At 39.8% G+C, this 57671-nt stretch carries 45 protein-coding genes (1 of these 45 running past the window's edge); 26 read left to right on the top strand and 19 right to left on the bottom strand.

Annotation, left to right across the window (positions count from 1 at the left end; translation table 11 throughout):
* The 3 genes in view from DS2_RS13460 to mnmG are tightly spaced (at most 16 nt apart) and all read right to left on the bottom strand, a layout consistent with a single transcriptional unit that may run on beyond the window.
* Window positions 1-34: the 5' portion of a ParA family protein gene (locus DS2_RS13460; RefSeq protein WP_035015343.1), read on the bottom strand. The gene continues 755 nt to the left of window position 1, outside the view; only the first 34 of its 789 coding nucleotides appear in the window; the start codon lies at window positions 32-34; the stop codon falls past the left edge of the window.
* A gap of 16 nt (window positions 35-50) precedes the next feature.
* Entirely contained in the window at window positions 51-707 is a 657-nt protein-coding gene (rsmG, locus tag DS2_RS13455; RefSeq protein WP_035015342.1) for a 16S rRNA (guanine(527)-N(7))-methyltransferase RsmG, read from the bottom strand.
* On the bottom strand, window positions 707-2599 hold the full coding sequence (mnmG, locus tag DS2_RS13450) for a tRNA uridine-5-carboxymethylaminomethyl(34) synthesis enzyme MnmG (RefSeq protein ID WP_035015341.1): 1893 nt from the start codon (window positions 2597-2599) through the stop codon (window positions 707-709). The genes rsmG and mnmG overlap by 1 nt, the downstream gene beginning before the upstream one ends.
* A gap of 640 nt (window positions 2600-3239) precedes the next feature.
* Between mnmG and hemH the strand changes: the two genes are divergently transcribed.
* Window positions 3240-4313, top strand: a complete 1074-nt coding sequence (gene hemH, locus DS2_RS13445) for a ferrochelatase (RefSeq protein ID WP_035015340.1) — start codon at window positions 3240-3242, stop codon at window positions 4311-4313.
* Between the two features lie 173 nt (window positions 4314-4486).
* Window positions 4487-5830, top strand: a complete 1344-nt coding sequence (locus tag DS2_RS13440) for an MATE family efflux transporter (protein WP_035015339.1) — start codon at window positions 4487-4489, stop codon at window positions 5828-5830.
* Window positions 5831-6173: 343 nt separating this feature from the next.
* Here the strand turns inward: DS2_RS13440 and DS2_RS13435 are convergent, their stop codons facing one another.
* Complete coding sequence (locus tag DS2_RS13435) at window positions 6174-7085, bottom strand: immunity 49 family protein (RefSeq protein ID WP_035015338.1); 912 nt, start codon at window positions 7083-7085, stop codon at window positions 6174-6176.
* 577 nt (window positions 7086-7662) lie between these two features.
* On the opposite strand from DS2_RS13435, the gene DS2_RS13430 reads away from it, so the two are divergent.
* A complete protein-coding gene (locus DS2_RS13430; protein WP_051479874.1) occupies window positions 7663-9252 on the top strand; it encodes a DEAD/DEAH box helicase in 1590 nt (529 codons plus the stop codon).
* A 188-nt stretch (window positions 9253-9440) separates the two neighbouring features.
* Here the strand turns inward: DS2_RS13430 and DS2_RS13425 are convergent, their stop codons facing one another.
* The 7 genes from DS2_RS13425 to rpmH all read right to left on the bottom strand — a co-directional run bounded on the left by DS2_RS13425 (window position 9441) and on the right by rpmH (window position 15154).
* Window positions 9441-10241 carry a DODA-type extradiol aromatic ring-opening family dioxygenase gene (locus DS2_RS13425; protein WP_035015337.1) on the bottom strand — a complete coding sequence of 267 codons (801 nt, stop codon included), beginning with the start codon at window positions 10239-10241 and terminating at the stop codon, window positions 9441-9443.
* 147 nt (window positions 10242-10388) lie between these two features.
* The gene (locus DS2_RS13420; RefSeq protein ID WP_035015336.1) at window positions 10389-10973 is read right to left on the bottom strand and encodes a hypothetical protein; all 585 of its coding nucleotides are present in this window, start codon (window positions 10971-10973) and stop codon (window positions 10389-10391) included.
* A gap of 74 nt (window positions 10974-11047) precedes the next feature.
* Entirely contained in the window at window positions 11048-12412 is a 1365-nt protein-coding gene (gene mnmE, locus DS2_RS13415; protein WP_035015335.1) for a tRNA uridine-5-carboxymethylaminomethyl(34) synthesis GTPase MnmE, read from the bottom strand.
* A 373-nt stretch (window positions 12413-12785) separates the two neighbouring features.
* Window positions 12786-14417 carry a membrane protein insertase YidC gene (gene yidC / locus DS2_RS13410; protein WP_035015334.1) on the bottom strand — a complete coding sequence of 544 codons (1632 nt, stop codon included), beginning with the start codon at window positions 14415-14417 and terminating at the stop codon, window positions 12786-12788.
* A 6-nt stretch (window positions 14418-14423) separates the two neighbouring features.
* Complete coding sequence (gene yidD, locus DS2_RS20315; protein ID WP_081754271.1) at window positions 14424-14687, bottom strand: membrane protein insertion efficiency factor YidD; 264 nt, start codon at window positions 14685-14687, stop codon at window positions 14424-14426.
* The gene (gene rnpA, locus DS2_RS13405; protein ID WP_035015333.1) at window positions 14654-15013 is read right to left on the bottom strand and encodes a ribonuclease P protein component; all 360 of its coding nucleotides are present in this window, start codon (window positions 15011-15013) and stop codon (window positions 14654-14656) included. Before rnpA ends, yidD begins: the two co-directional genes overlap by 34 nt.
* A 6-nt stretch (window positions 15014-15019) precedes the next feature.
* Window positions 15020-15154, bottom strand: a complete 135-nt coding sequence (gene rpmH, locus DS2_RS13400; RefSeq protein ID WP_035015362.1) for a 50S ribosomal protein L34 — start codon at window positions 15152-15154, stop codon at window positions 15020-15022.
* Window positions 15155-15502: 348 nt separating this feature from the next.
* Here rpmH and dnaA point away from each other — a divergent pair, with 348 nt between their 5' ends.
* From dnaA to DS2_RS13370, 6 genes are all read left to right on the top strand, one after another.
* Window positions 15503-16918 carry a chromosomal replication initiator protein DnaA gene (gene dnaA / locus DS2_RS13395; protein ID WP_035015332.1) on the top strand — a complete coding sequence of 472 codons (1416 nt, stop codon included), beginning with the start codon at window positions 15503-15505 and terminating at the stop codon, window positions 16916-16918.
* An 18-nt stretch (window positions 16919-16936) separates the two neighbouring features.
* Window positions 16937-18040 carry a DNA polymerase III subunit beta gene (gene dnaN, locus DS2_RS13390; RefSeq protein WP_035015331.1) on the top strand — a complete coding sequence of 368 codons (1104 nt, stop codon included), beginning with the start codon at window positions 16937-16939 and terminating at the stop codon, window positions 18038-18040.
* 16 nt (window positions 18041-18056) lie between these two features.
* A complete protein-coding gene (gene recF / locus DS2_RS13385) occupies window positions 18057-19166 on the top strand; it encodes a DNA replication/repair protein RecF (RefSeq protein WP_035015330.1) in 1110 nt (369 codons plus the stop codon).
* A 12-nt stretch (window positions 19167-19178) separates the two neighbouring features.
* Entirely contained in the window at window positions 19179-21590 is a 2412-nt protein-coding gene (gyrB, locus tag DS2_RS13380; RefSeq protein WP_035015329.1) for a DNA topoisomerase (ATP-hydrolyzing) subunit B, read from the top strand.
* Window positions 21591-21779: 189 nt separating this feature from the next.
* Window positions 21780-23189 (top strand): oxygen-independent coproporphyrinogen III oxidase, encoded by a 1410-nt coding sequence (hemN, locus tag DS2_RS13375; protein WP_051479873.1) that lies wholly within the window; start codon window positions 21780-21782, stop codon window positions 23187-23189.
* A gap of 89 nt (window positions 23190-23278) precedes the next feature.
* The gene (locus tag DS2_RS13370) at window positions 23279-24826 is read left to right on the top strand and encodes a methyl-accepting chemotaxis protein (protein WP_035015328.1); all 1548 of its coding nucleotides are present in this window, start codon (window positions 23279-23281) and stop codon (window positions 24824-24826) included.
* A gap of 3 nt (window positions 24827-24829) precedes the next feature.
* On the opposite strand, the gene recQ is transcribed toward DS2_RS13370, so the two are convergent.
* The 4 genes from recQ to DS2_RS13350 all read right to left on the bottom strand — a co-directional run bounded on the left by recQ (window position 24830) and on the right by DS2_RS13350 (window position 30460).
* On the bottom strand, window positions 24830-26635 hold the full coding sequence (gene recQ / locus DS2_RS13365; protein ID WP_035015327.1) for a DNA helicase RecQ: 1806 nt from the start codon (window positions 26633-26635) through the stop codon (window positions 24830-24832).
* 72 nt (window positions 26636-26707) lie between these two features.
* Entirely contained in the window at window positions 26708-27256 is a 549-nt protein-coding gene (locus DS2_RS13360) for a glutathione peroxidase (RefSeq protein ID WP_035015326.1), read from the bottom strand.
* 45 nt (window positions 27257-27301) lie between these two features.
* Complete coding sequence (locus tag DS2_RS13355) at window positions 27302-27748, bottom strand: helix-turn-helix domain-containing protein (protein ID WP_035015325.1); 447 nt, start codon at window positions 27746-27748, stop codon at window positions 27302-27304.
* Window positions 27749-27760: 12 nt separating this feature from the next.
* Window positions 27761-30460 carry an ATP-binding protein gene (locus tag DS2_RS13350; RefSeq protein WP_160168570.1) on the bottom strand — a complete coding sequence of 900 codons (2700 nt, stop codon included), beginning with the start codon at window positions 30458-30460 and terminating at the stop codon, window positions 27761-27763.
* Between the two features lie 157 nt (window positions 30461-30617).
* On the opposite strand from DS2_RS13350, the gene ubiD reads away from it, so the two are divergent.
* The 3 genes from ubiD to fre are packed head-to-tail and all read left to right on the top strand — an operon-like array spanning window position 30618 to window position 33080.
* On the top strand, window positions 30618-32084 hold the full coding sequence (gene ubiD / locus DS2_RS13345) for a 4-hydroxy-3-polyprenylbenzoate decarboxylase (protein ID WP_035015323.1): 1467 nt from the start codon (window positions 30618-30620) through the stop codon (window positions 32082-32084).
* 7 nt (window positions 32085-32091) lie between these two features.
* Window positions 32092-32382, top strand: a complete 291-nt coding sequence (locus DS2_RS13340; protein ID WP_035015322.1) for a 2Fe-2S iron-sulfur cluster-binding protein — start codon at window positions 32092-32094, stop codon at window positions 32380-32382.
* On the top strand, window positions 32382-33080 hold the full coding sequence (gene fre / locus DS2_RS13335) for an NAD(P)H-flavin reductase (protein ID WP_035015321.1): 699 nt from the start codon (window positions 32382-32384) through the stop codon (window positions 33078-33080). Before DS2_RS13340 ends, fre begins: the two co-directional genes overlap by 1 nt.
* 637 nt (window positions 33081-33717) lie before the next feature.
* Here fre and DS2_RS13325 read toward each other — a convergent pair.
* On the bottom strand, window positions 33718-34431 hold the full coding sequence (locus tag DS2_RS13325; RefSeq protein ID WP_160168569.1) for a PIG-L deacetylase family protein: 714 nt from the start codon (window positions 34429-34431) through the stop codon (window positions 33718-33720).
* A 155-nt stretch (window positions 34432-34586) separates the two neighbouring features.
* Here DS2_RS13325 and DS2_RS13320 point away from each other — a divergent pair, with 155 nt between their 5' ends.
* The 4 genes from DS2_RS13320 to DS2_RS13300 all read left to right on the top strand — a co-directional run bounded on the left by DS2_RS13320 (window position 34587) and on the right by DS2_RS13300 (window position 43599).
* Window positions 34587-36515, top strand: coding sequence for a PAS domain S-box protein (locus DS2_RS13320; protein WP_035015318.1), 1929 nt, complete (start codon window positions 34587-34589; stop codon window positions 36513-36515).
* A gap of 164 nt (window positions 36516-36679) precedes the next feature.
* Entirely contained in the window at window positions 36680-38992 is a 2313-nt protein-coding gene (locus DS2_RS19980) for an EAL domain-containing protein (protein ID WP_051479871.1), read from the top strand.
* Window positions 38993-38994: 2 nt separating this feature from the next.
* Window positions 38995-41511: an EAL domain-containing protein gene (locus DS2_RS13305; RefSeq protein WP_035015317.1), complete on the top strand. Its 2517-nt coding sequence runs from the start codon at window positions 38995-38997 to the stop codon at window positions 41509-41511.
* Window positions 41512-43599: an ATP-binding protein gene (locus DS2_RS13300; RefSeq protein WP_051479870.1), complete on the top strand. Its 2088-nt coding sequence runs from the start codon at window positions 41512-41514 to the stop codon at window positions 43597-43599.
* A 1-nt stretch (window position 43600) separates the two neighbouring features.
* Here DS2_RS13300 and DS2_RS13295 read toward each other — a convergent pair whose 3' ends face one another.
* Both DS2_RS13295 and DS2_RS13290 read right to left on the bottom strand, forming a co-directional pair.
* Window positions 43601-44206 (bottom strand): adenylate/guanylate cyclase domain-containing protein, encoded by a 606-nt coding sequence (locus DS2_RS13295; RefSeq protein ID WP_051479869.1) that lies wholly within the window; start codon window positions 44204-44206, stop codon window positions 43601-43603.
* A gap of 18 nt (window positions 44207-44224) precedes the next feature.
* Window positions 44225-45232, bottom strand: a complete 1008-nt coding sequence (locus tag DS2_RS13290; RefSeq protein ID WP_035015316.1) for a GGDEF domain-containing protein — start codon at window positions 45230-45232, stop codon at window positions 44225-44227.
* 135 nt (window positions 45233-45367) lie between these two features.
* Between DS2_RS13290 and yihA the strand changes: the two genes are divergently transcribed.
* Window positions 45368-45964 carry a ribosome biogenesis GTP-binding protein YihA/YsxC gene (gene yihA / locus DS2_RS13285; RefSeq protein WP_035015315.1) on the top strand — a complete coding sequence of 199 codons (597 nt, stop codon included), beginning with the start codon at window positions 45368-45370 and terminating at the stop codon, window positions 45962-45964.
* 6 nt (window positions 45965-45970) lie between these two features.
* Here yihA and DS2_RS13280 read toward each other — a convergent pair whose 3' ends face one another.
* Window positions 45971-48478, bottom strand: a complete 2508-nt coding sequence (locus DS2_RS13280; RefSeq protein ID WP_035015314.1) for a penicillin-binding protein 1A — start codon at window positions 48476-48478, stop codon at window positions 45971-45973.
* 138 nt (window positions 48479-48616) lie between these two features.
* On the opposite strand from DS2_RS13280, the gene DS2_RS13275 reads away from it, so the two are divergent.
* From DS2_RS13275 to DS2_RS13235, 9 genes are all read left to right on the top strand, one after another.
* Complete coding sequence (locus tag DS2_RS13275) at window positions 48617-49726, top strand: pilus assembly protein PilM (RefSeq protein ID WP_035015313.1); 1110 nt, start codon at window positions 48617-48619, stop codon at window positions 49724-49726.
* The gene (locus DS2_RS13270; RefSeq protein ID WP_035015312.1) at window positions 49714-50295 is read left to right on the top strand and encodes a PilN domain-containing protein; all 582 of its coding nucleotides are present in this window, start codon (window positions 49714-49716) and stop codon (window positions 50293-50295) included. Before DS2_RS13275 ends, DS2_RS13270 begins: the two co-directional genes overlap by 13 nt.
* A gap of 4 nt (window positions 50296-50299) precedes the next feature.
* Window positions 50300-50905 (top strand): type 4a pilus biogenesis protein PilO, encoded by a 606-nt coding sequence (locus DS2_RS13265; protein ID WP_035015311.1) that lies wholly within the window; start codon window positions 50300-50302, stop codon window positions 50903-50905.
* Window positions 50902-51444 carry a pilus assembly protein PilP gene (locus tag DS2_RS13260; protein WP_035015310.1) on the top strand — a complete coding sequence of 181 codons (543 nt, stop codon included), beginning with the start codon at window positions 50902-50904 and terminating at the stop codon, window positions 51442-51444. The genes DS2_RS13265 and DS2_RS13260 overlap by 4 nt, the downstream gene beginning before the upstream one ends.
* Window positions 51441-53474: a type IV pilus secretin PilQ family protein gene (pilQ, locus tag DS2_RS13255; RefSeq protein WP_051479868.1), complete on the top strand. Its 2034-nt coding sequence runs from the start codon at window positions 51441-51443 to the stop codon at window positions 53472-53474. Before DS2_RS13260 ends, pilQ begins: the two co-directional genes overlap by 4 nt.
* A 185-nt stretch (window positions 53475-53659) precedes the next feature.
* Complete coding sequence (gene aroK / locus DS2_RS13250) at window positions 53660-54175, top strand: shikimate kinase AroK (RefSeq protein ID WP_035015309.1); 516 nt, start codon at window positions 53660-53662, stop codon at window positions 54173-54175.
* 8 nt (window positions 54176-54183) lie between these two features.
* Window positions 54184-55257: a 3-dehydroquinate synthase gene (aroB, locus tag DS2_RS13245; protein ID WP_035015308.1), complete on the top strand. Its 1074-nt coding sequence runs from the start codon at window positions 54184-54186 to the stop codon at window positions 55255-55257.
* 18 nt (window positions 55258-55275) lie between these two features.
* The gene (locus DS2_RS20730; protein ID WP_200870150.1) at window positions 55276-56742 is read left to right on the top strand and encodes a hypothetical protein; all 1467 of its coding nucleotides are present in this window, start codon (window positions 55276-55278) and stop codon (window positions 56740-56742) included.
* Window positions 56732-57595, top strand: a complete 864-nt coding sequence (locus tag DS2_RS13235; protein WP_035015307.1) for a Dam family site-specific DNA-(adenine-N6)-methyltransferase — start codon at window positions 56732-56734, stop codon at window positions 57593-57595. The genes DS2_RS20730 and DS2_RS13235 overlap by 11 nt, the downstream gene beginning before the upstream one ends.
* Window positions 57596-57671: the final 76 nt, after the last annotated feature.

Here is a 57671-nt window from a genome sequence, read left to right as displayed (position 1 = left end):
CTTTTTGATTTGCAATTGCTATGATTTTTCCCATGACCGCCTCACTGTGATTATTCAGAAACTATGTCGACTAAATGGCGTTCTTCTGCCAGTCCTGGAACATTAAGTTTGATGACACGTTCGATTTTAAAACCCGCTGCCAGTTTATCAATTTCTTCCTGCGGATAAACGCCTTTCATTGCAAAAAAGTGACCTTTTTTTCCATCGCCTTGGTCACTGTTTGCTGCTTTGGGTAGATGGTGACACCAACGGAGCATATCTTCAAGTGAAGCAAAAGCTCGACTTAGCACCCCATCAAATGAGTTAACTTGTTGATATTCTTCAACTCTACTTTGAACAGCCGTCACATTGGTTATACCTAATGCAAAAACAGTTTGTTGGATAAACCGAATTCGTTTACCCAAACTATCCAACAATACAAATTCGCAATCAGGCATCATAATCGCCAATGGCAACCCAGGTAATCCTGGGCCTGTCCCCACATCGATATATTTTTGTCCTTTGGGCAAATGTTCAACCAAAGCTAAAGAATCGGCAATGTGGCGGATCATCATATCGCGTGGATCTCGCACTGACGTTAGATTATATGCTTTGTTCCATTTGTCGAGTTGCGCTACTAAATCGAGCAGTTGTGATCTTTGTTGATCACTTGCCGGCAATTTTAGCTCAGCTAAAACCTGCTGTAGTTGATTAGCCAATTGTGACATTAAGCACTTTTCCTCAACAAACCTTGTTTTTTCAAACACACTAGCAACAACGAAATTGCGGCAGGTGTTATACCAGAAATACGCGATGCTTGCCCAATTGTTTCTGGCTTAAATTCTTTTAACTTGGCGATAACTTCGTTTGATAACCCAGAAACTTGTGAATAATCAAAATCTTCTGGTAATCGAGTGTTTTCGTTGCGCATGGTTCGATCAATTTCGTCTTTTTGACGTTCAATGTAACCCGCGTATTTAACTTGAATTTCAACTTGGTCACCAGAGGCTTTATCCGCCAGACCAGGACCTAACGAGTCAATCGACATCAATTTTTCGTAAGTTATTTCTGGTCGACGCAATAACTCTTCAAGCGAGTGCTCGCGCTGTAACGGATTTTTAGTCATTGAGTTGACGGCTTGCAAACCTGGATGTTTACTGTGTACCCAAGTTGTTTTGAGTCGTTGTTTTTCTTGCTCAATGTTTTCAAGTTTATTGTTATAAAAAGCCCATTGTTCGTCAGTAATTAAACCAACATTTCGACCCGCTTCAGTTAAACGAAGATCTGCGTTGTCTTCACGTAACAACAATCGATATTCTGCTCGGCTGGTGAACATTCGATACGGTTCTTTGGTACCTAAGGTTGTTAGATCATCAACAAGCACGCCCATGTAAGCTTGATCACGTCTGATCACAAATGGATCTTTTTCAAACGCAGCTAACGCAGCATTGCTTCCAGCTAACAAGCCTTGAGCGCCCGCTTCTTCGTATCCGGTTGTGCCGTTAATCTGTCCGGCAAAAAATAGTTTTTGAATGAATTTGGTTTCAAGTGTTTGTTTTAGATCACGTGGGTCAAAAAAGTCGTACTCAATTGCATAACCTGGGCGAGTTATGTGCGCATTTTCCATGCCTTGAATTGAATGAACTAAGTTAACTTGCACATCAAACGGTAAACTGGTTGATATACCATTTGGATACAACTCATGAGTTGTTAAACCTTCAGGCTCAATAAATATTTGATGCGATGTTTTATCCGCAAAACGAACAATTTTATCTTCAATCGAAGGGCAATATCTTGGGCCTATACCTTCGATAACCCCAGAATACATTGGTGATCTATCCAAACCGCCACGAATAATATCATGGGTTTGTTGATTTGTGTGAGTGATATAGCAAGGAATTTGTTGCGGATGATCAGATTGTTTACCCATAAACGAGAAAACGGGTGCTGGATCATCACCTGGTTGTGCTTGCATTTTAGTAAAATCAACCGTTCTAGCATCAATGCGCGGAGGCGTGCCGGTTTTTAACCGCCCAACTCTGAAAGGTAACTCACGTAAGCGGTTTGCTAGTGCGATTGAAGGTGGATCGCCTGCTCGGCCACCACTGTAATTTTGTAAACCTATATGTATTTGCCCACCTAAAAAAGTACCTGTGGTCAACACAACTGATTTGGCAAAAAACTTCAAACCCATTTGGGTTACAACCCCTACAACTTGATCTTGTTCAACAATTAAATCGTCACAAGCTTGTTGGAAGATTTTTAAATTCTGTTGGTTTTCAAGCGCTTGTCTTACTGCTGCACGGTATAACTGCCGATCTGCTTGAGCACGAGTTGCTCTTACAGCGGGTCCTTTACTTGAATTTAGTGTTCTAAATTGAATCCCACCTTTGTCGGTTGCTTTTGCCATTAAGCCACCAAGCGCATCAATTTCTTTAACTAAATGCCCTTTGCCAATGCCGCCAATAGCGGGATTGCATGACATTTGGCCTAAAGTTTCAATATTGTGGGTCAACAATAAGGTATTTGCGCCGATCCGCGCTGCTGCCATTGCTGCTTCAGTTCCAGCATGACCACCACCAACTACAATGACATCAAAATTTTGTTCAAAAGAATGCATATACACCTGTCTTACGTCGATCCCAAAAAAGGGCGGCTATTTTATAGCCAAAGCATTTTTTTGGAAATCACTTTATAAAAATATATATATTTATATATAGATCTTTATTGTTACTGTTATTACTGAAGCCTTTTTCTGTGGGTAACCAAAAAAAAGCCTTAATGATCATTCAATTACAGATTGAATAATAAGTGATCATGATTTGATCAAGGTTTGATCAACTTGCAAATAAGATCGTCATTTATCCACATGCCGATCTTACACCAAATTTTATCCTTTAGTTGATCAAAGTTTATTCGCTTGATATTCAGTGTTTATCCACATCGAGATCTTTTTTCAACACCTAATGTGGATAACTTGTGATCTTGTAGTGATCAAACTCTGATCAAGCTTTGATCAAATTATGATCAAGCCGATGAATACTGACTTGCTACATTTCGTTTAAATTTTCAGCAATTACTAGTTTAACTTAATTTTGTTTAAAAAATAACCTACATCCACTGGTTAATAAATAAACTGTTATTTGACGTTAATCCTGTTATTTGTTTAGTTAATTAGAATGATCCAAAAGGCTTTTTGCGGTATATACTGGGCTAAAATGTCAGTTAAATGGTTTAGTCAAAAATAGGGGCCGTGTTAAATGTATCGAACCAATTCAGGTTTCAGTCATGAACAGAAAGATAAACTAGGTGTTTTGTTGGTTAACTTGGGCACTCCAGATCAACCTGAAAAGCAGGCGCTTAGAAGATACCTGAAAGAATTTTTGTCTGATCCTCGAGTCGTGGAAGTCCCTAGAGCTATCTGGTGGTTTATATTAAATGGCGTTATTTTAAATTTTCGTCCTGCCCGTTCAGCTAAAGCTTATAAAACAGTATGGACAGATGAGGGTTCACCTTTATTAATCCATACCAAAAAGCAGGCTGAAAAATTGCAAACACAGTTAACCGAACAATATGGTGATGGCGTGATGGTTAAGTTTGCAATGCGTTATGGTAATCCTAGTATCACTAATACGATCGACGATATGCTAAATGCAGGTGTTCGAAAATTACTGGTTTTACCTTTATACCCGCAATATTGTGGAGCGACGACCGCTTCAACTTTCGACGCAATTGCAGCTGATTTTACTAAACGACGTTGGTTGCCAGACTTCAGATTTATCAGCCACTACCATGATAATCCACTATATATTAAGGCACTTGCTGATAAAGTTCGCCAACATTGGCAACAACATGGTCAAGCACAAAAACTATTGATGTCGTATCACGGTATTCCAAAACGTTATTTAACTAAAGGCGATCCATATTATTGTGAATGCCATAAAACCAGTCGTTTACTTGCAGAGGAATTGGGTTTAAATAAAGAGCAATATTTAACTTGCTTTCAAAGCCGTTTTGGTCGAGAAGAATGGTTAAACCCCTATACTGATGAAACGCTAAAAGCTTTGCCGCAGCAAGGCATTAAATCTGTAGATGTGGTATGCCCTGGTTTTAGCGCTGACTGTTTAGAAACCATCGAAGAAATTGGCGAAGAAAATCGCGAGTATTTTATTCAAGCTGGCGGTGAAACTTATCATTATATTGAGGCACTTAATAGTGACCAGCAGCATATCCACGTTTTGGCAAACTTGGTTGCTGATAATATAGCTGGTTGGTCGGTTAATTTTGCTCAACCACGGCAAAGGTCAATTGAATATAAAAAAGTATCAGGTTAAATAGTTATCCTTGTTAATTTTTAGTTATCTTTTATTTTAAATTAGTTTGAATGACTTTAAGGGGCAAAATAAACTTCGAATTATATTTCTATTTGCTGGATTTTTAACCGGGAATCATGTTTAATGCGCGCCCTTTGTTGAACATTATGAAAACGTTTTAACGGTTGTAGTCTATGCCCTTAAGCACTGTAAAGAAATACTCTCTTTTCGCATTAACATGGCCATTATTTATTGATATGGCTTTGCACTTTTTTACTGCGGCAATGAACACTTTTATGATTGGCCGTATTTCTTCTCAAGGCGTCGCGGCGCTTGCTATTGGCAACCAGGTTTTCCAGCTCTCTATTACTGTGTTTAGTTTTGTAACCATAGGTGCCAGTGTTGTATTAACTCAGTATTTAGGTGCAAACAATAAAACCATTGCGCGGCAAGTGGTTTATTCTTCAATAGGTTTTAATTTATTTGTTGGTTTGGTTGCTGCATTGACCATTATTTTTGGTGCCGACAAAATTGTTCACTTAATGAATTTACCAGAACATTTGCACCAAGACGGCAAAATTTATCTACAAATTATTGGCTTATGTTTATTGCCTGAAGCGATAGGTTTATGTTTGGCTGCAACAATACGTGCGCATGGTTTTACCCAACAAGCTATGTGGGTCACCTTAATCATGAACTTAATTACTTTTGTTGGTAATTTATTGTTGTTGTATGGGTGGTTTGGTATTCCTGAGTATGGTGTGGCTGGGGTTGCAATCAGTACCGCGGTTGGTCGCGTGGTTGGTATGCTTATTTTGGCTGGGCTTGTGGTTAAATACACGGGTATTCATATTTACATTAAACCGATTCTAAAGCCGAAAAAGCATTTATTAGCTAAGGTATTTCATATAGGTTTGCCGGCAGCGGGTGAGAATTTATCTTGGATGCTGCAGTTTATGTTAATTACTTCGTTTGTTGCTTTAATGGGTGAAAAAGCATTGGCGGCGCAAACTTATTATTTCCAAATTTGTACTTTTATTTTGTTGTTTAGTTTGTCTATTGGTTTGGCTAACGAAATTATTATTGGCCATATGATAGGCGCGAAACAAATTGAGCAGGCGAGGGCGCAGTTGTTTAGAGCCTTGAAGTTAGGTTTTGTTTTAACTGCCATTACCGCAGGGGTCGTTTCATTTACAGGCCCTAGCTTTATTGGTCTGCTCACCCAAGACCAAGCTGTTATTAGTTTAGTTAGCCAGTTATTTATCATCACGTTATTTATGGAACCTGGCCGCACTTTTAATTTAATTGTGATTAATGCGTTGCGGGCAACCGGTGATGCAAGATTTCCTTTGTACGTAGGTGTCTTGTCTATGTGGGGTATAGCTGTACCCCTTTCATATTGGTTGGGTATTGTGCTGGATTATGGTTTGGTTGGTGTTTGGGTTGCGTTGGCTATTGATGAATGGACTCGTGGTTTGTTGATGTTTTGGCGTTGGCGTAGTGGGCGTTGGCAATCTAAGTCGTTTGTGTCGGCTTAGTTTTAGTTCAAAGTTATGAGTAAAGCGCGACTAAATGGTGCAAGTTAATCCATAACGTGATTGGAGAATTTCTCACAAAAGCGCTTTGAACTCGTCCATGAGACGCTCGCACAAGATGTCCCTATCTTGTGAAGTTTTGTTCGAAACACTCCCAATCACCTTATTTTCTTTGGTGTTGCTGCTGTATTTATTGTGCTAAATCTTTTGAAGTTTCTTTCGAAACTCTCCAATCACCATATTTTCTTTAGTGTGACGGTTGGCACTCAAATTTTCTGCAGGCCAGAATTGCCAGCTGCAAATAAATTGGTGCAAAATAAAATGCAAATTAGTACTAAATAAGCTTTCATATTTTATCTTTCCACTGTTCAGATAATGGTCTTATATCAATATCTGGTTTAGGTACATTCACATCAAAATCACCATATACTAACCAATCTGGAAAGTACGGGTTAGGCTCAGGTTTAAAACCACACTGGCGATATGCTATCGCGGCGACTGCTGATAAAGGCATAGATAACCAACCAATTTCGAGACCGTCATGGACGCTATCGTTAAAATGAGTTACATGTGATTTTATGGCTTTTTGCATGGTTAGCGAGAAACGCTCTTTGTTATTGGCAACTATCGCTAACATTAAATCTGCAAATGGCAGCATTACATTGTATACCAGCGAGCGTTTTATCACGGGTATTTTGTCAGGCTGAGAGGTATCAGCCACGGCCTGCACTAAGTTTTTTAAATTCGCTTGAGGGTTAAAAAAGCCTTTTAACAAATCACAATACGCATGCATAAAAGGTAATTTTGTTCCTTCTGCTTTGGGGTGAATAAAGTCTCTGGCTTCATATTGCATTAAATTAGCCAGCGCAGCTTGGTCATTAAATATAATTGCTAAATTGAGCGCGTCTTGCCAATCGTGTACATCACTCCAGTTCAGCATTTTTTTACCTGGTAAAGCAATATCCAAATCCTGCAGGGAAAAACTATGCACTTTGCCTGGGTTTAACACCCAATAAAAATGTGCTTGTTTAGCAATATGCGCCTGATAAAGCCAATATACTATGGTCTCTTTCGGTTTATTGGCTAACCAGGCTGCTGCTGCACAGCCGAAAAAATCATTGCCATCAGCATATATTCTTTGTGGTGCTTCAATTAAATAGCGCTTTCTGAGCTCTTCACCATTAAAAACCCTGCCTTTTCTTTCAGATCTATTTTTATAACACCAGTCTGCGTTCAGTTTAGTTTGAAAATGTTGCATTAAAACTCCATAGGGCCTTGAGCATAGCGAGTATATTCGACTTCAGGTAAAACATTCCCGTTGTATCAAATTTTTGTTTAATGACAGTGTAATCAATTTTGTTGTTGTGTGTCCTTATTTCATTAATAGTGTGTTGCAGATCATCAACCTCCTGCCGATAGATAGGGTCGCTAGAATATTAAGCTGAATCATGACTATCACATTAAAAAGTAGGCTCTCATTCGGCTACTCTGTTGTAGTCAACGAGTTGGTTTTTTAAATCTCGTAAAAATTATCTAAGGTGTAAATTTCTAACAAGTATGCAAATTCACAAACTTTAGTTAGTAGTTGTGGATAAATGCTTTACACTTGTCGCTAATTCAACTTCGGTTATATGTGATTTTTCACGATAGTTGAAAGTAATAGTTTGCAGACATTAAAGGTGGTAGAGGTTAATTTAGAGCAAAATTTCTTTTTCAGGGATGAAAAAGCGAAGCTTACATGGACGTACTTGCTGCGGTTTTGCGATAATTAACCTCTACTGCCTGCCGATACTTGCAGTTGGCACCTATCTTTTTTATACCACTGAAGAGTTTAAATGACAGATCAAATCAGTTTTGCCGAGCTTAAATTAGCCGAACCAATATTACGTGCAATAGACGCCAAAGGTTATACAACCGCATCGCCCATCCAACAAAAAGCTATACCTTTCATTATGGCGGGTAAAAATGTAATGGCGGCGGCACAAACGGGTACGGGTAAAACCGCCGGATTTACCTTACCTATTTTGCACAAATTATTAACCAGCAATAAAAGCACCAAACAAGCAGGTAACCAAGTCAGGTGTTTAATATTAACCCCAACTCGAGAGCTTGCGGCGCAAGTGGCTGACAACGTAGCAACTTATGCTCAGTTCACCAAAATAAAATCTGTTGTGGTATTTGGTGGGGTAAAAATTAATCCACAAATGCAAAAATTACGTGGTGGCGCCGATATATTGATTGCTACGCCAGGTCGTTTGCTCGATTTGTATCAACAAAATGCGCTTAAATTTGATGATTTAGAAGTATTAGTACTAGACGAAGCTGATCGTATGTTGGACATGGGCTTTGTGCGCGATATTGAAAAAATCGTTAAACTTTTGCCAGCACAAAGACAAAATTTATTATTCTCAGCAACTTTTTCAGCCGACATTCGCCAGCTAGCTAAACAAGTAATTGGCCCTGCAACGGAAGTTTCGGTAAATACCGAAAATAGCACCACACATTTGGTAGAGCAGTCGCTTTATTCGGTGGATAAAAACAATAAAACTGCTTTGTTAATAAAACTAATAGAACAGCAAAAGTGGACACAGGCAATTGTATTTACCCGCACTAAACATGGTGCAAATCGAGTTGCGCGCAAATTAACTCAACAGATGATTAATGCAGCGGCTATTCATGGAGATAAAAGCCAAGGGCAACGTACTAAAGCATTGGCTGGTTTTAAAGCAGGCGAAATACGTATTTTAGTTGCAACTGATATTGCCGCGCGTGGTTTAGATATTCATCAATTACCACAAGTAGTCAATTTTGATTTACCACATGTTGCTGAAGATTATGTGCATAGAATTGGCCGCACAGGTCGTGCAGGAGCTACCGGCCATGCGGTGTCGTTAGTTTGTGCAGATGAAATTGATCAACTTATTGCAATTGAAAGATTAATTGGCAAAAAGATTAAACGTTTTGAACATCCGAAATTGCCTGCGCAAAATTTATTGCCTGAAACACCGGAAGATCCAAAACCATTAAAAGCAAAAAAACCTAAGAAGCCGAAAAAAGCCAAAGCGCAAAATGAAACTGAGCAAGGGCAGAGCAGAGCGAACTCGGGAGAAAATCGTCGCAAAGCAAAACCTAAAACTGATAATGCTCGACGAGGTAAAGCTGAACAAAAAAATAAAACTTCAGACAAAACATCGGCTAGATCTGCAGGTCAGAAACGTGCAAATAACTCTACTAGAGCAAATAACAATGCCGACAGTTTTGTTGGTCGTAAACGAGTTAAACAGACCGATGCTCAGTCTCATAGTGCAGATCCTTATGCGAAGTCGTTAGCGGATAAACCACAAACTTCGTCAAGCGCTGAAAATAACAGCAATGGCAAACGCCGCCCGTCAGGTCGAAGGTTTTCTATTAAACAAGGTGACTAGTGCTACGCTGTAAAAGGCATGAAGTGTGTTAGATTGTCTTGATTAAGTCTATAAAATCTCATTTTGATATATATCGAAATGAGATTTTCCTGTATGAGGCAAGTTTAACTCTTAATAACTATTTAGCTAATAGGTTGTTATTAATAATAAAATTATTTATGTTCATTGAGCTGGTTGCTTGCATTCTACTAACTAAAGATAAAACTGCTGTTGTTTAAGTTGGCATATTCATAACTGTCATGCAGTAGCTTGGATTGCATATTTTTCTTTGAAGCATGAATGCCAGCTGCTACCAATAAAGGCAAATAATGATCAGGCCGCGGATGCGCCATCTGCATATGTGGGTTTAACTGATAGGCATTAGCTAATGCGGCTAAGTTATTTTCAGCAACTTGTTGCTGTAGCCAATGGCTAAATTCGACTGCCCAACTTGATGTTTTTCCAGTTAAACTCAGCCTAGATAAATTGTGGGTTGCACTACCTGAACCAATAAAAATAATACCTTGTTCAGCTAAGGGCGAAAGTTTTTTACCCAATTGTACATAAGCAGACATATCTTCACCCGGATTAAACCCAGTTAATACAGGCAAACTCATAGCTAATACAGGCAATTGTCCATTTGGATTTGTCAGTTTTAATACAGTCCAAGCACCATGATCTAACCCTTGTTTAACAACCGAGAAGTCAATTTTACCCTTGGCTAAAACATCGCTCACAGAGTCAGTTAACCACTGCGGTTGTTCAGCTTGATACTCTTGTTGGTATAACTCAGGTTCAAAGCCGCCAAAGTCATTTATGCTGGATAAAGTGCCTGTTGCGCTAATGCTGAGTTGTTTGGTTATCCAATGTGGCGACATAATCACAATCGCTTTTGCTTTGGTAAGCAACTCTGTTGTGGCTAAGTTTTGCAAAAAATCATTGGCAGGATGCGCCTTTAGTATTCTATTTGGCGCACCATGAGATAAAAATAAACTGGCGGTTTTACCCATATTGATTGCTCGCTGCTAAAAAGCTGTTGATACCACCAGTTTAATAACTATAAACAGCTAAACAATATGGCTTATATGTATAACACTGTTGCTTAAGCAGTAACACTAAACTTGATATCAGAGATCAGGTTATCTAACCTGTGTATGTTAATTGCACTTACCTATATGGGTATTGGCCATTTGCTCGTGCGATAAAATATCTAAGTCTTCAACAAATAATAAATAACCGTCTTGTGGATCAAATTGAATAAAAATATCTGTCGGCAAACTTGTTGGTTGTTGTTCAGTTTTGTAACAACCACCATTAACACTGGCTAACAACCTACCTCGGCCTTTTTTGCCCGTTTGTTCGTACTGGCTAATGAGTTGCTGGCGTTGTTTAAATTGTGCTGCGTCTGCTGCTGTTAGTTTTAAAATAATCACTTGTTGATTATCTTGCAGGCTATTCTGTAAAGCTGTCGGTAGTTGATTGTGCTTTTGAGAGAATTCTTGCACTTCAACAAAATAGATATCTTGAATATCTAACTGATTATCCGCTGTTTGGTAACCCAGCTCTAATTGCACATTTCCTTGTTTTATTTGGAGGTTTTTATCGCTACGAATTGCTACTCGAATATGCTCAGCGGGTGCTTGCAAAGGGCTGGCATTTCTAAGTTTGTATAAGGTTTTAAGTGGAATACTGCTACAGGCCGTAGCGGTTAATAGCAGTAGTAAAATTGATAGGTATTTCATTGGCTGTCCATAGTGTTATTTGTGAGGTTGAATAACATAGAGCGCTGGAACAGCCAAAAGTTGCAAATGGAATTTTATTTCCCAATACAAAAACTACTAAATATCCGCCCTAATAAATCATCGCTGCTAAATTCGCCGGTTATTTCATTTAAAAATTGTTGAGCTAAACGTAATTCTTCAGCCAGCAATTCACCCGCGTGCATTTCTTGTAGTTGGTATTTACCGTTTTCCAAATGTTCCACAGCACGGTTTATTGCATCTATATGGCGGCGGCGGGCTAAAAACTGTCCTTCGGTTGAGGCTTGGTAACCCATTATTTTTTTCAAATGTTCGGTTAGGTGTTGCATGCCTTCGCCGGTTTTTGCCGATAAACGAATAATCGGGTAGGGGGTCGCATCTGCAAAACCATGTGTTTCTCCGCTTTGGTCGGCTTTGTTACGAATAACCGTTACCCCAACTGCTTTATCGCCCAAGCGGGTAAAAAACTCTGGCCAGTCTTGTTCAACTGCGTGTTTGCTTTCTGTGCTGTCTACCATTAATAAAATGCGATCAGCTTGTTCTATTTCTTGCCAAGCGCGCTCTATGCCTATTTGTTCTACTTCATCTGGGCTTTCACGCAAACCCGCTGTGTCGATAATATGCAGCGGCATGCCATCAATGTGGATATGCTCGCGTAACACGTCACGAGTTGTGCCAGCTATGTTGGTAACAATTGCGGTTTCTTTGCCGGCTAACGCGTTTAGTAAGCTAGATTTACCCGCGTTTGGTTTACCTGCTATCACCACACGCATACCATCTTTTAACAAGGCGCCTTGGCGTGCTTGCGCCAGTACATTGCTGGTTGAGTCGATAATCTTGAGTAGATCACTTTCAATTTTTCCATCTGATAAAAAGTCGACTTCTTCTTCTGGAAAATCAATTGCTGCTTCTACATAAATGCGCAAGTGGATAATTTCCTCTGACAAGGCATGTATGCGTTTGGAAAACTCACCTTGTAAAGTTTGTAATGCACAACGTGCTGCTTGCTCTGAGGATGATTCAATTAAATCTGCTATCGCTTCGGCTTGGGCTAGATCTAGCTTATCATTTAAAAATGCCCGCTCTGAGAATTCACCTGGATTGGCCAAACGCACGCCTTTTATCGTGACTACTTGCTGGAGTAATAAGTCGAGGATTACTGGGCCGCCATGCCCTTGTAGTTCGAGTACGTCTTCACCAGTAAATGAATTTGGTCCTTTAAAGAATAGGGCTATGCCTTGGTCTATTACTTGGCCGTTGAGGTCGTAAAATTTTAAATACTCTGCTTGGCGAGGTTTAAGTTGTTTTTTGACCAATTGCTCAGCAACTGTTGTGGCTAAACTGCCGGATATTCTAATTATACCTACACCACCACGACCGGGCGCGGTAGCAATTGCAGCAATTGTATCTTGATTTAGCATATTAAACCTTTTTTGTTCAGAGTACGTCTGTGAGCATAGCAAGCAGCTAGCATTTTAATTATCGCAAAATCGCTGTAAATACTTCCATGTACGCTCGCAAACGTCGTCCCGGACGTTTGAAGTTTTGCTCCTAATTATAACGCTATCTGCTTTAGTTGTTTTGCCGTTTTGTACAACATAATTTGGCTATAACTGAATTGGATGTTGTCTTTAAAATGTACTTATGAAATTGAATCTCACGACATTTTTTGTCCTACATTCAGATGGTAGATTATGTTTTTAGTAAATTAGTTTTCTATTTACAAACTAATAGCAGATAACAAAAACGGGCATCAACGCCCGTTTTTAAAGCTATTAATTTAAAGCGAAGTGGTTATTTTAAACCCTTTTTCTCCATCGCTTTATTAATCATCAACATTTGCACAATTGAAATAATGTTGCTGACTAACCAGTATAAAACTAGACCTGCCGGGAACCATAAAAAGAAGAAGGTAAAGGCAACAGGCATATACTGGAAGATTTTCTGCTGTACCGGATCTTGCATTGGTGTAGGTTGTAATTTTTGCATTACAAACATACTTGCACCCATCAAGATAGGTAATACGTAAAATGGATCTTGTTGCGATAAATCGTGGATCCACAACGCAAATTCAGCATGGCGCAATTCAACACTTTCAACAAATACCCAGTATAAAGCTAAGAAAATTGGCATTTGTAAAAGAATTGGTAAACAGCCACCCATAGGGTTAACTTTTTCTTTGCGGTATAACTCCATCATAGCTTGTGAGAACTTTTGTCTATCTTCGCCATAACGGTTTTTCAGTTCAGTTAACTTAGGTTGTAGTTGGCGCAATTTCGCCATTGAGGTGTATTGTTTTTTGGTTAAGCCGTACATTAAACCTTTCACAATAATAGTGATAAGGATAATTGCCACACCCCAGTTACCAACTAAGCCGTGTAAGAATTGCAATAGGTGGAATAACGGCTGTGATAAAAACCATAAGATACCGTAGTCAACGGTTAAGTCTAAGTTATCCGCTAGCTCTGATAACTTATCTTGATGTTTAGGTCCTGCATATAAAGTAGTTGTTAAGCTTGCAGTTTGCCCAGGTGCAACTTGGACTGCTTCACCTTTATAGCGCATCAAAACTTTACCGCCACTTAATGCTTTGGTCGAAATTTCAATGTTTTCATTTTCTTGTGGAATAAATGCGGTTACAAAGTAGTGTTCGATCATTGAGATCCAACCGCCTGTGGATGCCACTCGTAAATTTGAATCTAAGATATCGTCAAAATCGATTTTCTCGTAGCTTTCATTATGAGTTGAGTAGGCTGCACCGTGGTAGGTTGGCATCATCATTGAGCTTTGTGCTTGTGCTGTATTTTGTTTTAGCTGGGCAAATAATTGCACATTTTTCACAGCATCGGATGTGTTACTAACATCAAATCGAATTTGAATATCATGCTCACCTTGACGGAACACAAATACTTTTTTAACGGTTAAACCTTGGTTGTTTTTAAAGCTGATTGGCACTTCTAAAGTATCGCCTGACATTTGGTAGTCGGTTTGTGCCGCTACGTATAAAGGTCGACCTTTCGGGCTTGCATCTGGCCCATGTGCACCAGTTAAGCCTGATTGTGCATGGTATAAATCAGCGCCTTGTTCAACTAACAAAGGATAAGCTTCAGAACCATCTTTCTCTTTAGCAAACTGAAGTAGATCTAGCTGAACAATATCGCCACCTAGTAAATCAATTTTTGCTTTTACCGTATCTGTTGTCACGGTAATAAAGTTGCTACCTGTAGCGATAGACTCTATTACACTTTGTTCTGCAACGGGCACGTCTGCTGATACTTGTACTGGTTTTTGCTCAACCTGTTGGGTTGTGCTCTCTGCAGTGATAGGTGCCACGGGTTGAGGTGCATGGTCTATTTGCCATTGGTTCCATAATAAAAAGGTAACCAAAGCTAAACCTATCAATAGAAAACTTCTTTGCGATTCCATAGAACTCTATTTCTCTTTGTTTTTTGATTTAGGGACAGGATCATACCCGCCAGACGAAAACGGATGACATTTTATAACGCGTTTGACCGTTAACCAACCACCAATACGCACTCCATGACGATTAATTGCTAAAATTGCATAATTTGAACAGGTTGGATGAAAACGACACCTTGGTCCAAGTAGCGGACTTAAGGTTAATTGATATAACCTAACTAGGCTATAACAAAATTTTCGAGCTAGTTTTTGAACTGACGTTGGATTTTTTTCCATGTGTAGTTTAGCTCGTGACGTAATTGTTCGTTGGTCGCGTTTGCAATACCTTGTTTGCCGATAAAGACAAGATCGACATTATTCAAACTGTGTTGATTTAGCCTAAAGTATTCTCTAACGACTCGTTTTACCTTATTGCGCTCGGTTGCAAACTTTGCTTTCTTTTTTGAAATAGTAAAACCAATACGTGCGCCAGCAAGTGAATTTTTTGCAGCAAGAATAGTGTAATAACGACAAGAGAATTTTTTCGGGCGGGCGTCGAAAACGCTTTGGAAGTCGGCGGGAGTGAGGAGTCTCGACTCCCGCTTAAACGGAAAAGTTTTCACGTAATATTACGCGCTTAAAACTTTACGTCCTTTAGCACGGCGACGAGCTAAAACTTGACGACCGTTTTTTGTAGCCATACGAGCACGGAAACCGTGACTACGCTTACGCTTTAAATTGCTAGGTTGAAATGTACGTTTCATTGCAATAATTCCGATTAATCTAAAAATTGTGCCTGCCGGCACGGCCTTATAAGGGGCGCGAACTATAGCAAAATTAATCCTCCCATACAAGTATTATGCAGATGATCTTTAGTGTTTTTGGATAACTTTGTTTTATCGGCCATTTTATCCACATTTTTGGTCAAATTGGCAAAAGAGTTATTGAAAATAGCTTCGAATAGAACAAAAAAGAATTAAAAAACATTGTACATAAAATCAATTGGTTATGAAAAATATCGGGTGGTTTTTACCTTTTGTTATTTGTCAATATTGAACTTGTGGATAAAATTTGATGAGATCCACCGTCCAATAAATAAGTGGAGAAGTTCCTTGAGCGAATCGCTATGGCAGGCGTGTTTAGATAATTTACAGCGCGAACTGCCCTCACAACAATATAATATGTGGGTTCGTCCATTACAGGTCCAAGCTTTAAACCAAGATTTGATATTATATGCACCAAATAAATTTGTATTAGATTGGGTGCGTGATAAGTATGTTGACCGTATCACTGAATTGCTAAAGGAATTGGCAGGGGATAACTCTCCGAATTTAAAAATGGAAGTCGGGTCAAAACCGGTCGCACCAATTGCAAATCCAAAACTTGAGTTAGGCAACAAACCTGCGGTTAATCAACATGCGTCAGCACCACAGCAAAATCACGGTGGTCATGCGTTTAATTCACAGGTAGCAAACCCTGCGCAAATTGGCCAAACACCACCGAGCTTGCGTTCTAACTTAAGAGAAAACTACACCTTTGATAATTTCGTTGAAGGTAAATCTAACCAATTAGCACGTGCCGCGGCTACTCAAGTTGCAGATAACCCTGGTACAGCATTTAACCCACTATTTTTATACGGTAGTACGGGTTTAGGTAAAACTCACTTAATGCATGCAGTTGGTAATGAAATTCGTCAGCGTAATCCGGATGCAAAAATCGTTTATATGCATTCAGAGCGTTTCGTGCAAGACATGGTTAAAGCTATTCAAACCAATTCAATTGAAGACTGGAAACGCCATTACCGTTCAGTTGATGCATTGCTGATAGACGACATTCAATTTTTTGCTGGTAAAGAACGTTCACAAGAAGAGTTTTTCCATACCTTTAATGCTTTGTTAGAAGGTAACCACCAAGTTATCTTAACCAGTGATAGATACCCGAAAGAAATCGATGGCGTTGAAGAAAGACTTAAATCTCGTTTCGGCTGGGGTTTAACTATTATCATAGAGCCACCTGAGTTAGAAACACGCGTAGCAATTTTGATGAAAAAAGCGCAAGAGTCTAATTTTGACCTTCCGCATGAAGTGGCATTTTTTATCGCCAAGCGATTGCGTTCTAATGTTCGAGACTTAGAAGGTGCGTTGAACCGAGTAATTGCCAATGCTAATTTTACCGGTAAAGCTGTCACAATAGACTTCGCTAAAGATGCGTTGCGCGATATGCTCGCATTACAAGAAAAACTCGTTACAATAGATAACATACAAAAAACTGTCGCTGAATATTATAAAATTAAGCTGGCAGATATGTCGTCTAAGAGTCGTAGTCGCAGTGTAGCTCGACCACGGCAAATTGCCATGGCACTATCAAAGGAATTAACAAACCATAGTTTGCCTGAAATTGGAGCGGCTTTTGGTGGACGTGATCATACAACTGTATTACACGCTTGCAGAAAAGTCGTTGAGCTAAGAGAAAAGAATCATGATATAAAAGAAGACTTTTCTAACTTAGTTCGTACACTTTCTTCGTAAAGATTGGATAATAAAAATATGAAATTTTCAGTTAGTCGAGAAGATATACTTAAGCCGTTGCAACTTGCAACAGGTACTGTCGAACGCCGCCATACATTACCTATATTATCGAATGTGTTATTGGATATTAATGATGGGGTGCTTTCAATAACGGGAACAGACTTAGAGGTTGAATTAGTTGCTTCTGTTGAGCTGGTTCAAGCTTCAGACGATGGTCAAATCACAGTTCCAGCAAAAAAGTTATTTGATATCTGTAAAGGGTTAAGTGATTCGGCATTGATCGAGTTTTCGCTAACTGATAACAAGTTACAAATTAAATCAGGTAGAAGTAAGTATTCACTTTCTACTTTACCCGCAAAAGACTTTCCAAATCTTGAAGAGTGGGCCAGTGAAATTAATTTTGCAGTAAAACAAAAAGATCTAAAAACTATGATAGATCGCACTGCATTCTCAATGGCAAATCAAGATGTGCGCTATTACTTAAATGGCATGTCGTTGGAAACTTCTGGCAATCAAATCCGTTGCGTGACGACTGACGGACATAGACTAGCTTTGATGCGTTTAGATTTAGAAAGCGAGTCGTTAGACGAAAGCCAAGTTATTATCCCACGTAAAGGTGTAACTGAAATAAGCCGTTTAATTGAAGAATCTGATGATAATGTTTATATCTCTATAGGCAGCAACCATATTCGTTTAAGTAGTGCGTCTTTCACTTTTACCAGTAAATTAGTTGATGGTCGTTTCCCTGATTATCGTCGAGTGTTACCTAAGGGTGGTGACAAAGAAATTATTGCCGACAAAGGTTATATTAAACAAGCTTTTGCTCGAGCTGCTATTTTATCCAACGAAAAATTTCGCGGCGTACGCTTAAACCTAGCCAGTGGTGAATTAACCATAACAGCAACTAATCCAGAGCAAGAAGTTGCCGAAGAGGTTGTTGAAATAAACTACCAAGGTGGTGAATTAGAAATAGGTTTTAATGTTGCTTACATTATCGACGTATTAAATGTTTTGGAGTCTGAAGAAGTTAAGATTACTTTAGGTGATGCCAATAGCAGTGCATTAATTGAAGACAATCAAGATGACTCTGCAATATATGTTGTTATGCCAATGAGGTTATAGTTTAACCCTCAGCAATATGCATATATCCAAATTGGCGATTCATTCCGTGCGCAATATTTCAAACATTGAAATATCACCGCATGCTCATTGTAATATTATTGTTGGTGAAAACGGCAGTGGTAAGTCATCTTTATTGGAAGCTATCCACTTACTTGGTTTTGGACGTTCTTTTCGCAAATCTAAAACACCTGAATTGATTCAGTTTGGCCAAGATAAGCTAACGGTTTTTGCCGACTGTATTGCTAATGTGCAAGTGGAACATTTACAAAAGCTCAAATTTGGCTTGAGCAAAAGTCAAAGTGGCGACAGTGATGTGCGAATTCAAGGAAAAAAAGCTGCACGTTTAAGTGAGTTATCGAGTCAATTCCCCATTGTTGCGTTCACTTGCGATAGTTTCGATTTGGTCGATGGTAGTCCAAGTGTCCGACGAAAATTTTTGGACTGGTTGGTGTTTCACGTGAAACATCAAGAAAATGTAGCGTCAATTTATCGAGACTACGCAAGAGTTTTAGAACAACGTAATTCCGCATTGCGTCGAGGACTGGTAGAACAGATACGTTCGTGGAACAATAGTTTTGTACAACTCAATCTACAAATTCAACAACTCAGGAGCGAAGCGGTAGAGTGGTTAAATCAAGCCGTGAAAAATTACGTAGACTTGGTCAATCAAAATAGACAAAGCCAAGCTCAAATTAGTTTGGAATACAAAGTAGGTTGGAACCAGCAAGTTGACTTGGCAGAGTTGTTAGAAAAAAACTTTCAAAATGACTTAAAGCGCAAAACCACTTCGGTTGGTGTACACCGAGATGAGCTGATTCTAAAATTTGCAGCAGATCCCATTAAGAATATATTGTCACGAGGGGAGTGCAAACGTTATGTTTTGTCTTTGATGTTTGCGGCAGAAGATGTCATAAAAAATCATACAGACAAAAACTGTATTTGGATTGTAGATGATATTGCCGCCGAGCTAGATTTAAATTCTATCCGCGCGGCTTTTAGCACTAACAAGAATAATCAAAATCAAATGTTTTTTACTTGCATTGAAAAAGACTTACAACTAATTCAGCAAGTAATAGATTATGAACATGCTGTGTTTCACGTGAAACATGGCAAACTAATAAATTAATAAGGTCAGAAAATGTCAGAATATGATTCATCGTCGATAAAAGTCTTAAAAGGACTAGACGCGGTAAGAAAAAGACCCGGCATGTATATTGGTGATACCGATGATGGTACCGGCCTGCACCATATGGTATTTGAAGTTGTCGATAACAGTATCGATGAAGCATTAGCCGGACACTGTAAAGATATTATAGTAACCATTCATTCAGATGGTTCTGTTTCTGTTCGCGATGATGGTCGCGGCATACCAACTGCAATTCACCCTGAAGAGGGTGTATCTGCTGCACAAGTTATTATGACTGTATTGCATGCGGGCGGTAAATTCGACGATAACTCATATAAAGTGTCGGGCGGTCTTCATGGTGTAGGTGTTTCTGTAGTAAATGCATTATCTGACCACTTACAACTAACCATTCGTCGTGAAGGAAAAGTTCACCAACAAAAATATCAATTAGGCGACCCAGTGAAACCATTGGAAGTTATTGGTGAAACCGACTCCACGGGTACTGAAATTCGTTTCTGGCCTTCTGATACTATTTTTACCGATACCTTATTTCACTACGACATTCTTGCAAAAAGATTGCGAGAGTTAAGCTTTTTGAATTCTGGTGTTTCGATCAAACTAAAAGATGAACGTGACGGTAAAAATGATCACTTCATGTACGAAGGTGGTATTCATGCATTTGTTGAATACTTGAATCGTAATAAAACACCTATTCACGGTCATGTTTTCCATTTCGTCAGTGAACGAGACGATGGTATTACTGTTGAAGTAGCCGCGCAGTGGAATGATGGCTTCCAAGAAAATATTTATTGTTTTACTAACAATATACCCCAGCGTGATGGTGGTACTCACTTAGCTGGTTTCCGTGCTGCATTAACACGTACGCTAAATAGCTTTATGGAAAAAGAAGGTATGTCGAAAAAAGCAAAAGTTTCGACGACAGGTGATGATGCTCGTGAAGGTTTAACTGCCGTTGTATCCGTTAAAGTACCAGATCCAAAATTCTCTTCTCAGACTAAAGACAAGTTAGTTTCGTCAGAAGTGAAAAGTGCAGTAGAGCAAACCATGGCAGAAAAGCTTAATGACTTCTTATTGGAAAACCCAACAGAAGTTAAATCTATTGTTACTAAAATAATGGATGCAGCACGCGCGCGCGAAGCCGCACGAAAAGCACGCGAAATGACCCGACGTAAAGGTGTATTAGACATCGCCGGTTTACCAGGTAAATTAGCTGATTGCCAAGAAAAAGACCCAGCGTTGTCTGAACTGTATATAGTGGAGGGTGACTCTGCGGGCGGTTCAGCGAAACAAGGTCGCAACCGTAAAAACCAAGCGATCTTGCCACTTAAAGGTAAAATCCTGAATGTTGAAAAAGCGCGTTTTGACAAAATGCTTAGTTCTGCTGAAGTCGGTACTTTAATTACTGCTTTGGGTTGTGGCATAGGTCGAGACGAATATAACCCAGATAAACTCAGATATCATTCGATTATCTTAATGACGGATGCTGATGTTGATGGTTCGCACATTCGTACTTTATTGCTTACTTTCTTCTACCGCCAAATGCCAGAAATTATTGAACGTGGCCATGTATTTATTGCGCAACCACCATTGTTTAAGGTGAAAAAAGGTAAACAAGAGCAATATATTAAAGATGAAGCTGCGTTTGAAGCTTATTTAACTAACCTTGCATTGGATGGTGCAGCTTTACATGTTAATGAAGATGCACCAGCGATTAATGGCACAGCACTAGAGCAAATCGTAAAAGATTACCAACGCTGTGAGCATATTATCGAAAGACTATCTCGAACAGTAAATCCAGCCTTGGTTAATGAATTAAAATATGCAGAGTCGTTAACTGAAGAGCAACTTAAAGACAAAGCATTTATTGAACAATGGGCTGCAACTTTATCCAAGCAACTCGAAAGCAAAAAAGATGGCAGTTCAATATTTGAATACCAAGTTGAATTTGACCAGGAAGTTCAACTATATGTACCAGTATTTAACGTAAGAACTCACGGTGTTGATTACGTATACAAACTAGATGCAGAGTTTGTTGCGTCGGCTGACTATCAAAACATCTCTAAAACGGGCAATACAATTGCTGGACTAGTTGAAGAAGGCGCGTATATAAAACGTGGTGAACGTATCTTGCCAATTGATTCGTTTGAACAAGGTCTTGCATGGCTGATGAAAGAATCTAAAAAAGGTTTGTACATTCAGCGTTACAAAGGTCTAGGTGAGATGAATGCTGACCAACTTTGGGAAACGACAATGGATCCAAATAGCCGTCGTATGCTCAAAGTAACTATTGAAGATGCAATTGGTGCAGATCAATTGTTTTCTACTTTGATGGGCGACCAAGTTGAACCTCGCCGTGATTTTATCGAGCGCAATGCACTAAATGTAGCTAACTTAGACGTATAGTTTACCTTATCTATATTGTAGTTGCTAAAAGCCCATCCTATCAGGTTGGGCTTTTTTGTATGTGCTTACTTACTTTTCTATAAGGTTCTACCTAGTGTTGTTAGTCTAGACAAATTTGATCTAGATCACCTCTAATCAACAGTGAATAGATAAACTATCCAAGTACAATACTAGTTAGATGGTGACAATGTGGAAAACTTAAGCGCTTGGCAAAAAAAAATATCAGCACAGCAAAAACAAACAATAATGTCATTGGTTGAACGATTTAACCGACCCTGTCCAAGATATACCTCGTACCCAACCGCAAAACAATTTGTCGCAATAGAGCAGGGCGATGAAATCATTGATGAGCCTGAGTTATATTCACAGGTTGATCGCAAAGTTAACTGTCTTAGCTTGTACTTTCATATCCCTTTCTGCCAACAACTATGTTACTACTGTGGTTGCCATAAATTCATTACGCAAAATAAAGATAAAGCAGAAACTTACTTAAATTATCTAATTCAGGAAGTTGAATTAAGAGCAAAAAATTGCCCGGAACATGTAAAGGTTACGGATATTCACCTAGGAGGAGGAACTCCTACCTTTTTGACCGATGCACAACTAGAGCGCCTATTTGACGCCATCAAGGCTAATTTTAGCATCGCCGATGGTTGTGAGTGGGCAATTGAAATAGACCCGCGTACAGTTGATTCAGCGCGTATAAAAAACATAATAAATATTGGTTTTAATCGGTTCAGTTTAGGTATCCAAGACTTTAATGATAAAACCCAAATAGCCATCAATCGACAGCAGTCATACCAATCAATTGAGTCAATTGTATTGGCTATACGTCAATGCCAAACGCTTGAAACTGACTTCAGTGTTAATTTCGATTTAATTTATGGGTTGCCGCTACAGAATCAGCAAAGTTTTATGCAAACGTTAGAAAATGTGGTTAGTTTGAATCCAGATCGAATAGCAATGTTTAACTATGCACATATGCCAAAAATGTTTCCTGCTCAAGCAAAAATAAAACAAGCAGATTTACCTAATGCACAATTAAAGGTTGCGATCTTAATTGATGCGATAAATTATTTAGAACAAAATGGCTATCGCCAAGTTGGCTTAGATCACTTTGTAAAGGTAGAAGATAATTTGTATCAAGCATTACAAAATGAAACGCTAACACGAAATTTCCAAGGTTATGCAGACTGTGAAACACAAGTTATGCTAGGTTTTGGTGTCTCGGCAATATCTGACTTTTCAACTGCTATGTTGCAAAATGAAAAGCAATTGAAAGCTTATTACCAGTCGATAGACAAACAACAAATGCCATTTAAAAAAGTCATTTTTAGAACTCAACAAGACAAACAACGCGAAGGTTTAATACATCATCTATTATGTCATCTTGAAATACCAGTAAACAAACTTGACTATCTCACGTTTACCTCTGAGTGGTTGGCGCTAAAACAGTTGGAAACTTTAGGTTTATTGACTATAAATAAACAACAGATAAAAGTAACCATGGTCGGGCAAATTTTCATCCGTAATATCGCGCAGATATTTGACAGTTATAATAAATTGAGTCATGTTACAGGCTTCTCAAATGCGATATAAGTAAGCCTGATTTAGTGTTAATTTTGCTTAAACTAGGCCGTGGATACTTGTGTCGATAAATGCCCTAGACTCACACAAGACTGGATTTAATGATGAAAAGAAATCAGCACACGGTAGACAAAGAAGTTGTCGTGCAAGCAAATGAAGAGCTAGTTTCTACTACAGATCTAAGAGGGGTTATTACCTACGCAAACGATGCGTTTATTCGTGTTAGTGGTTTTTCAAAAGAAGAGCTAATTGGTAAAAACCATAATTTAGTTCGCCATCCTGATATGCCCAAACAAGCTTTCGCTGATATGTGGCAAAAACTTAAAGCTGGCCGATCGTGGCGAGGCATTGTAAAAAACCGCTGCAAAGACGGTGAATTTTATTGGGTGGATGCATTTGTTACGCCCATTGTCGAAGGTGATAGCGTTATTGGTTATCAATCTGTTAGAACGCGCCCTCAACCACAGCACCTGCAAAAGGCACAAGCTGTATATCAACAGTTGCAACGCGGGAGCACCAACCGCTTTGAACTAAGCTTTAACCATAAACTGATTTTAGCACTGACTGTTAGTATTACATTTCTTATTTTATTAGCCAGTATGGCTTCAATTACAGCTGCAGTGATGGCTGCTGCCATGTTGATGTTATTGTTTGGTATTTTCTATCAAGAGTTATTGAGTTTGCCGCAAAAATTGACCAAGCTAAAACAGCAGCGCGACGACATCACCCGCGATATTCTGTATGGCAATACTGATTCAGCTTTTATTGATCACGTCATAGACTTTGAACGTGCGCGTAATCATACCGTTATTGGCCGTTTTAATGACCTAACAGATACTTTGGAGCATGTGGTTCAAGATTTAAAGCAACTGATTAAACAGGCGAATAACAATAGCCAGGAGCAAAACTTTCAATTGAGCCAAGTGGCGGCAGCTATGAATGAAATGTCTGCAAGCGCGCAAGAAATTGCTAATAGCACTCGCGGCACCTCAAATAAAGTTAATGAGATTCAAGCAGACTGCGAAAATGCAGATGTGATACTTCTTGACAATGCCAAGGAGATGCAACAACTTTCTGACATGGTGCATGACGCAGCTGAATCTGCCGATGTGTTAAAAGAGCAAGCTGAAAAAGTACAACAAGTCATGGATGAAATTAGTAGTATTGCAGAACAAACTAATTTATTGGCATTAAATGCTGCTATTGAATCAGCTCGTGCAGGTGAACATGGTCGTGGTTTTGCGGTGGTCGCCGACGAGGTTCGTGCTCTGTCGAGTCGAACCCAGCAATCAGCTAGCACAATCCAACAGAGTATTGTTTCCATGCATCAAACTATCGAAACTTGGTTGCAAACCATGCACGAGAGTGAGCAGCAAGCGATGCGCTGTAATGACAAAGCTGCTAAAGCGGCTGATTTAGTTGATCACATCACTAAGATGATTGAAGATATTTCTGCTCTGTCGACACAAATTGCCACTGCTGCAACACAGCAGGGAACTGCGTGTGAAGAAATTAATGCGAATATTCAAGCGGTCGATGGTTTATCAAATGAAAGTTTGCAATTAGTCGATAAACTAGACTTTGACGCGCAGCAATTATCACAAACGACGGACTATATTCACACTATGGCAACCACATTTAAGCAATAGTGGTTAATCAAATCGGCTGAGGTAGTTGTTCACCTCAGCCAAAAATGCATGGCCATATTTTTCTAATTTTCGCTTTCCAACCCCACTTACAAGCAGCATTTGTTGTTCTGATTGAGGCTGAACAATACACATGTCTACTAAGGTTGCGTCGTTAAATATAATATATGGTGGAACATCTTGCTCGTCAGCGAGCTGTTTTCTAAGTTGGCGCAAGCGTTCAAATAAGCGTTTGTCGTGTTTTGGTTTAATTTTATCTTTCTGACCTTTAGCTATTTCTTGGCTCTGATTAATACGCGGTTGAGCTAACTCAAGTGGCATATCCCCTCTAAGGTAAGGACGAGCCAGCTCAGTTAATTTTAAATGTGCGTTGTCGGTTATATCTATTCGCAGTAATCCTAGGTGGACTAACTGTCTCGCTATACTGATCCAATATTCGTGACTCTTGCTTTTGCCAATCCCATATACAGATAAAGCATTGTGCCCAAGTTCGCGTACTCTTTGAGTATTGGCGCCTCGCAAAACTTCAATAACATAATTAAAGCCAGCATTTTGACCTATGCGATATATGGTTGACATCACTTTTTGTGCGTCGACTAAACCATCATATTTTTTCGGTGGATCGATACAGATATCGCAATTGCCACAACCTTGATTGCGTCCTTCGCCAAAATAGTTTAATAGCACCATACGACGACAGGTTTCACTGTGAGCTAATGACAACATAGAGTCAAATTTATGATTTTCTATTTGCGCGCGCTCAAGGTTTTGGTTTTGTTCTATTAACCAACGTACTCGGTCGGCATCGGCATATTCATAGAGTAAGATGGCTTCGCTATCTAAACCGTCTCGTCCAGCTCGACCGGTTTCTTGATAAAAGTTTTCTATCGATCTTGGAATATCATAATGAACAACAAATCTAACATCTGGTTTGTTGATCCCCATACCAAATGCAACGGTTGCGACCATAATTTGCACGTCGTCTTTCAGCCAGGCGGTTTGGGCTGTTTCTCTTTGCTCTAAGCTTAAACCTGCATGGTAAGCGGCAGCGGCAAAATTATGTCGCTGCAAATAATCTGTTACTTCTTCCACGCGCTTGCGAGATGTGCAGTAAATAATGCCTGCTTGGTTATTTTTGCTTTTAACTATAGCTTCAACTTGGTTGAGAGGCCTAAATTTTTCTTGCTGAATGTATCTAATGTTTGGTCGGTCAAAACTACCAACATAGTGGTGTGGATTAACTAACTTTAACAGTTGAATAATATCTTGTTGGGTCGCGCTGTCGGCTGTAGCGGTTAAAGCAATAAATGGACTACGTGGAAAATATTGTTTGAGCAAACCGAGTTGCGCATAGTCTGGTCGAAAGTCATGACCCCATTGTGAAATGCAGTGTGCTTCATCAATTGCGACTAAATTTGGAGGAAACTGTGCAAGCCTATCCAAAAATGCTGGTTGCATTAGCTTCTCTGGTGCAACATACAATATCTTAATTTGGTGATGATTTACTTGCGATAAAATGTCATCTTGCTGCTGATAGTCTAACGTTGAATTTAAAAAGGCTGCGGCGACACCTTGTGCTTCAAGTTGGGCTACTTGGTCTTGCATTAAAGCGATTAGCGGAGAAACGACAATTGCATAGCCTGCTAAGCTAATGGCGGGGATTTGATAACATAGCGATTTTCCGCTACCTGTTGGCATTATGGTTAAACAGTCTTGTCCCTTCATAACAGCTTCTATAACTTGCTGTTGGCCTGGACGAAACTCGCTATAACCAAAAACGGTATTTAGGGTGTTTAATGCTGGGCTAGACACGGAGGCTCCTTTGTTAGCGAGCCGTTATTTTACTCGGTCTAAGGTGTGAAACAAGCTAAGCTGACAATAAAATTACTGTAGTAGTTGTTTTATTTTTGCTTCAAGTTTACTGTCTAAAGGTTCAGTTCTTGATGAATACACATCAACAAATTGGCCGTTTTTGTCGATCAAGTATTTATAAAAGTTCCACTTGGGGGAAGTGTCAGCAGCTTCAATCAACTTTTTATAAAATGGATTAGCATCACTACCACGAACTTCAGACGTTTCTAACATAGTGAAGGTTACCCCATAATTTAAGTAACATACTTCAGCTGTTTTTTCTGCATCATCATGTTCTTGGAAAAAGTTGTCTGATGGAAAGCCAACAATTTCTAAACCTTGGTTTTGGTACTTTTTGTATAGGGTTTCAAGCTGTTTAAATTGAGGTGTAAAACCGCATTTACTCGCAGTATTTACAACCAACAGCGTTTTACCTGAAAACTTGTCGCAGAAATCTATTTTTTCTTTGCTGCGGAGTTTTTGCGCTGAGTATTGGAGTAGGTCAGGGCAACTGGTTTCGGCTAGCGCCACTGGACTTAACATTAAAGAAAAACTTGTTAGCAGTGATAAAAGTGTTTTCATTCTTTTCGTTTCCGTTTGTTTTACCTGTTAAATTAGACCTGTTGATTAAATAAAATATTGCACTGGCACATCAAAATAGTTGGCAAAAGCTTGCATGTGTCTTAGCGTTAACTGTCGTTTTCCATTAACCAACTCAGAAATTATGCTTTGTGGAACGATGTGAGCCAAATCTTTTTGCCGCGTATTGTGCCTTTTCATCAGTAAGGCGAGTTTTTCATTCGCTGAGTTTTGCGAATGGCACTGTTGATATAACTCAATTTGGTTTATGAGCTTATCAAGCAATAACGCTAGCAGGCTATTTTGTTCACAGTCAATGTCACTTAATTGCTCTAACAAAGTTAAAGCTAAATTGAGTTGCTTATCGTTTGTTATGCTGTGTGTGCACGTTTGGATCACTTCAACTAACAGTGCAGCGTGTTGCTGGCTGAGTCCCGAACACACAGTGTTTGCAAACAAACTATTGAGCCTGCTGTCCTCAAACTGTGTTGTCATAGAATTGGGTCCCTATATTTTGGTTGATAACACATGTAATAGCGTTGTGTGCAATACGTTTAATTCAAAAGGTTTAGGTATATGGGCTAAAATACCTGCATCGAAGCAAGCTTGTTTATCTTCAACCGATACATTCGCGCTTAATGCGACAATTGGCACATCTATACCATTTTCGTGTTGTAGAATCTGTTTACTTGCTTGTATACCATCTAGTTCTGGCATTTGAATATCCATCAGAATCAAGTCAAAAGTGCAGTCTTGCACAGCTTGGACTGCCTGTAAGCCATTTTCCACAAGCGTTAGCTCGGCTCCTAAAGATTCCATATGAAATGCGATAATTTGCTGATTAATTTCATTGTCTTCGGCAATTAGCACCATAGCGCCATTTAATAGCTGTTTTAATTGTTTCTCTTCAGGCACATCTACCTGAGATACGTTATTTTGTTGAAGGGCGGATTTCATGGTTATTTCAAACCAAAATTGGGTGCCTATCCCCAACTGACTGCGGCAGCGCAGTTGCCCCTGCATAAGCTCTACCAGCGTTTTACTGATGGCTAAACCTAAACCTGAACCGCCATATTTTCGAGTAATGCTCGAATCGGCTTGGGTAAAGGAATTAAATATTGTGTTTACTCTATGTTCATCAATGCCAATCCCTGTATCTATGACTTCGAATAAAATAGAGTTTAGTTCGCTATTTTTATTATCTCGTCGGTTGCTAATGCGCACAGTTACACCACCCGTTTCAGTGAACTTTAACGCATTGCTGCACAGGTTAAATAGTATTTGTTGTAAGCGATGTTCATCACCGAGCAGCCAGTCATTACCATTGCCATTATAATCAACTTTAAAGGTTAGATTTTTAAGCTCTGCTTGGCTTTCAAATAGGTCTTTTACTTTTGCGGTTAATTTACGAATTGAGAAGGGTGACTTTTCCAGCTCAATGTTGCCAGTCTCAATTTTTGAAACATCTAGTATGTCACTAATTAGAGATAACAAAGACTTGGATGCTTGTTGCATTTTTCGCAAGAAATCCGCTTGCTCATCAGACAGCTTAGTTTTTTTTAGCATGTCACTCAAGCCTAAAATTGCATTGAGTGGAGTTCTAAGTTCGTGGCTCATGTTCGCGAGAAAATAAGTTTTTTGAATTGTCGCTTGTTCCGCTTTAATTTTTTCTCTATTTAACTCGCGAGTTTTAAGTTTTACCTGACGCTCAACAAAGGTATAGCTACTGGTTAGCCATAAAATAAAAGTTTGCAGCAAGATGGTTAGAATAACGCCGACCGTTAAAATCATCCAGCTGCCCCAATCTTTTTTGGCAATAAACTCTGAGCTGCTTGCACCAATTCGCAAGTGCCATACTTGATCTAATAAATGAATTTTTTCTAGTTGGACAAGATCAACATTTTTGTCTGCGAGCTGCTGGTACAACACAACACCAGATTGTGTTGTTAAGTCGACTTTGTAGTTTAAGCTTGCTTGTTGTTGGATATATTTCTCTAACACATTAGAAATGAGCTTGCTCGAAGGAATTAATAATACGCTATGTCCGCTCACTTGAGTATTTTTAATAATCGGCGTGAAAATAATAAATGTTGGTTCACTATATTGTGCGTGATGAAAAATGATAGGGGCGGTGATTGTACTCGCTTGCAATTTTTCAGCCCTAATTAACGCATGAGAGCGCAGCTGTTCGGAACCCATATCTAACCCCAACATGTTTTGTGTTGTGCTGGAAGTTGGATAAATGTAAGTTATTGGGTAAATATGTGGCAGCACAGAGTAGTCAATCGTGTGGATGTTAAAACTGGCTTGGTGCTGCCGAACATTGTCTAAGAAAGTTTGTTTGTTTGCTCGGCTCGTTTTTGGTATCCAAGCGACAGCTAGAATTGCATCTTCTTCTAATATTATTTGCTGGGAGAATTGTTCGAATTCAGTTGGTGTAACATCCGATTGACTGGAGAACAAACCAGAGTATGCTCGTGCATATGCCTGATATCTAGCTATTTCATTTGCCAGTGCTGTTGCAACTTGGTTAGACTCTTTTATTAACTCTTGCTCTGGAATTTGGCTTTGTTCGGCACGATTAAACGCAAACACGATAACAACCAAAGCAAACACCATAATAGAAGGCGTTATAACTTGGAATAATTTTTTGTGTAATTTTAATTTATGTCGATTAAATATCACCAATGCAATTGGGCCAATAAATAGCGCACCTAAAGCATCACCGACCCACCAAGTGAACCAAGTAAAAGGCATATCAGCAATATTGATATAGGAAAAACCGACTAAACTCAACGAACCTATAGTTGCTGAAATTAAACAGCTGATTGGACCTGCTTTTAACAAAAATAGTCGAATATAATTGAGGGAAACCAACCATTCACCAGTGCGAATTTGCTTAGACAGTAGCTTATAGCCAAATGCAGCTTGCAGCATTGCACCTATACCCAGCAGTGACGCAAACACTATGTTTGCAGGGGTAATCGATTCAACAACGGTTAAGTTTGCTAGGGCTGAACCCAGCATTACGCCTGGCAATATACCTCGGCCCCAAGCTAAAACAATTGCTAATGCAATGCCAGCTGCGGGCCACATCGCACTAGCAAAACCAGGGGGAATAGCCAACAGCAACCCAAGCTTGGCAGCCAAAAAGTACAAAACACAAGTGATGATATTTAGCAGTGTTAGCCGTTTGGTTTTTTGCATAAAGTTTGGCTGATGCTGATCCATTTTTTCATTATTTATCTAAGCTTAAAGCTTAAGTCAAAATAGCCAAGGTTGCACTGAAATTAGTGCATTTGTTTTAAACAAAACTTGTTACAATGCGTAGATAAATTAGGGCGAATAGTAAATTAGGCGTGAAATGCAATATAAAGACTTGCGTGATTTTATCGCACAGTTAGAAAAGAAAGGTTTATTAAAGCGAATTCATTACCCTGTATCAACTCATTTAGAGATGACTGAAATTAGTGACCGGGTATTAAGAGCCGGCGGACCAGCGTTATTATTTGAAAACCCAGTTGGTTTCGATATGCCTGTGCTCGCTAATTTATTTGGTACCCCCGAGCGTGTAGCATTAGGCATGGGTCAAGAATCGGTTGATGCATTACGCGAAGTTGGTAAATTATTGGCTATGTTAAAAGAGCCGGAACCGCCAAAAGGGTTCAAAGACGCATTATCCAAGTTACCTGTTTATAAACAGGTATTAAATATGTCGACTAAAATTATTAAAAAGCCGGCTTGCCAACAGGTCGTTTTAACGGGTGATGATGTTGATTTAACCAAGTTGCCTATTCAGCATTGTTGGCCAGGTGATGTTGCACCTTTGATTACTTGGGGACTGACCGTAACTAAAGGTCCAAATAAAAAGCGACAAAATTTAGGTATTTATCGGCAGCAACTATTAGGTAAAAACAAGGTCATTATGCGCTGGCTTTCTCACCGCGGTGGTGCCTTAGACTTTTTAGAGTGGCAGCGAGAACACCCTAACGAGCCTTTTCCTGTATCTGTTGCTTTAGGCGCGGATCCTGCAACAATTTTAGGTGCTGTCACGCCCGTACCTGATACGCTTTCTGAATACGCATTCGCTGGATTATTGCGAGGGAATAACAGTGAAGTTGCCGAGTGTTTATCGAATGATTTGCAAGTACCTGCCAGTGCTGAGATTGTGTTAGAAGGGTATCTGCAGCCAGGTGAAATGGCTGAGGAAGGCCCATATGGTGATCACACTGGTTATTACAACGAAACGGATATGTTTCCAGTATTTACTGTAACGCATATTACGATGCGCAAACAGCCTATTTATCATAGTACCTATACAGGTCGGCCGCCGGATGAGCCAGCTGTATTAGGAGTTGCACTTAACGAAGTCTTTGTGCCTATTTTACAAAAACAATTTCCTGAAATTGTCGATTTTTATCTACCGCCTGAAGGGTGTTCGTATCGGCTTGCTGTTGTGACGATTAATAAGCAATATCCTGGTCATGCTAAGCGAGTTATGTTGGGTATTTGGTCGTTTTTGCGTCAATTTATGTACACCAAATTTGTCATTGTGTGTGATCATGATGTCAACGCTAGAGACTGGCAAGATGTTATTTGGGCCATCACCACTCGGATGGATCCAAGCCGTGATACCACATTAATCGATAATACACCGATTGATTATCTAGATTTTGCTTCACCTGTATCGGGTTTAGGTTCAAAAATGGGCCTAGATGCCACCAACAAGTGGCCTGGCGAGACTGACCGAGAGTGGGGTACGCAAATCGAAATGGATCAAGCCGTTAAAGATAAAGTTGATGAAATTTGGTCTGAACTTGGGCTAGATTGAGCAGACCATGCAAACCTATACAGTTAAGCTATTGCCGCATAATATAGAGTTTGATGTTGAACCGCTTGAGACCATTGTTGAAGCGGCGCTGCGCAATAATATTGATTTCCCTTTTCAATGTATGCAGGGGACGTGCAGTAGCTGTCATTGTAAGTTACTGTCAGGGAAGGTAAGCTATGGTGATTTACCGTTAATATTTACAGATGAAGAGCAAGCTATGGGGTTGGTATATGCCTGTATTGCATACCCTATCTCAAATGTTGAACTGTCTCTTGATCAAAGTTTGGATTGTTCATAATGTTACATCAATGCGAAGTTATTGAAATCTCACCACTTACAGAGTTTGTATACCAAGTTAAGTTAAAACCAAAACAGCCATTTGAATTTATTGCTGGCCAATATATCGAATTGCTATTATCAGAAAGCGATAAACGACCTTTCTCCATTGCAAATGCTCCATCTAAAGATGGCTTTATTGAGCTGCAAATTGGCGCAGCCGTTCAAGATGACTACACGTCAGCGGCTATGGCGCATTTGCAAAACAATTCAACTGTGACTATAGCAGGCCCTTCAGGTAATGCAGGATTGCGCCCGTATTCACAACAGCCGGTTATATTGATGGCAGGTGGTACAGGGTTTAGTTATACCCGCTCAATTGCGTTAGCGTTGTTGCAACAAAAACCAACTGCACCTGTTTATTTATATTGGGGACTACGTAACCAAGCGGCGGCATATGAACTGGATTTTTGGTATGCGCAAGAATCTGCAAATTTTAAGTTTATTCCTGTTATTGAAAACCCTGATGAAAATTGGAGTGGCCGTAGCGGAAATGTGATTGACGCTGTTTTGGCTGACTTTCCTTCGTTGCAAGATTATCAAGTATACAGTGCAGGCCGATTTGAAATGGTTGGTAAAGCGCGCAAAGCTTTTATTGAGAAAGGCTTAAGCAAAGACAATGTTTTTGCCGATGCCTTTGCCTTTATGGATTTAGATTAATTTATTTAGTCCGGTTGTTGAAAAAACAATCAAAAGGGTTCATGCTTATATAAGTTCCTAACCTAGGAGGCTATAAGCATGTTACCCCGCATTATTTATGAGCCACTGCCTTTTGCATTATTTGCGTTTTCACTTTGCTGCTTTATTTTCCAATTAGAAAACTTTTATTTTTGGTCTGCTTTGCTAATGCTGTTATCTAGCTGGATGCTGGTCAAACGCTCCAATTATCGGCGCAAAGATAAGCAAGTCAATAAATCATATAAATTACCAAATGGGTTGTACGAATTTTTGCCCTATGCGTACATTTTTATTGGGTGTTTGGTTTACATAAGCAGAATTGACGCCTTGGCTTTTTTTGGACTATTCGCAATTATTTGTGGCATGGGCATATTCATTCTGCGTGAAGCGAATCGACACGCCTTTTTGTTCAATCATTATTAAGTAACCTGAACTCGGGATAACAAATTGCTTTCTAGTGGCTATTTTTCCTTATAACATCATTGAATTCGCTAGTAATAGCGAGCTATTACGTACGCAAATTCGCCTTGTCCTAAGAAAAAATATCACACTAGAGCTGGAATAATTCTATTGTTTAATAAAACCAATGCATTAGCTAACTTGTTATCCCGAGTTCAGGTTAACTAGGATGATTAATACCTAAGTAGATAAATTCTTCATATGGAGTTTGTAAAACGAACTTTTGCCATATCAGCTGCAGCTTGGCTGGAAATTGACTAGGGTAACAGCCAAACGCGTCAATTCTCTGTTGGTGGTGTTGGCTAACGTCGACAACTTTGTTGATTGCTTGGATTGGCGTTGCTGATCGAATTGGTTGTGGGTAGTTGGCTTGCTTGGCTATTTGTTTAGCAATATGTGCTCGTTTATCTGACACCACTACTTGCCAAAAACTTGTGATTGAGCCTGAATGCTGTTGCCAAAAAGCAGCTGCAACTTGGGCTATAAAATCATGGTCTTTATGTCCAGTTATCCCTCCAGGAGCAAAACTGATAAATAAACTCGGTTTTAATCGGTCAAATAGCTTGGCTAAATGCGCATTTATTTTATCTGGATACTGTTCTAAATTTTTATCGTCTAGCCTTAGAAAGTATGGCTGTGCAGCTAATTTATCTGCAGCACACCGGCTCTCGGCTTCACGTGCGTGGGCAAGCTCTGTACCTTGGCGTCTATTTTTTGTCCTGTCTTTACCAGCTCCTCCTGAGGTGGCATATACAATATGCACCTGTTGGTGCAGTGCTAATTTAGCTATGCTCCCACTTAACCATGTTTCGTCATCTGGATGCGCCAACAACACTATCACATTGCTTTGAGCATAAAGCGCGTGTGGCGCCATTAGCCAGCCCATCAAGCATATTAGAAGCAACTTTTGCAAGGTGTGTCACCATATTGAAATTAATCAATAAAATTAGTATAGGCGAAAAAATGACAGGTTTAGACATTCAGCTATACTGAAACACAGCTAGTGAAAGTAAGGAACTGGAAAGCAATATGTCCAAAAGCAAGCCAATCAATGGGAAGATTAGTCAGCATCATATAACTTTAATGAATCAACAGCAGAACATAGCTTGGTATACTAAATACCTTGATTCAGGCGTAATTGATTGGTCTGAACATATGTTTCAATTATATAAAGTGGATAAACCACTTAGTTTTGCCGCCGAATTAAAATATATTCACCCACAAGATCAGAGCAAATTTGTTCAAGCATATAAACAGGCAATTAATCACAAAGTTGGTTTTACCTTAGCTTACCGCATCTTGCTAGCGGATACTGTTGTTAGCGTTGAGCATAAAGCTGAGTATGTCAGTCATCCTCAAGGTGATGAACTACACGGGGTCGTCACCTTCAACTTGCTGGGCCATACGCAAGCCTATTCACAGCAGAGCTTAATCACAGGCATTATTGAAAATATTATAGAGCCCATTATTGCCATTAGTAAAACTGGAGCTATTCAATTTATTAATAAAGCAGCTGAGAAATGTTTTGGTTATTCAAAAGAGCAAATTATCGGTAAGAATGTGGCGATCTTTATGCCGGATGAAATTGCTCACCATCACAACAGCTTTATTCAAAGATACTTAGAAACTGGCGACACCTACGTCATTAATGCCGAACGAGAGTTAACTGCAGTGCGCAAAAGTGGCGAGACATTTGAAATGCGCCTTTCCGTATCGGTTTTGCCTAATGTGCAAGATTTAACAGACAATGAAATTGCTTTTGTTGGTTTAGTGCAAGATTTAACCGCAGTTAAAATTGCAGAATCTCTGGCGCATAAAAATACCCGCTTAGATGCTTTAACCCATTTAGCTGGCGGCATAGCCCATGATGTCAACAACATCTTAAATGTGATTTCTGGCCATTTAGAGATTTTACAAATTAAACACAGCCAAGATGAATCTGTGGTTAAAAGAACCCAGTCGGCATTGAAAGGTGTCGAACGAGGTCGACAATTAACCAACAGGTTGTCGCGCATGTCTCGAATAGATAAAAGTGATGCAGAGCCAGTTAATTTGAGTCTCTTAATTGAATCACATGTCGATTTGCTAAAAGATATCGCTGATGGGCGAGTGGAGTTTGAATTTGACCTGCAAAATGATTTAAGGTGGGTCAATATAGATCCACATCACTTATTGGATACTATGATCAATTTGTGTGTAAATGCCAAGGATGCAATGCAAACGCAAGAAAACGGCAAGATATCCATTAAGGTTGAAAACACACTACTGAATACAGACGATGTATTTGCTACGGAATTGGCTCCGGGTGAGTATGTGCATTTGTCTATTTCTGATACTGGTATTGGGATGGATCAAACCACCCAGCAACAAATATTTGAACCTTTTTATACCACTAAAGGTAAAAAAGGTAGTGGATTAGGCTTAAGCTTAGCTTATAATTTTGTGAAAAGTTGTAAAGGGCATATTAACGTTGAATCAAAAATAGGACAGGGCAGCTGTTTTAATCTCTATTTCCCTGTTATAGATTACACCCTTGAACAACCACTTAAACCAAAACAACAATCCAAGGCGGTCAATATGGACTTTGAGCAATCTTTTCGTGGCAAACGTGTATTGGTGGTAGACGACGAAAAGCCTATCTTATTATTATTATCCGAGTTTCTAAAAATTTATGGTTTGGAAGTTGAAACGGCTGACTCAGGCGAGCAGGGTTTACAACTTGCTCAAGATAATGATTTTGACATCATCTTGAGTGATTTAGTTATGCCTGGTCAGTTAGATGGTGCTCAATTCGCAGGTGAAGTGCTTAAACAAAAGCCTCAATCAACCATAATCTTTATGAGTGGCTATACAGATAACCGATTAGCAGATAAACAAGAGTTGGCAAATATCCCTATTATTAACAAGCCTTTTAGAAAAAAAGAGTTATTGAATCAAATGCAACAAATGTTGCACTGATGAGTGCGTGTAATTCTTGATTGTGATCTATACTCAAATTTCACTTAAGTAAATTTTAAAGTGTGAGCTTTTACTTAAGTTCTGAATTAGCAAAATGGTCTAGCGATAAATACAATCAAAAAGAGCTTACCGCAAAATAATCTGAATAAGGAAGGGATTAGGAAATGCGTCAGGTATTGCTTATAGATGATGACGAATTGTTTGCCGAATATGTGCGTGATGCCGCGGAAATGGCTCAAGCTGCCATTACTGTGGTCGGCAACGGCTATGATGTTAAAACTCAGAAGGTTAATGAATTTGACATTGTCATCTTAGATTTAACCGTGCCTGGCCCTGATGGTGTTCAGTTACTGCGCTTTTTAAAAGAGCAAAATTATGCTGGTATGGTGGTGATTGCGTCAGGTTGTGATCGTTCGGTTATTAATTCAGCTCATCAGCTTGGGGAAAATTATGGGCTAAATATGGCGCGTGCTTTGGCTAAACCATTTTCCTTGGATGATTTATTAAGCTTGTTACGTGGTGATGGTACCAATGTTACATCTGGTTTAATGTTGGTTGAGTCTAATCCAAACAAACAGCAAGATTCTAGTTTATTGCCTGAACTAAGACTGGCGATTGAAAATAATCAAATACAAGTTTATTACCAACCGAGATTTTCGTTAAAAACTAAAAAATTAGTTGGTGTTGAGTCACTTGCTCGCTGGACATTATCTGATGGGCAACAAATCCCACCCAGCGTATTTATTAAGTTAGCTGAAGATAATGACCTAATTGAACCATTAACCAAGTGTTTAGTAGAAAAGATTTTCCCGCAAATTAATGAGTGGAATAGTCAAGGTTTATTGCTACATGTATCGTTCAACTATTCAGCAAGGGCTCTACACGAGCTAGATTTTCCAGATTACCTAAGTGATTTAGCTGAGCAGTATGGGGTCTTACCACAACATGTGATTGTTGAGCTAACTGAAAGTGCCCTAGCGGATGATATTTCCGTGCTGATGGAGATTCTGACGCGCATTCGTATGAAGGGTTTTAGCTTATCCATCGATGATTTTGGTACGGGGTATTCGTCTGTCCAACAATTGCAAACGCTACCATTTAATGAGCTTAAAATAGATAAAAGTTTTGTATCAAATTTTCAGTCAAGAGTGCAGTCACGCACCATTATTGAATCGACAGTCGAGATGGCGCATAAACTTGGCATTCGGGTGGTTGCAGAAGGCATAGAAGATCAAGGCGCTATTGATTACTTGCAGCAAGCAGGTTGTGATGAAGGCCAAGGCTTTTATTACGCTAAACCAATGCCAGCTGATCAGTTTAAAAAGTGGGTTAAAGCCAATCCAACTTATTTGACAGACAAACAAAGCCAAGCCTCTGATTGTAGCTTTACCATAGTGGCCTTAGATGATGATTTAGACTTTATCGAAATTTTGACTGATATATTGTCTGAAGAGTTTAGTTTTATTCCGTTTACCAATGCGAAAGTATTTTTAGACGAGTTTTCAAGTCTCAAAGCAGACATCGTTTTGCTCGATGTAAATATGCCTTATAAAAATGGTTATGAAATATGTCAGAGCATTAAAGAAACGGCAGACAAAGATTTTTCGGTGTTGTTTATATCTGGTGCTGACAATAAAGAGCAAAGGCTCAAGGCATTTGCTGCCGGTGGAGATGACTTTATTGCAAAACCAATTGCTTATGGAGAATTGCTTGCTAAGTTAAGAACTATGCGCCGCTACCAAGAAAGCAAGAATACCTTAACCGCCCAAGAAGAAATGGCGCGCAATATGGCATTTCAGTCTATGACTGAGGCATCGCAGTATGGTGCTATATTGCGATTTTTCAAAGATACCTTTAGTTGTACTTCTCAAAGCCAGCTGATTGAAATGTTTTTTGGGTTGATGGATAACTTACAATTATCAGCGTGTATTCAATTTCGTTCAACGCGCTCGAAAGCTAGTTATCGAGGGGTTGGGCAGTTGTGTAGTCCAATTGAAGACAATCTGTTTGAAATGTTATCTGATGCGGGCCGTCTGTACCACTTTAAAAGTCGGACCATGGTTAATGACAAACATGTGTCGGTATTGATTAAAAATATGCCGCTTGAAGATGAAATGACCTATGGACGATATAATGATTTACTCGCAGCTTTAATTGAAGGCTTAGAGAGCAAGTGGGTAGAAATCTTACATGAAGAATCGACGGAAGTACTGATCAAGAACATTGAAATTATCTTGTTTTCGCTAAGCGATAAATTTTCATCGTTTGAGAAACAAACTCATCAAATAATTGATATGTTAATTCTTGATGTACGATCATCTTTACACGTGTTAGATTTATCAGAAGAACAAGAAAGTTATTTAATTAAATTAATCGAAACAGGTATTGAGCGTGTGATGGAGTTGGGCGACGCAGGACGTGAAATCGAAGTTGAAATTAAGGAAGTTGTAGAAGGCTTTAAACGAGCCTATGAATAATAATGAATAAAAAAAAAATAGCTCATCATAAACTCTTACTGCTTTATCTTTTGCTAATCAGTATTGCACTGATATTTTCGGCACAGTCTCGGGCAATCGAAATTACGCCAGATGATGGCCAAGTGTTTGTTGGCCAAACCGCGCATATGATGCGGGATCAAGTGAATGGCTACCAGCACACCGAAGTTGTTGATGTGATTAAACGTCACCCAATTGTCGACAGCGATTACATCAACACTGGGCTACAAGCAGGTGTGACTTGGATCAGCTTTGACTTTACTACAACTAAACCCAGTGATTTTATTTTTGAGTTAAAGCGCGCGAAAGCATCGCGGGTTTCAGTGTTTTTTTTTGAATCAACTGAACCTGAAAATGCATTATTGTTATCTTCTTTCGAGATAAAACACCATAGCCCTATCTATCAATTGTCCACTACCAGCGATACTCAATACACCCTGTTGATTCGCTTGGAAAATAGTTCCACAACCTTTAAACCAGTATTGTGGAGCTATAGCGAGTACCAACAACACGCCCATATTGAATTTTTAACTATGGGACTATTTTTTGGGGTGCTGATTTGTTTAGCGCTGTATAACCTGATTATCTTTTTTGCCGTTAGGCGGCAAGCCTATATTTGGTATGCGGGATATATTCTCGCTTTAGTCGTTTGGCGCAGTGCGTTATATGGTTTGTGGTCATACATGGATATTCCTTTGTATACCCAAGCCGCTTATTTACTGGTGCCATTTGTCCTGCTTGATATTCTATTTGCAATGCTGTTTTGTATTCATTTTTTAGAAACAGCACGCCATGCTTTTTATTTAGATAAGATCATGCATGCAGTGTGTTGGGTATTAGGTATCGCAACGCTTATTTCGACAACTTTACCCATCCATGTAACTATTTCTTTTGTTGTGTTTGGCTTGGCAATTGGTGGTTTTATTTGTGTTGTTGTCGGATGTTATTGTTTATACAAAGGTGTTCGAATTGCGCGGTTTTATGTCGCATCTTGGATACCTTTGGTGATAGGGGCATTTATTGTGCAGCTCGCTGTGTGGGAAGTCATTCCGAGCACGCACTTTACCCAAACTTTTATCGAAGTAACAATTTTACTCGAAGCATTTTTAATGTCGCTTGCGCTGGCTGACAAGCTAAGACAAACTGAACGCGAAAAAGTCCATTTAGCCACGCACGATCCTTTAACGCGTTTACCCAACAGAAACCTAGTTCAGCTCGGTTTAGAAAGTTTTAAAAGTCGTGTTGGCTTTACCTTAATCCAACTAAAACTAACTAATCTAGATGAAATCCGGCTTAAGTTAGGACTTAAAGTCGCCAATGCAGTGTTATGTCGTTGTGTTGAGCAATTAAACGCTTGGGCTCGAGTTCAGCGTCGTGCGGTGACGTTTGAAATGCTTGATTTGGAACCTCAAAAACTTGGTCAACTTGATCATGGTGTTATGGTGATGGCATTCCGTGGAACCCATGTCGCGTTATCTGAATTGGCTAAGCAGGTCCAAGATATCCTCAAAGACCCGATAGAATATCACTCTGCGCAAGTACACATAGATTGCCATATGGGGGCGAGTATCTATCCACACCATAGCCAAGATATTATGCAGCTTCTCGAAAATACCAGTTTTGCAGTGGTAGATGCCCAGCGCAAGCAATTACCCGTATTAGTCTATGCCGAAGACAGAGCAAACGAAGTTCAATTTAAGCTAGAGCTATTGGACGACCTGAAAAAAGCATTAATATCGGGCAATGAATTGTCTTTATGTTTGCAGCCGAAAATAAATTTAAATGATAAGAGCATTGTCGGAGCTGAAGTATTACTGCGTTGGATTCACCCTAAGTATGGGGTGATAGAGCCGAATGATTTTATTCCTTTGGCTAAGGATGCGGGCATTATTTCTGATCTATCTTTTTGGGTGATTACTGAAGCATTACAAACCAATAAGCTGATTCAACAAATTAGCCCACAGCATCATATATGTGTCAATGTCTGTGCTACGGATCTGGTGAGTGAGCTGTTTGTTGAGCATGTTAAACATAGCTTAGAAGATTTCAACATGCCGCAAAATAGTTTGATTCTTGAAATATCTGAAGCTGAACTATTTGAACGTATTGGTTTAATCCATTTAAATGTCGAGAAGCTTAAAGTATTTGGCGTGGGCTTGAGTATTGATGACTTTGCCAGTGCTCGCAGTGCTTTAGCTGAATTAAGTCGCATACCGATTAAAGAAATAAAAATAGATGCTTGTTATATTCAGCAAGCAAGTCTTGATGATTTAAATCAGTCGGTAATCAATTTAATTCAATCTGTTGCAAGGGTTATTGGTGCTGAAATTGTCGCTGAGGGGGTTGAAGAGCCTGTGTCGCATCAATATTTGATTGAACAAGGTATTCCGTTTGCACAAGGTTTTCATCTAGCCAAACCTATGCCAATTGGCGAATATTTAGAATGGTTAAAAGCGCAACAACATATGCATTCTTCACAAGTTTGTGGGGGCGCAGGTTAGATGAATCTACGTAGTGTGATAAGTTTTTTTGTCAGCGAAGCTTTTGCGCCACCATTGGAAGCCTTATTCAAGCAGCAACTTGAACAACGGGCTCGCTCCATCATCGCATACATCTATGTTATCGGGGGCATTGTCCCTCTTTTGTTCCTGTTGTACGCGTTAAGCGTATCGAGCGATTTTTTTTATAAGGTTGCAGAGCCTAGGCTGATCTATTTAGCGATTTGGCTAATGATTTGCTTAGCAACTTTTACCCGTTTTGCCATTTTGAACTTGCGCCAGTCATATCTTATTTACACTTTTTCAGGCGTTACTTTTGTAACCTATATCAATTCTATATTGATGGATAACCAACTATTTTCTGTTCCCAGTATCCTAATGTTTTTAATTGGCTTGGTCATCGCACAAATTGGTGCCAAAGTTCAGCTATATGCAGGCTTAATTGCGATCAGTGTGCCTTTAATACTCATCAGTTTATTTGATGTTTGGTCACCCGCGGATATCGGGGTAATGGTGCTTCTGGTTATTTGGGCAATTATTAGTTGGTTAGCGGCACTTATATTAGAGAAAAACAATCGTAAGCTGTTTAGGTATGAGCAGGCGCTGGAGCAATCGAGCCAAGAAAAAGCGGCTTTGTTGGACAAAGAAGCTAGAGCAAACCAATTTAAACGCCAATTTTTGGCGCATATGAGTCATGAGATCAGGACACCATTAACCTCTATACTCGGATACTCCCATTCCTATTTCGATCAAGGATTTAGCCAGCAGCAAAAAGATAATGCGGTTAAAACTATTCACTCCAACAGTTTGCATTTATTAAAAATCGTCAACGATGTTCTAGACTTATCAAAAATTGAGGCGGGCAAACTAGAATTTGAGATGTTGGAGATAGATATTGTTGAACTGCTGCAATCTATTGAACATAGCCAAAGTCGTGTAGCGTCAGAAAAAGGTGTGCAACTGACCATTAATTATCAATGGCCATTGCCACAGTACTTAATAACGGATCCAACTAGGTTAAGGCAAATTTTATTAAACCTGACGAGCAATGCAATTAAATTTACCAACGACAAAGGCATTGTCAGTGTGCGAGTTTCATTTGATAGCAAAGCAAATAAACTGCAATTTTCGGTTACAGATACTGGCATTGGTATGGATAAAAAATCGCTAAAACAATTGTTTACCGCTTTTAATCAAGCCGACAGCTCGCATAGTCGCAAGTTTGGTGGAACTGGGTTAGGGTTATACATATCCAGCCAACTTATCGATAAACTCGGTGGGAGAATTGCAGTCAAAAGCGTGCCAGGCGAGGGGAGTTGTTTTAGTTTTGATATTCAAGTAACTGTACCCGAACCAGTTAACTGGTTAAACTATGCACCCACCCACACAACAGCGAAAGAAAGGATGAATCAGCAAGTTGCCCAATACCAAGCTAAAGTTTTATTAGCTGACGATCATGAAGACAATCGAAAACTAATTCGTTACTGGTTAGAAAAAAGTGGCGTTCAGGTCGACGAAGCCGAAAATGGCGAGCAAGCGGTCGAGAAAGCGCTATTGTTTGACTTTGATTTGATCTTTTTGGATATTCAAATGCCGCACATGGATGGCGTTGAAGCTTTAACCATGATCCGCGCCAATGGTTATGATATCCCAATCATAGCGTTAACAGCCAATGCGCTTAAACAAGAGGTTGATGGTTATCTTACAACTGGTTTTAATGATCATTTAGCTAAGCCTGTCGATGTCGAAGTTTTCCAGAAGTTGTTGTCAAAATATTTATCTGATTTAGCTGACGAGGATGAACCTTTGTTTGACTTGGCGAGTGAAGAGTTTCAAAAGCTGGTAGCAGATTATAAGTCATCGTTAGACTGTGAATTAGAAATGGTTAAGCATGCTCGTCAAGCTGACAACTGGTCATTGTTAACTAAAGTGGCACATAGAATTAAAGGCAGTGCCGGCAATTTTGGTTTTTCACAATTAACCGATGCGGCAGCTGAACTTGAGCAATGCCTAAGAAACAATGGCTTAAACGAGCGAGAGTCTTTATACCAAAATTTCTTAAATCAACTGCAGCTGGCCATTCGAGGTTAATTTACTCGTCTTTATACAATACTGAAAATGTTGTGAGTTTGATACCGGAAATATTGAACTCCAAGGGTTCAACCTTGTATTCTTTAGGTGAAGATATGCTTTTATAGGCATTTTCAGTTATCAAAATTTCGCCCCCACGAGCGATATCTTCACCCAACTTACTGGCCTTATTAACCACATCACCAAAATAGTCTAATTCATCGGTGAGCAAATAATTGCCATAATCAATTCCAGCAGCCACTTGTATATCCCAAAGATCTGGTGTTTTAGCATTTTCAATGTCTAACAAGTGGTTTATCTCTATGACTGCGTTGATTGCGTCTGCAGCTGAATCAAAACGCGCAAATACATTGTCTGCAACAAATTTAACCACTGTACCCTTATGTTTTTCAATGGTTGGGCGGGTGATTTGCTGCATGCGATAAATCATTGATAAGTAATAGACAATGCCATATTTTTGCGTAACCAATGAGAAACCAGACATATCCATTATCAATACTGCGCCTTTGGTTCCATATAGGTCCCACAATTTTTGTTCCGCTTGTTTTTGTATTTTTTTGTCTTTGGCTGCAAAGTATTCAGTTAATAATTTTTCAAAAGGTTGCATTGGTTGTTACCTAAATGGTTAGCTGGATAAGCACACACGGTTTTTGCCGCTACTTTTAGCTTGATAAAGTGCACTATCAGCCTGCTCTATGGCCTCTGCTACACTCAACTTTTGACGATTTAACGACAATCCTACTGATATCGTCACTTGTGGCAAGCGTTTACGTGTTTTTCCGTGGACCAGTTTAAGCTTTTCAATATTTTCCCTAACCGTTTCTGCATACATAAATACATCATCACGAGCTTGATTAATCATTAAAACTAAAAACTCCTCACCACCGTAACGAATGGCGATATGTTCTGGGCCTAACAGCTGAGCTATTTGTTGTGCCACTTTTTGTAAAATAATATCGCCTACGCCATGGCCATATGTGTCATTGAGCTGTTTAAAGTTATCTATATCAAATAGCAGCGCACAAATGTGACTGGTCGATGTCAGGGTGTTTAAAAAATTTTCCATGCCACGGCGGTTAGCTAAGCCAGTCAGTGAATCTGTTTGAGCCTGTTGTTGTGCAGTTTTCAGCTTTTGTTGTAATGTTTTAATATCATTTTGCGAGGCATATATGCTGTCTTTAAATTGGTTTTGGGCGAGTTGAGCTTTTTCGGTTGCTACGATTATTGTATTGACGATATCTACAGTGTGTTGATTGTCCGTATCGTTTAATTTGCTCGCCTGTGAATGTAATGTGGATTGGTATTGAGATACATCCGATTGACTTTTTTCACATACAGTTTGTAGATTCACAATGACTTTGTGAATAGCTGATAAGGTTTCATTGTCAGCTTGTAAGTTTTCTTCTAAATATTTTTGGTGCAATTCAGCCAGTAAATAATTATCGGGCGTTTGATTGTTCGCAATTAATTGCTGTAATTCACTACGCAGCTTTTGATTGTTTGGGTGGCTACAAGCGTAGATAACCGCATAATTTATTGGTGTGGGGGCGAGTTGGTACTTGTTTAACCAAGCTAATGTCAGCTTTGATAGTTCGTCTGGTGTAATCGTTGCTGGTGGCTTTAAATTGTCCATTCCCTGCCATTTTATTCGAATTGCTTTGTATTAATTCTGACTGAATTATCGCGATTTGCCAATAAATAACAGTAACAAACTGAATTTGTTATCGATTAAGAGTAAACTAGGCCGATTATTGTTTGGAGAATCAACATGAAATACCAAGATGCCAAATTTTTAACCAGTGCACCTGATATACAGAGCTTGCCAACAGACGAAGGATTCGAAGTCGCTTTTGCTGGACGGTCGAATGCAGGCAAATCGAGCGCTTTAAATTGTTTAACCGAACAAAAGGGGTTAGCTCGTACAAGTAAAACGCCAGGGCGTACTCAATTGATTAACTTGTTTGAATTAGATGAGCAACGCAAGTTGGTTGATTTACCAGGATATGGGTTTGCTAAGGTCCCTTTGGCTGTTAAACAGAAGTGGCAGCGCTCGTTAGGTGAATACTTACAAAAGCGCGAATCTCTAGTTGGATTAGTGGTATTAATGGATATTCGGCATCCAATGAAAGACCTTGACCAAGATTTAATTTATTGGGCAGTCGATAGTGAGTTACCAGTGTTAGTATTGCTAACAAAAGCGGATAAGCTTAAACAAGGCGCGCGAAACTCAACATTAAAAGAGATCCGAGAAGCGAGTTTAGCTTTTTGTGGTGATGTCACGGTTGAGGCGTTTTCTTCACTCAAAGGTCTGGGGGTAAAACAACTCAAGCGCAAATTGGATGAGTGGTATCAAATAGAAAGATAGAAGGCATTAAAAAATGCCTTCTACTGCTTTTTCTGTAACCTCACCTGCGGCTTCTGCATTGAGAATATCTGGTAGTGGATCCCTTTCCACATAGCTACTAGGCTCTGTACCTTTAATAAAGTATTCAAATAATGAAGTATGATCGGCCTGAGTGGTTAACTTGCCAGTTTCATTGTCTATACGTACAGACACTATATTATCTGGGATTGCTGAAGCTTGTTGCGGCACATCAGCCAAAGCTACACGCAAAAATTCAATCCAAGCGGGTAGGGCTGTTTGTGCACCAAACTCTTTGCCAAAGACTTGGTCTTTACCTAAATTGGGATTGGGTCTAGTGGAGCCTAGTGCTCTAGAGTGGTCATCAAAGCCAACCCAGCTAGTCACAACGATATTGGGTCCATAGCCACTAAACCAGGTATCTTTTGCTTCATTGGTTGTGCCAGTTTTGCCTCCAATATCTGTACGTTTAAGGGTTTGTGCGCGCCAGCCTGTACCATTCCAGCCTGTGCCTTTATTCCAGTTACCACCGCCCCAAATAGTGCTTTGCATCGCTTCGGCAATTAAAAACGCATTTTGTGCGGAAATTGCTCGCTTAGCCTGTGGTTGTTGCTCTTGGGGATAGAGTTCATCAGAAGTGGCTTGAGCACATGGATCACACGCGATTTTTGGATTGGCTGCAAATATCATTTCACCTTCAGGTGTCACGACTCTATCAATTAAAAATGGCTCGACGATAAAACCGCCATTGGCAAAAGCTGTATATGCGGATGCAAGTTCCATTGGTGTAAACGACGCTGATCCCAATGCTAAAGATTCGTTTCTAGGCAAATCATGTGGAGAAAAACCAAATTGTGCTAGGTGGTCAATTAAATTGTCTAAACCAACGGAACGCAGTAGGCGTACCGAAATAACATTTTTCGATTTAGCGAGCGCGGTGCGCATACGTGTTGGACCATCGTAAACTGGTGGCGAATTACGAGGTCGCCACACGGTTCCTTGTTGGCGATCCCACTGATTAATGGGGGCGTCGTTAATAATGCTTGCAAGGGTAAAGCCGTGTTCGAGTGCAGCTGAATAAATAAACGGTTTAATATTAGAACCAACTTGGCGTTTTGCCTGAGTGACACGGTTAAACTCGCTTTGATAAAAATCATAGCCGCCAGATAACGCAATAATGGCACCGTTTGTCGGATTGAGTGCAACAAGTGCAGAAGATGCATCAGGGAATTGACTGAGTTGCCATTGGGTTGCTGATTGTTGTCGCAAATAAATTTGTTCGCCAACTTTGACTATTTCACTCGGCAGTTGTGGGGCTTCACCTTGATGGTCATCGTCAATAAATGGGCGTGCCCACGACATGCCATCCCAGTTAACCCAAGCATATTCACCCGATTTATCTAAATATTGGAAACGTTTTTGTTCATCATCTATCGCGGTAACAACAGCAACTTTTAACAAACCAAATTCACTTTGGCGGTTTAAATGTTCTAAAATTTGCTGTTCTTGCCAAGGTGTTTCTGGGTCTTGCCAGAGCTGACTGAATGCGCCTCTATAACCATGGCGTTCGTCATAATTATGCAGGTTTTCACGAAGTGCTAATTGTGCTGCATTTTGTGCTTCTTCTGTGATAGTTGTATAAACTTGATAGCCTTTGGTATACGCAACTTCTTCGCCAAATTGGTCAACCATTTGTTGTCGAACCATTTCGGCAATATAAGGCGCATCTAGTTCTATTTGTGCTCCGTGGTATTTAGCTGTCAGCGGCTGCGCAATTGCTGCTTGGTATTGTGGTTCAGTTAAATGGCCTGTTTGTTTTAAGCGCCATAAAACTGTATCTCTTCTAAACTTTGCTCGTTTAGGGTTGCGCAGCGGGTTGTATGCGGTTGGCGCTTTAAGCAAACCGGTTAACATGGCAAATTGCGCTATGTTAAGCTCAGACAGATCTTTACCATAATAAACTTGTGCTGCAGCACCAAAACCAAATGCTCGATAGCCTAATTCAACTTTGTTGATATACAGAGTCAGAATTTCTTCTTTAGTGAGCTCTTGTTCAATATGCAAAGCAATAAAAATTTCTTTAATTTTTCGTATATAAGTTTTGTCTCGGGTTAGAAAGAACCCCCTTGCAACCTGCATGGTTAAGGTACTAGCCCCTTGGGTTTTGTTACCACTGGTGATAACCGCCAATGCTGCGCGGAAAATACCAATAAAATCGACCCCTTTATGCGAATAAAAGCGGACATCCTCTGTGGCCAATAAGGTATCTATAAGCGGTTGAGGGATTTGTTCGAATTGCAATGGAATGCGACGCTTTTCACCAAATTGAGAAATAAGTTTACCGTCTGCCGTATAAACTTTCATCGGAGTTTGGAATTCAACTTGCTTTAGTGTATTTACTGGAGGCAGTTCATCTTTAAAATGCAAATACACAGCATAAATTGAAGTTACGCCTAAAATTACGCAAAAAATCGAAAAAAGTGTAAAATAAATAAGAAATTTTTTCACAAAATTCACCAAGTGTTAAAACTTACTGGCACTTCGCCTTGATAGTGGATATTATCAGCTATCTTGAGCAATAAAATGTAAAAGCGAATAATATTTTGCGTTATTATTGCACTGTGGAGAAAATAATAACAAGTATGTGGTTGTTTTATGTTTAAGGAAATATTCAATAAACAAGAGTCGCTATTTATTGGTGTTGATATTGGCTCTTATTCAGTTAAAGCAGTGTTACTGGAACAAACTGAAGATAAAATAAAACTGTTGCAGCATGCATCCGAGTCTATGCCTAAAGGGGCGATGAACGAACGTGATTTGCAAGATATAGAAGCTGTCGGTAAAGTTTTAGCTCGTCTCCGTAAAAAATTCCCCAAACAACATAAAGAAGTAGCAGTAGCCATTTCTGGCTCTACCGTTATTACAAAAACTGTTTATATGGATGTAAATTTCACTGATGAAGAGCTCGCAACCCAAATAGAAATCGAAGCGGATAGCTTAATCCCTTATCCAATTGAAGAGGTTAGTCTTGATTTCGAGCGCTTGGCTGTTAATAGTGCAGACCCATCGAAAGTTGATGTCTTACTTAGTGCTGCGCGAACAGAAAGTGTAGAAGCTCGAGTTTCAGCTTTAGATATAGGTGGGTTTAACGCCAGAATTATGGATGTTGAGGCGTTCGCGTTAGCGCGTGCTGCTCAAGTCTGTTTAGCGCAGTTGCCAGAAGATGCCTCAGATAAACTCGTTGGCTTGGTGGATATAGGTGCCAACATGACGCTTATGTCGGTCTTAAAAGGCGATAAGGTTTTATATACCCGAGACCAATCTTTTGGTGGTGATGCATACACTAAAAATATAGTGAACTACTACAACAAAACATACGACGAGGCTGAACTAGCAAAGCTAACTAAAGACTTACCACCCAATTATACATTCGAGGTGTTGGCACCATTTCAAACAGCTGTAATTCAGCAAATACGCCGTGCAATCCAGATGTTTTTGACTTCAAGCGCAGAAGAAAAAATTGATTACCTCATTTTGTCTGGCGGTACCGCCTTGGTTGAAGGTATACAGCAAGTAATCGAAGATGAACTAGGGCTACATTGTGTTATTGCTGACCCTTTTGCGCAAATGCTTGCCGAACAGGGGGAAGCTGAGCAACAAGCTGCAGAGCAGAATACGCCAGCAGCGACAACCGTCAATATCAGCGCGCAATATATGATTGCTACAGGATTAGCTATGAGGAGTATTGAGCCGTGCCACATATAAACCTCTTGCCTTGGCGTGAACAAGCAAAACAGCGCAAACAAAAACAATATATTTTAATGCTGGCAATGAGTGCAGCGGCTGCATTGTTTGTCATGATGATGGTCAATACCTACTACAACAATTTAATTTCTAATCAACAAGCGCGCAATCAATACTTGTTGAACGAAATTGCGGTGTTAGATTCTAAAATTCAAGAAATAAAAGAGCTGAAGAATATGCGTGCCAACTTGGAGCAACGCATGGAATTGATCGCTGATTTACAGCGAAACCGCAACGTCGGCGCACAAATTATGGATGAACTGGTTAAAGTTGTACCGCCGGGTATCTATTTGGTAAAACTTGAAAAAACTGATGCCAAAGTCACAGTGCAGGGGAAAACTGAGTCGAATAATCGTGTTTCAACTATGATGCGACAAATCGAAGAATCTTACTTGCTTGAAACGCCTGTTTTAAACGCGATCGTCGCTGCTAAAATCGATGAAGGTGCACGAGTGCTAAGTGACTTTACCATGTCAGTGCAAATTCAATCTAAAGGGTTGAATCGCAACCAAGCGAAAGGAAAGGAGTAGTCGCATGGATTGGAAAAACATAGACCTAAATGACCTCAATGAGTTAGAGCTCGACTTTAACAACATGGGTGAGTGGCCCAAAGTTGCAAAAATCATCGTGGCTATTTTGTTGGCTATTCTAGTGGCTGTATTGAGCTATTATTTATTGATTAGCGAAAAAATTGAAACGTATCAAAAAATTACCGAACAAGAGCAAAGTTTAAAACTACAATTTCAAACTAAGTACCAAGTTGCAATTAATGCTGATGCATACAAAGTGCAAATGGCAGAAATGGAAAAGAATTTCGCCGAATTGCTTAAACGCTTGCCAACAGAAAGTGAAACGCCAGGATTGTTAGACGATATCACTTATGTTGGCACAACCAGTGGTCTATCGTTTAAAAAGATCAACTGGGAAGAAGAAATTGAACGAGAATTTTATACTGAACTACCCTTAAGGTTAGAAGTGGTTGGTGGTTATCATGAGTTCGGTGAATTTTTAGGTCGAGTTGCAGCACTGCCAAGGATTGTGACTTTGCATAACTTTACCATTTCTAACAAAGGCGACGATGTACTCGAGCTCAGTTTATTGGCTAAAACCTATAGATACAAAGAGGTTGTCGGCCAATGAGAAAACTATTAATTGTTAGTGCAGCATGTTTGTTGGCCGCTTGTGGTGATGATGTTAGTGATTTGCAAGCGTTTACTGAACAAGTAAAAAGTACAACTCAGCCGAGCATTGAGCCAATTCCACAAGTAGAGAAATTTGAGAGTTTTGAATATGCTGCCAGCGGCTTACGTAGCCCGTTTGTTGAACCAGAACCTCAGCTGGTGGAAGATAAGTCAGGCCAATCACTGGACTGTTTGCAACCTAACTTTAGGCGCGTAAGAGAGCCTTTGGAGAAGTTTCCACTCGACAATATAAAAATGCGTGGAACAATGGCAAATCAACATAGGATTTATGCACTGGCATCGGCCTCAAATGGTGCGTTATATCGGGTGGGTATTGGCAGTTATTTGGGCTTGTTTCATGGCCGAGTGGTTAAAATAACGCCAGACTACATACAAATTGAAGAAATGGTGCCTGACGGAACAGGCTGTTGGGACATAAGAAAAGCAGAAATCACGATTTTGGATGCAGAAACAGACGCGGGAAGTAAACAAAAATGATAACAAAGTTAAAGATACATAGTCAGATTAGAGCCTTAGTTTTTGGTGCTTTGGTGGCCATGTTGCCTGTTAGCAGTTGGGCTATGTCAGTATTATATGAGGTTAAATATAACCCTATCATGGCTGGTGAAACTGAGTTGGAGTTTGTTTTCGACCAAGCGTTGGCTCACGAACCTGTTATCCAAGTATTGAATAACCCTTCACGGATTCAAATCGATATTGATGAAGCCGATTTTGAAAACTATTTAGGTGAAATTCCGATTAATATTGCAGGTGTACAAAAGGTTAAAATTGAGTACATAGATGAAAGCGTACGTATCAACTTATTGCTCGATTCATTAAAAGTGTATCAAACACGCACCGAAGGCAATAGTTTCTTCATTTTAGTTTCAGACAATGCCGGTTTCGACAAACCGAAAAAAGAACAGTCTTACGTAAATAAAATTCAAGCTATGGATTTTCGCCATGGTAAAGACGAGTCTGGTCGGGTATTGATCTTTTTACAAAGCAGTATGGCTGCAGTGGATGTTCGTGAGAAACAAGACAAAATTATTGTAATGTTTCATAACACAGATATCTTGCCAGATTTGTTATATCAGCTTGACGTAACTGATTTTGGGACAATTGTTGATTCGGTTGAAACATTTAAAGATAGAAATCACACCAGAGTCGAAATTAAAACTAATAAACCTTTCACTTATCAATACCAACAGCTCGACAACATTTTTACCCTTGAAGTTGAAGAGGACAGAGTTCAAGGTGGTTTATTGGCCACAGAAAAATACGAAGGGTCGCCAATCTCATTAAACTTCCAAGATGTTGAAGTAAGAACAGTACTGCAAATTATCGCCGATTATAATGGGTTCAATTTGGTCACTAGCGATTCGGTAACAGGCAATGTAACTCTAAGGTTAGATGGGGTACCTTGGGATCAGGCTTTAGATATCATCCTTAAGATCAAAGGCTTAGACAAACGCATGGAAGGGTCTATTCTAATGGTGGCACCAAGTGATGAAATATCTGCCCGAGAAGCCAGAGAGTTAGAGGCAAAAAAACAAGTTGATCAATTGTCTCCATTGTTTTCAGAATTCATTCAAGTGAATTACGCTAAAGCGAGTGAAATATCTACCATGTTGGCAGGCCAAGGTTCAGGTATGTTGTCTGAAAGAGGGACTGTAACTGTTGATGAACGCACTAATACTTTATTGATTCGCGATACAGTAAAAGGCATAGATAACATTAAGAAGCTGGTTAGCATATTGGATGTGCCAGTAAAACAAGTCACTATCGAGTCTCGAATTGTTACAGTGAATGATAATTTATCTGAAGAGTTAGGTATCCGATGGGGATTCAGTGATCAACAAAACTCAGACGGTGTATCTGGAACCATTGCCGGTGCCAATACTATTGCAGGTGGGACAATCCCAGCGCTGAGTGATAGGCTGAATGTTAATTTGCCGGTTGCTAACCCTGCAGGCAGCATTGGTTTGAGCATAGCGCGTTTAGATGACGGAACGATTTTAGACTTAGAGCTTTCGGCACTAGAAACTGAAAACAAGGGCGAAATAATTGCGAGCCCACGCATAACAACCGCAAACCAAAAAACTGCTTATATAGAACAGGGTACTGAAATACCTTTTGTTCAAGCCTCATCTAGCGGCGCAACCGCGGTGACTTTCAAAAAGGCAGTGTTGAGCTTGCAGGTGACACCTCAAATCACTCCTGACAATAAAATTGTGTTAGATTTGGTGATCACTCAAGATACCCGTGGGGATACGGTTGCTACGCCGACAGGTTCAGCTGTTGCAATTGATACTCAAGAAATTGGCACTCAGGTGTTGGTTGATAATGGCGAAACGATAGTTTTGGGTGGGATTTATCAGCAACAAATGGTTTCAAGTGAAAAGAAAGTGCCTTTGTTAGGCGATATCCCGTATCTTGGCACCTTATTTAAATCAACCACTGAGTTTAATGAGAAAAAAGAACTGCTAATTTTTGTTACACCACGAATCGTAACTGAAAAATTATAGTGCTATAAACATCAATGACAGCATTTTCCTGTAAGTAAATGAACAATTACAGCGAGAATGTTGTCATTTTATTATACTGTACTTGCTTTTATACACTGAATCTTGGGATAATCGCCGCTCTTCAAAAGTACACTTGGATTTTCGGAGCAACTTAAACTTAATCAATAAGATGTGTAAGAATTAAAATGGCTGAAAAACGAAATATATTCCTTATAGGCCCTATGGGCGCAGGTAAAAGCACAATTGGGCGCCAATTGGCTCAAGAATTACATTTAGAGTTTTACGATTCTGATGCAGAAATTGAACGTAGAACGGGTGCGGACATAGCATGGGTCTTCGACGTTGAAGGCGAAGCAGGCTTTCGTGTCCGTGAAGAAAAAGTTATTTTTGATTTAACTGAAAAACAAGGAATTGTGTTAGCTACAGGTGGTGGTTCTATCATAAGTAAAGAAACTCGTAATCGCCTTTCGGCACGAGGTTTTGTAGTTTACTTAGAAACGACCATTGAGAAGCAGGTTGCTCGTACGGCAAGAGATAAACGCCGACCGTTACTACAAAACGGCAACCCAGAAGAAATTTTGACTGACTTAGCAGAAAACAGAAACCCTCTGTATGAAGAAGTAGCGGATTTAATTGTCAAAACTGACAATCAAAGCGCCAAAGTGGTCGCGCGTGAAATAATAGACAGATTAGGGTTTTAAAATTAGATATGAGTACTTCAGAGATTCAAGTTGAATTAGGCGACCGCAGTTATCCGATTGTGATTGGGCAAGGGCTGGTAGGCGACAAACAAACTTTTAATCGCTTGATTAAAGGCAAAAAAGTTGTTGTGGTGACTAATGAAACAATAGCACCTTTATATTTATCTAAGCTATTGGGTGCACTTGAGTCTTTTGAAGTCCTGAGTTATCAATTACCAGACGGCGAGCAATATAAGTCGCTTGAATCTTTTGAAAAGGTGAATAGTTTTTTACTTGAACACAACTGTGGTCGAGATATAACTCTAGTTGCACTTGGTGGTGGGGTTGTTGGTGATTTAGTCGGCTTTGTTGCTGCCTGCTATCAAAGAGGTGTCGACTTTATTCAGGTACCCACTACTTTACTTTCTCAAGTAGACTCATCAGTTGGTGGTAAAACTGCGGTTAATCATCCCCTAGGCAAAAATATGATTGGCGCATTTAAACAACCTGAAGCTGTGGTGATTGATACTGATACTTTGTTAACTTTACCCGTTCGTGAATTTGCAGCAGGCATGGCAGAAGTGCTTAAGTACGGGATTATTTTCGATCGAAGCTTTTGGCAATCATTGATTGATAATAAGCCACAAATATCGGCTCTTGAGCAAACAGAGTTGGTGCGAATTATTCGCCGTTGCTGTGAAATTAAGGCTGAGATAGTTGCCGCAGATGAAACAGAAAAAGGCGCTCGCGCTTTACTTAATTTAGGCCATACATTCGGCCATGCGATCGAAGCTGAAATGGGTTACGGCGTATGGTTGCATGGTGAAGCTGTTGGTACAGGTATGGTTTTAGCGGCTAAGCTAGCTGAAATGCGTGGCTACATCAGCCCTGAAGACTATGCTGAAATTAAACAAACCATTGCCGCTTATCAACTTCCGGTGGAAAAGCCTGAATCAATGAACTGTGCAGATTTCGTTAAACATATGAAACGAGACAAAAAAGTTCAGAACAATGTAATGCGTTTTATTGTGCCAACCCAAATTGGCCAATGCCAAATTATGGATGATGTAACAGAGCTAGAGTTAGAGAATATCCTCAAATAAGTATATTAGGGGCGTTTTATGCAGTCATCAGTCTGGGAACGACTCGAGCATAATTTAACTTATAACAACGCCCTGATTATTTATAGCGAGCAGCAACCGCTGGTTCGTTATATTGAAACGCTGCAAAATGACTTCACTGTCGCTTATATTAGCCAATATCAAGATATTCAGGCTGCACGTAGTCAAATTGTCCGCCAACTGTTTAACAACCCATTACATGATCCTAGCCATAGTTTATTAGCTCAGTTCAACCAATTTGACGACGGAAATTCTGTTTATTTAATTGTGATAAAACACGCGCCTACCGAGGAGCTTGTTGCTGAACTGTCTGATTGCATGAATAATCAGACAGGGGTATGCAAAGTCATATTTGAATCAACCCCTTTGCAGGCGGCACATTGGTTGTATTTTATCGAACAACGTGCACAACCCGTGGTTAATATTGGGCCGATAGTTACTGAGCAGCAGCGATTAGACAGTTTAATGGTTAATCCGACCGAGCATAACAAAACAAATTTACTTTGGAGTATTTTGTTATTGAGTGTTTGTATTACACTTGCCGCTAGTGGTTACTTTTTCTATCTGGCAGATAAACCTGAGATTGCCATAACGTCTCAATCAACTCTTGATAAGCCAGTAGACAGTATTGAAGCGCAAGCAGAGCCGACGGACGAGCCGTTGAAGTATCAACCAGATATGACGGCAGCTGAATTTTTCGCGCAAAAAACGCAAAAGCAGCTTGCTAAGCAAGCCGAAAACAATAAATCTGTGTTGCCAGAGCCAGAGCCAGAGCCAGAGCCAGAGCCAGAGCCAGAGCCAGAGCCAGAGCCAGAGCCAGAGCCAGAGCCAGAGCCAGAGCCAGAGCCAGAGCCAGAGCCAGAGCCAGAGCCAGAGCCAGAGCCAGAGCCAGAGCCAGAGCCAGAGCCAGAGCCAGAGCCAGAGCCAGAGCCAGAGCCAGAGCCAGAGCCAGAGCCAGAGCCAGAGCCAGAGCCAGAGCCAGAGCCAGAGCCAGAGCCAGAGCCAGAGCCAGAGCCAGAGCCAGAGCCAGAGCCAGAGCCAGAGCCAGAGCCAGAGCCAGAGCCAGAGCCAGAGCCAGAGCCAGAGCCAGAGCCAGAGCCAGAGCCAGAGCCAGAGCCAGAGCCAGAGCCAGAGCCAGAGCCAGAGCCAGAGCCAGAGCCAGAGCCAGAGCCAGAGCCAGATATGTATCACAATGCTTGGTTTATTCAGCAAGATTCGCAACACTATGTGATACAATTAACCTTATTGAGCTCTGAAGCTTTGTTAGCAGAGTATCTGGCCGATTATCAACTCACTGATCAAACTAAGGTCTATCATTACCAACAATACTATGCAGTCACTCTTGGGTTATATTCGAACTTAGCGCAAGCAAATCTGGCGATCAAAGATTTGCCCGAACGGCTAAAGAACAAAGGTGCATTTGCGAAAAAGGTTGTAGATATAAAAAAGCGTATAAATGACAATTAAAAACTTAAAAAAACAACGTGCTTTTTTGAAATGGGCCGGTGGTAAATACAATTTAATTGAAAAGATTACCCAGTTATTGCCTAAGCGGCCAGACACCTTGGTAGAGCCTTTTGTTGGGGCTGGTTCGGTATTTTTGAACACCAATTACAAGCACTATATTCTAAATGATATTAACCCAGATTTGATTGGTTTATATCGTCATTTACAGTTGCAACCTGAGCTACTCATTAACGAATGCGCCAAACTGTATCAAGGCAAATACAATAATGCTGATGCATACTACTCTATTCGCAACGAATTTAATCAAGAAAAAGATACTTTTCGACGAGCAGTTATCTTCACTTATTTAAACCGTCATGGTTACAATGGTCTGTGTCGATATAACTTATCCGGGCATTACAATGTGCCTTTTGGGCGTTATGTAAAACCTTATTTCCCCGAAAGCGAAATGTATTTTTTTGCAAACAAAGCGCAAAACGCAACGTTTACTCAAATCGATTTTCAAACTTGCATGCAACATGCACCAAAAGGGGCTGTTATCTACTGTGATCCTCCTTATGTCAGTCTAAGTGAAACAGCAAATTTTACCCAATATGCACGCTCAGGCTTTGCTTATCATGATCAGCAGCGACTCGCTCATACCGCAGCAGAACTAGCTCATAAAGGCTTAAACACAGTATTGATCAGTAATCATGATACGCCTGTTAGTCGCAGTTTGTACCATAGTGCCAAAATTCGTTCGACTAAAGTATCAAGAGTCATTAGCCAAAAAGTTGAAAATAGACGTGCAGTTAAAGAAGTACTGGCATTATACAAAGTCGGAAGCATTCACCATCACAGCAAAGCTATATAAGCTAAAAAGCCTATCTTTGTTAAGTTAAAACTAAAAAACCCGCCGAAGCGTAATGCCAGTCAGTTAACAACTGACT

The sequence above is a fragment of the Catenovulum agarivorans DS-2 genome, assembly GCF_000568405.1.
GTDB lineage: Bacteria > Pseudomonadota > Gammaproteobacteria > Enterobacterales > Alteromonadaceae > Catenovulum > Catenovulum agarivorans_A.
The sequence above is the reverse complement of the archived record's forward strand: the minus strand, read 5'-3'. Positions and strand labels throughout refer to the sequence as shown.

Bases quoted from the DNA above. Each gene is read 5' to 3' on its own strand.
- rsmG (WP_035015342.1), bottom strand. From the start codon at position 707: ATGTCACAATTGGCTAATCAACTACAGCAGGTTTTAGCTGAGCTAAAA.
- mnmG (WP_035015341.1), bottom strand. From the start codon at position 2,599: ATGCATTCTTTTGAACAAAATTTTGATGTCATTGTAGTTGGTGGTGGT.
- hemH (WP_035015340.1), top strand. From the start codon at position 3,240: ATGTATCGAACCAATTCAGGTTTCAGTCATGAACAGAAAGATAAACTA.
- DS2_RS13440 (WP_035015339.1), top strand. From the start codon at position 4,487: ATGCCCTTAAGCACTGTAAAGAAATACTCTCTTTTCGCATTAACATGG.
- DS2_RS13435 (WP_035015338.1), bottom strand. From the start codon at position 7,085: ATGCAACATTTTCAAACTAAACTGAACGCAGACTGGTGTTATAAAAAT.
- DS2_RS13430 (WP_051479874.1), top strand. From the start codon at position 7,663: ATGACAGATCAAATCAGTTTTGCCGAGCTTAAATTAGCCGAACCAATA.
- DS2_RS13425 (WP_035015337.1), bottom strand. From the start codon at position 10,241: ATGGGTAAAACCGCCAGTTTATTTTTATCTCATGGTGCGCCAAATAGA.
- DS2_RS13420 (WP_035015336.1), bottom strand. From the start codon at position 10,973: ATGAAATACCTATCAATTTTACTACTGCTATTAACCGCTACGGCCTGT.
- mnmE (WP_035015335.1), bottom strand. From the start codon at position 12,412: ATGCTAAATCAAGATACAATTGCTGCAATTGCTACCGCGCCCGGTCGT.
- yidC (WP_035015334.1), bottom strand. From the start codon at position 14,417: ATGGAATCGCAAAGAAGTTTTCTATTGATAGGTTTAGCTTTGGTTACC.
- yidD (WP_081754271.1), bottom strand. From the start codon at position 14,687: ATGGAAAAAAATCCAACGTCAGTTCAAAAACTAGCTCGAAAATTTTGT.
- rpmH (WP_035015362.1), bottom strand. From the start codon at position 15,154: ATGAAACGTACATTTCAACCTAGCAATTTAAAGCGTAAGCGTAGTCAC.
- dnaN (WP_035015331.1), top strand. From the start codon at position 16,937: ATGAAATTTTCAGTTAGTCGAGAAGATATACTTAAGCCGTTGCAACTT.
- recF (WP_035015330.1), top strand. From the start codon at position 18,057: ATGCATATATCCAAATTGGCGATTCATTCCGTGCGCAATATTTCAAAC.
- gyrB (WP_035015329.1), top strand. From the start codon at position 19,179: ATGTCAGAATATGATTCATCGTCGATAAAAGTCTTAAAAGGACTAGAC.
- DS2_RS13370 (WP_035015328.1), top strand. From the start codon at position 23,279: ATGATGAAAAGAAATCAGCACACGGTAGACAAAGAAGTTGTCGTGCAA.
- DS2_RS13360 (WP_035015326.1), bottom strand. From the start codon at position 27,256: ATGAAAACACTTTTATCACTGCTAACAAGTTTTTCTTTAATGTTAAGT.
- DS2_RS13355 (WP_035015325.1), bottom strand. From the start codon at position 27,748: ATGACAACACAGTTTGAGGACAGCAGGCTCAATAGTTTGTTTGCAAAC.
- DS2_RS13350 (WP_160168570.1), bottom strand. From the start codon at position 30,460: ATGCAAAAAACCAAACGGCTAACACTGCTAAATATCATCACTTGTGTT.
- ubiD (WP_035015323.1), top strand. From the start codon at position 30,618: ATGCAATATAAAGACTTGCGTGATTTTATCGCACAGTTAGAAAAGAAA.
- DS2_RS13340 (WP_035015322.1), top strand. From the start codon at position 32,092: ATGCAAACCTATACAGTTAAGCTATTGCCGCATAATATAGAGTTTGAT.
- fre (WP_035015321.1), top strand. From the start codon at position 32,382: ATGTTACATCAATGCGAAGTTATTGAAATCTCACCACTTACAGAGTTT.
- DS2_RS13325 (WP_160168569.1), bottom strand. From the start codon at position 34,431: ATGGCGCCACACGCGCTTTATGCTCAAAGCAATGTGATAGTGTTGTTG.
- DS2_RS13320 (WP_035015318.1), top strand. From the start codon at position 34,587: ATGTCCAAAAGCAAGCCAATCAATGGGAAGATTAGTCAGCATCATATA.
- DS2_RS19980 (WP_051479871.1), top strand. From the start codon at position 36,680: ATGCGTCAGGTATTGCTTATAGATGATGACGAATTGTTTGCCGAATAT.
- DS2_RS13305 (WP_035015317.1), top strand. From the start codon at position 38,995: ATGAATAAAAAAAAAATAGCTCATCATAAACTCTTACTGCTTTATCTT.
- DS2_RS13300 (WP_051479870.1), top strand. From the start codon at position 41,512: ATGAATCTACGTAGTGTGATAAGTTTTTTTGTCAGCGAAGCTTTTGCG.
- DS2_RS13295 (WP_051479869.1), bottom strand. From the start codon at position 44,206: ATGCAACCTTTTGAAAAATTATTAACTGAATACTTTGCAGCCAAAGAC.
- DS2_RS13290 (WP_035015316.1), bottom strand. From the start codon at position 45,232: ATGGACAATTTAAAGCCACCAGCAACGATTACACCAGACGAACTATCA.
- yihA (WP_035015315.1), top strand. From the start codon at position 45,368: ATGAAATACCAAGATGCCAAATTTTTAACCAGTGCACCTGATATACAG.
- DS2_RS13275 (WP_035015313.1), top strand. From the start codon at position 48,617: ATGTTTAAGGAAATATTCAATAAACAAGAGTCGCTATTTATTGGTGTT.
- DS2_RS13265 (WP_035015311.1), top strand. From the start codon at position 50,300: ATGGATTGGAAAAACATAGACCTAAATGACCTCAATGAGTTAGAGCTC.
- DS2_RS13260 (WP_035015310.1), top strand. From the start codon at position 50,902: ATGAGAAAACTATTAATTGTTAGTGCAGCATGTTTGTTGGCCGCTTGT.
- pilQ (WP_051479868.1), top strand. From the start codon at position 51,441: ATGATAACAAAGTTAAAGATACATAGTCAGATTAGAGCCTTAGTTTTT.
- aroK (WP_035015309.1), top strand. From the start codon at position 53,660: ATGGCTGAAAAACGAAATATATTCCTTATAGGCCCTATGGGCGCAGGT.
- aroB (WP_035015308.1), top strand. From the start codon at position 54,184: ATGAGTACTTCAGAGATTCAAGTTGAATTAGGCGACCGCAGTTATCCG.
- DS2_RS20730 (WP_200870150.1), top strand. From the start codon at position 55,276: ATGCAGTCATCAGTCTGGGAACGACTCGAGCATAATTTAACTTATAAC.
- DS2_RS13235 (WP_035015307.1), top strand. From the start codon at position 56,732: ATGACAATTAAAAACTTAAAAAAACAACGTGCTTTTTTGAAATGGGCC.